General features: G+C 68.3%; 57 protein-coding genes, 1 rRNA gene and 2 pseudogenes (1 of these 60 running past the window's edge). 30 read left to right on the top strand and 30 right to left on the bottom strand.

All coding sequences use genetic code 11. From position 1 onward, the window contains the following. The first annotated feature begins 98 nt into the window (after positions 1 to 98). Positions 99 to 215 (top strand): 5S ribosomal RNA (gene rrf / locus IEZ09_RS27385). Between the two features lie 78 nt (positions 216 to 293). Here rrf and IEZ09_RS27380 read toward each other — a convergent pair. Then, positions 294 to 938, bottom strand: coding sequence for an HAD family hydrolase (locus IEZ09_RS27380; protein WP_229813002.1), 645 nt, complete (start codon positions 936 to 938; stop codon positions 294 to 296). A 67-nt stretch (positions 939 to 1,005) separates the two neighbouring features. Here IEZ09_RS27380 and IEZ09_RS27375 point away from each other — a divergent pair, with 67 nt between their 5' ends. Further along, a complete protein-coding gene (locus IEZ09_RS27375; protein ID WP_189256636.1) occupies positions 1,006 to 1,827 on the top strand; it encodes an SMP-30/gluconolactonase/LRE family protein in 822 nt (273 codons plus the stop codon). Here the strand turns inward: IEZ09_RS27375 and IEZ09_RS27370 are convergent. Next, positions 1,824 to 4,022, bottom strand: a complete 2,199-nt coding sequence (locus tag IEZ09_RS27370; protein ID WP_189256635.1) for a KAP family P-loop NTPase fold protein — start codon at positions 4,020 to 4,022, stop codon at positions 1,824 to 1,826. The two genes, IEZ09_RS27375 and IEZ09_RS27370, sit on opposite strands and share 4 nt — an antisense overlap. 90 nt (positions 4,023 to 4,112) lie before the next feature. On the opposite strand from IEZ09_RS27370, the gene IEZ09_RS27365 reads away from it, so the two are divergent. The 5 genes from IEZ09_RS27365 to IEZ09_RS27345 are packed head-to-tail and all read left to right on the top strand — an operon-like array spanning position 4,113 to position 8,612. Next, positions 4,113 to 5,747: a circularly permuted type 2 ATP-grasp protein gene (locus IEZ09_RS27365; protein WP_189256634.1), complete on the top strand. Its 1,635-nt coding sequence runs from the start codon at positions 4,113 to 4,115 to the stop codon at positions 5,745 to 5,747. A 13-nt stretch (positions 5,748 to 5,760) separates the two neighbouring features. Then, positions 5,761 to 6,708 carry an alpha-E domain-containing protein gene (locus IEZ09_RS27360; protein ID WP_189256633.1) on the top strand — a complete coding sequence of 316 codons (948 nt, stop codon included), beginning with the start codon at positions 5,761 to 5,763 and terminating at the stop codon, positions 6,706 to 6,708. A gap of 3 nt (positions 6,709 to 6,711) precedes the next feature. Beyond that, positions 6,712 to 7,554: a transglutaminase family protein gene (locus IEZ09_RS27355; protein ID WP_189256632.1), complete on the top strand. Its 843-nt coding sequence runs from the start codon at positions 6,712 to 6,714 to the stop codon at positions 7,552 to 7,554. Between the two features lie 58 nt (positions 7,555 to 7,612). Then, positions 7,613 to 8,461 carry a helix-turn-helix domain-containing protein gene (locus tag IEZ09_RS27350; protein ID WP_189256631.1) on the top strand — a complete coding sequence of 283 codons (849 nt, stop codon included), beginning with the start codon at positions 7,613 to 7,615 and terminating at the stop codon, positions 8,459 to 8,461. Continuing rightward, positions 8,436 to 8,612, top strand: coding sequence for a DUF397 domain-containing protein (locus IEZ09_RS27345; protein WP_189256630.1), 177 nt, complete (start codon positions 8,436 to 8,438; stop codon positions 8,610 to 8,612). Before IEZ09_RS27350 ends, IEZ09_RS27345 begins: the two co-directional genes overlap by 26 nt. On the opposite strand, the gene IEZ09_RS27340 is transcribed toward IEZ09_RS27345, so the two are convergent. The 4 genes from IEZ09_RS27340 to IEZ09_RS27325 are packed head-to-tail and all read right to left on the bottom strand — an operon-like array spanning position 8,597 to position 10,805. Next, positions 8,597 to 9,019: a type II toxin-antitoxin system PemK/MazF family toxin gene (locus tag IEZ09_RS27340; RefSeq protein ID WP_189256649.1), complete on the bottom strand. Its 423-nt coding sequence runs from the start codon at positions 9,017 to 9,019 to the stop codon at positions 8,597 to 8,599. The genes IEZ09_RS27345 and IEZ09_RS27340 overlap by 16 nt on opposite strands. 28 nt (positions 9,020 to 9,047) lie before the next feature. Beyond that, positions 9,048 to 9,251, bottom strand: coding sequence for a hypothetical protein (locus IEZ09_RS27335; RefSeq protein ID WP_189256629.1), 204 nt, complete (start codon positions 9,249 to 9,251; stop codon positions 9,048 to 9,050). A 4-nt stretch (positions 9,252 to 9,255) separates the two neighbouring features. Next, on the bottom strand, positions 9,256 to 9,510 hold the full coding sequence (locus IEZ09_RS27330) for a hypothetical protein (RefSeq protein ID WP_189256628.1): 255 nt from the start codon (positions 9,508 to 9,510) through the stop codon (positions 9,256 to 9,258). Between the two features lie 14 nt (positions 9,511 to 9,524). Continuing rightward, positions 9,525 to 10,805, bottom strand: coding sequence for a protein-glutamine glutaminase family protein (locus IEZ09_RS27325; RefSeq protein ID WP_189256627.1), 1,281 nt, complete (start codon positions 10,803 to 10,805; stop codon positions 9,525 to 9,527). A 236-nt stretch (positions 10,806 to 11,041) separates the two neighbouring features. Here IEZ09_RS27325 and lepA point away from each other — a divergent pair, with 236 nt between their 5' ends. The 5 genes from lepA to IEZ09_RS27300 all read left to right on the top strand — a co-directional run bounded on the left by lepA (position 11,042) and on the right by IEZ09_RS27300 (position 16,895). Then, positions 11,042 to 12,877: a translation elongation factor 4 gene (gene lepA / locus IEZ09_RS27320; RefSeq protein WP_189256626.1), complete on the top strand. Its 1,836-nt coding sequence runs from the start codon at positions 11,042 to 11,044 to the stop codon at positions 12,875 to 12,877. Between the two features lie 5 nt (positions 12,878 to 12,882). Continuing rightward, positions 12,883 to 13,734: a DUF72 domain-containing protein gene (locus IEZ09_RS27315; protein ID WP_502255048.1), complete on the top strand. Its 852-nt coding sequence runs from the start codon at positions 12,883 to 12,885 to the stop codon at positions 13,732 to 13,734. Between the two features lie 164 nt (positions 13,735 to 13,898). Next, the gene (locus tag IEZ09_RS27310) at positions 13,899 to 14,450 is read left to right on the top strand and encodes an SDR family NAD(P)-dependent oxidoreductase (protein ID WP_189256625.1); all 552 of its coding nucleotides are present in this window, start codon (positions 13,899 to 13,901) and stop codon (positions 14,448 to 14,450) included. A 10-nt stretch (positions 14,451 to 14,460) separates the two neighbouring features. Beyond that, entirely contained in the window at positions 14,461 to 15,960 is a 1,500-nt protein-coding gene (locus tag IEZ09_RS27305) for an FAD-dependent monooxygenase (protein ID WP_189256624.1), read from the top strand. Then, entirely contained in the window at positions 15,957 to 16,895 is a 939-nt protein-coding gene (locus IEZ09_RS27300; protein WP_189256623.1) for a GNAT family N-acetyltransferase, read from the top strand. The genes IEZ09_RS27305 and IEZ09_RS27300 overlap by 4 nt, the downstream gene beginning before the upstream one ends. Here IEZ09_RS27300 and IEZ09_RS27295 read toward each other — a convergent pair. Then, positions 16,888 to 17,799, bottom strand: a complete 912-nt coding sequence (locus tag IEZ09_RS27295) for a LysR family transcriptional regulator (RefSeq protein ID WP_189256622.1) — start codon at positions 17,797 to 17,799, stop codon at positions 16,888 to 16,890. The two genes, IEZ09_RS27300 and IEZ09_RS27295, sit on opposite strands and share 8 nt — an antisense overlap. A gap of 42 nt (positions 17,800 to 17,841) precedes the next feature. Beyond that, positions 17,842 to 18,441, bottom strand: coding sequence for a dihydrofolate reductase family protein (locus IEZ09_RS27290; protein ID WP_189256621.1), 600 nt, complete (start codon positions 18,439 to 18,441; stop codon positions 17,842 to 17,844). Between the two features lie 97 nt (positions 18,442 to 18,538). Here IEZ09_RS27290 and IEZ09_RS27285 point away from each other — a divergent pair, with 97 nt between their 5' ends. Beyond that, on the top strand, positions 18,539 to 19,150 hold the full coding sequence (locus tag IEZ09_RS27285; RefSeq protein ID WP_189256620.1) for a class I SAM-dependent methyltransferase: 612 nt from the start codon (positions 18,539 to 18,541) through the stop codon (positions 19,148 to 19,150). On the opposite strand, the gene IEZ09_RS27280 is transcribed toward IEZ09_RS27285, so the two are convergent. The 4 genes from IEZ09_RS27280 to IEZ09_RS27265 form a co-directional block, all read right to left on the bottom strand. Beyond that, complete coding sequence (locus IEZ09_RS27280; RefSeq protein WP_189256619.1) at positions 19,147 to 20,724, bottom strand: peptide-N4-asparagine amidase; 1,578 nt, start codon at positions 20,722 to 20,724, stop codon at positions 19,147 to 19,149. The two genes, IEZ09_RS27285 and IEZ09_RS27280, sit on opposite strands and share 4 nt — an antisense overlap. A 109-nt stretch (positions 20,725 to 20,833) precedes the next feature. Next, positions 20,834 to 21,061, bottom strand: coding sequence for a hypothetical protein (locus tag IEZ09_RS27275; protein ID WP_189256618.1), 228 nt, complete (start codon positions 21,059 to 21,061; stop codon positions 20,834 to 20,836). Between the two features lie 74 nt (positions 21,062 to 21,135). Beyond that, positions 21,136 to 21,567 carry a phosphohydrolase gene (locus tag IEZ09_RS27270; RefSeq protein WP_229813001.1) on the bottom strand — a complete coding sequence of 144 codons (432 nt, stop codon included), beginning with the start codon at positions 21,565 to 21,567 and terminating at the stop codon, positions 21,136 to 21,138. 10 nt (positions 21,568 to 21,577) lie between these two features. After that, entirely contained in the window at positions 21,578 to 22,717 is a 1,140-nt protein-coding gene (locus IEZ09_RS27265; protein WP_189256616.1) for an SGNH/GDSL hydrolase family protein, read from the bottom strand. Positions 22,718 to 22,857: 140 nt separating this feature from the next. Between IEZ09_RS27265 and IEZ09_RS27260 the strand changes: the two genes are divergently transcribed. The 4 genes from IEZ09_RS27260 to IEZ09_RS27245 all read left to right on the top strand — a co-directional run bounded on the left by IEZ09_RS27260 (position 22,858) and on the right by IEZ09_RS27245 (position 28,531). Beyond that, on the top strand, positions 22,858 to 24,315 hold the full coding sequence (locus IEZ09_RS27260; RefSeq protein WP_189256615.1) for a chitinase: 1,458 nt from the start codon (positions 22,858 to 22,860) through the stop codon (positions 24,313 to 24,315). A 107-nt stretch (positions 24,316 to 24,422) separates the two neighbouring features. Beyond that, entirely contained in the window at positions 24,423 to 25,469 is a 1,047-nt protein-coding gene (locus IEZ09_RS27255) for a nitronate monooxygenase (RefSeq protein WP_189256614.1), read from the top strand. A gap of 10 nt (positions 25,470 to 25,479) precedes the next feature. Continuing rightward, positions 25,480 to 27,018, top strand: a complete 1,539-nt coding sequence (locus IEZ09_RS27250; RefSeq protein ID WP_308202417.1) for a DUF885 domain-containing protein — start codon at positions 25,480 to 25,482, stop codon at positions 27,016 to 27,018. After that, on the top strand, positions 27,002 to 28,531 hold the full coding sequence (locus tag IEZ09_RS27245; RefSeq protein ID WP_189256612.1) for a DUF885 domain-containing protein: 1,530 nt from the start codon (positions 27,002 to 27,004) through the stop codon (positions 28,529 to 28,531). The genes IEZ09_RS27250 and IEZ09_RS27245 overlap by 17 nt, the downstream gene beginning before the upstream one ends. On the opposite strand, the gene IEZ09_RS27240 is transcribed toward IEZ09_RS27245, so the two are convergent. Next, a complete protein-coding gene (locus IEZ09_RS27240; RefSeq protein ID WP_189256611.1) occupies positions 28,506 to 29,927 on the bottom strand; it encodes an amino acid permease in 1,422 nt (473 codons plus the stop codon). The two genes, IEZ09_RS27245 and IEZ09_RS27240, sit on opposite strands and share 26 nt — an antisense overlap. Before the next feature lie 111 nt (positions 29,928 to 30,038). Continuing rightward, complete coding sequence (locus IEZ09_RS27235; protein ID WP_189256610.1) at positions 30,039 to 31,007, bottom strand: zinc-binding dehydrogenase; 969 nt, start codon at positions 31,005 to 31,007, stop codon at positions 30,039 to 30,041. 70 nt (positions 31,008 to 31,077) lie between these two features. Between IEZ09_RS27235 and IEZ09_RS27230 the strand changes: the two genes are divergently transcribed. Genes IEZ09_RS27230 through IEZ09_RS27215 form a run of 4 tightly spaced genes read left to right on the top strand, consistent with a single transcriptional unit; the run spans position 31,078 to position 32,462 of the window. After that, a complete protein-coding gene (locus IEZ09_RS27230; protein WP_189256609.1) occupies positions 31,078 to 31,296 on the top strand; it encodes a hypothetical protein in 219 nt (72 codons plus the stop codon). After that, positions 31,293 to 31,742 carry a guanyl-specific ribonuclease gene (locus IEZ09_RS27225; protein ID WP_189256608.1) on the top strand — a complete coding sequence of 150 codons (450 nt, stop codon included), beginning with the start codon at positions 31,293 to 31,295 and terminating at the stop codon, positions 31,740 to 31,742. The genes IEZ09_RS27230 and IEZ09_RS27225 overlap by 4 nt, the downstream gene beginning before the upstream one ends. Beyond that, the gene (locus IEZ09_RS27220; RefSeq protein WP_189256607.1) at positions 31,739 to 32,002 is read left to right on the top strand and encodes a barstar family protein; all 264 of its coding nucleotides are present in this window, start codon (positions 31,739 to 31,741) and stop codon (positions 32,000 to 32,002) included. The genes IEZ09_RS27225 and IEZ09_RS27220 overlap by 4 nt, the downstream gene beginning before the upstream one ends. A gap of 43 nt (positions 32,003 to 32,045) precedes the next feature. After that, a complete protein-coding gene (locus IEZ09_RS27215) occupies positions 32,046 to 32,462 on the top strand; it encodes a hypothetical protein (RefSeq protein WP_189256606.1) in 417 nt (138 codons plus the stop codon). Here IEZ09_RS27215 and IEZ09_RS27210 read toward each other — a convergent pair. The 13 genes from IEZ09_RS27210 to IEZ09_RS27150 form a co-directional block, all read right to left on the bottom strand. Continuing rightward, positions 32,459 to 33,235 carry an enoyl-CoA hydratase family protein gene (locus IEZ09_RS27210; protein ID WP_189256605.1) on the bottom strand — a complete coding sequence of 259 codons (777 nt, stop codon included), beginning with the start codon at positions 33,233 to 33,235 and terminating at the stop codon, positions 32,459 to 32,461. The two genes, IEZ09_RS27215 and IEZ09_RS27210, sit on opposite strands and share 4 nt — an antisense overlap. 71 nt (positions 33,236 to 33,306) lie before the next feature. Then, the gene (locus IEZ09_RS27205; protein WP_189256604.1) at positions 33,307 to 33,912 is read right to left on the bottom strand and encodes a cyclase; all 606 of its coding nucleotides are present in this window, start codon (positions 33,910 to 33,912) and stop codon (positions 33,307 to 33,309) included. Between the two features lie 159 nt (positions 33,913 to 34,071). Beyond that, the gene (locus IEZ09_RS27200; protein WP_189256603.1) at positions 34,072 to 34,461 is read right to left on the bottom strand and encodes a hypothetical protein; all 390 of its coding nucleotides are present in this window, start codon (positions 34,459 to 34,461) and stop codon (positions 34,072 to 34,074) included. 190 nt (positions 34,462 to 34,651) lie between these two features. After that, on the bottom strand, positions 34,652 to 35,158 hold the full coding sequence (locus tag IEZ09_RS27195) for a hypothetical protein (protein ID WP_229813000.1): 507 nt from the start codon (positions 35,156 to 35,158) through the stop codon (positions 34,652 to 34,654). A gap of 58 nt (positions 35,159 to 35,216) precedes the next feature. Continuing rightward, positions 35,217 to 35,909, bottom strand: a complete 693-nt coding sequence (locus IEZ09_RS27190) for a sirohydrochlorin chelatase (protein ID WP_189256647.1) — start codon at positions 35,907 to 35,909, stop codon at positions 35,217 to 35,219. Positions 35,910 to 35,920: 11 nt separating this feature from the next. Beyond that, positions 35,921 to 36,793, bottom strand: a complete 873-nt coding sequence (locus tag IEZ09_RS27185; protein ID WP_189256601.1) for an ABC transporter permease — start codon at positions 36,791 to 36,793, stop codon at positions 35,921 to 35,923. Further along, a complete protein-coding gene (locus IEZ09_RS27180) occupies positions 36,777 to 37,553 on the bottom strand; it encodes an ABC transporter ATP-binding protein (protein ID WP_189256600.1) in 777 nt (258 codons plus the stop codon). The genes IEZ09_RS27185 and IEZ09_RS27180 overlap by 17 nt, the downstream gene beginning before the upstream one ends. A gap of 22 nt (positions 37,554 to 37,575) precedes the next feature. Continuing rightward, entirely contained in the window at positions 37,576 to 38,625 is a 1,050-nt protein-coding gene (locus IEZ09_RS27175; protein ID WP_189256599.1) for an ABC transporter substrate-binding protein, read from the bottom strand. A 14-nt stretch (positions 38,626 to 38,639) separates the two neighbouring features. Further along, positions 38,640 to 39,983 carry a sulfate adenylyltransferase subunit 1 gene (locus tag IEZ09_RS27170; RefSeq protein WP_189256598.1) on the bottom strand — a complete coding sequence of 448 codons (1,344 nt, stop codon included), beginning with the start codon at positions 39,981 to 39,983 and terminating at the stop codon, positions 38,640 to 38,642. Then, positions 39,984 to 40,886, bottom strand: a complete 903-nt coding sequence (cysD, locus tag IEZ09_RS27165) for a sulfate adenylyltransferase subunit CysD (RefSeq protein ID WP_189256597.1) — start codon at positions 40,884 to 40,886, stop codon at positions 39,984 to 39,986. It abuts the gene before it with no gap. Continuing rightward, positions 40,883 to 41,578 carry a phosphoadenylyl-sulfate reductase gene (locus tag IEZ09_RS27160; RefSeq protein ID WP_189256596.1) on the bottom strand — a complete coding sequence of 232 codons (696 nt, stop codon included), beginning with the start codon at positions 41,576 to 41,578 and terminating at the stop codon, positions 40,883 to 40,885. The genes cysD and IEZ09_RS27160 overlap by 4 nt, the downstream gene beginning before the upstream one ends. Continuing rightward, complete coding sequence (locus tag IEZ09_RS27155) at positions 41,575 to 41,733, bottom strand: Insertion element protein (RefSeq protein WP_112229091.1); 159 nt, start codon at positions 41,731 to 41,733, stop codon at positions 41,575 to 41,577. Before IEZ09_RS27155 ends, IEZ09_RS27160 begins: the two co-directional genes overlap by 4 nt. Then, the gene (locus IEZ09_RS27150) at positions 41,730 to 43,409 is read right to left on the bottom strand and encodes a nitrite/sulfite reductase (RefSeq protein ID WP_301325530.1); all 1,680 of its coding nucleotides are present in this window, start codon (positions 43,407 to 43,409) and stop codon (positions 41,730 to 41,732) included. Before IEZ09_RS27150 ends, IEZ09_RS27155 begins: the two co-directional genes overlap by 4 nt. A gap of 368 nt (positions 43,410 to 43,777) precedes the next feature. On the opposite strand from IEZ09_RS27150, the gene hemW reads away from it, so the two are divergent. After that, the gene (gene hemW / locus IEZ09_RS27145; protein ID WP_189256594.1) at positions 43,778 to 44,986 is read left to right on the top strand and encodes a radical SAM family heme chaperone HemW; all 1,209 of its coding nucleotides are present in this window, start codon (positions 43,778 to 43,780) and stop codon (positions 44,984 to 44,986) included. Here the strand turns inward: hemW and IEZ09_RS27140 are convergent. Next, entirely contained in the window at positions 44,983 to 45,375 is a 393-nt protein-coding gene (locus IEZ09_RS27140) for a hypothetical protein (protein ID WP_189256593.1), read from the bottom strand. The two genes, hemW and IEZ09_RS27140, sit on opposite strands and share 4 nt — an antisense overlap. A gap of 79 nt (positions 45,376 to 45,454) precedes the next feature. After that, positions 45,455 to 47,188 (bottom strand): hypothetical protein, encoded by a 1,734-nt coding sequence (locus IEZ09_RS27135; RefSeq protein WP_229812999.1) that lies wholly within the window; start codon positions 47,186 to 47,188, stop codon positions 45,455 to 45,457. Positions 47,189 to 47,362: 174 nt separating this feature from the next. On the opposite strand from IEZ09_RS27135, the gene hrcA reads away from it, so the two are divergent. From hrcA to IEZ09_RS27105, 6 genes are all read left to right on the top strand, one after another. Then, positions 47,363 to 48,385 carry a heat-inducible transcriptional repressor HrcA gene (gene hrcA / locus IEZ09_RS27130; RefSeq protein WP_189256592.1) on the top strand — a complete coding sequence of 341 codons (1,023 nt, stop codon included), beginning with the start codon at positions 47,363 to 47,365 and terminating at the stop codon, positions 48,383 to 48,385. Between the two features lie 56 nt (positions 48,386 to 48,441). After that, the gene (dnaJ, locus tag IEZ09_RS27125; protein WP_189256645.1) at positions 48,442 to 49,590 is read left to right on the top strand and encodes a molecular chaperone DnaJ; all 1,149 of its coding nucleotides are present in this window, start codon (positions 48,442 to 48,444) and stop codon (positions 49,588 to 49,590) included. Further along, a complete protein-coding gene (locus tag IEZ09_RS27120) occupies positions 49,587 to 50,318 on the top strand; it encodes a 16S rRNA (uracil(1498)-N(3))-methyltransferase (RefSeq protein WP_189256591.1) in 732 nt (243 codons plus the stop codon). Before dnaJ ends, IEZ09_RS27120 begins: the two co-directional genes overlap by 4 nt. 473 nt (positions 50,319 to 50,791) lie before the next feature. Then, positions 50,792 to 51,448: an alpha/beta hydrolase family protein gene (locus IEZ09_RS27115; RefSeq protein WP_189256590.1), complete on the top strand. Its 657-nt coding sequence runs from the start codon at positions 50,792 to 50,794 to the stop codon at positions 51,446 to 51,448. Positions 51,449 to 51,457: 9 nt separating this feature from the next. Further along, entirely contained in the window at positions 51,458 to 52,048 is a 591-nt protein-coding gene (locus tag IEZ09_RS27110; RefSeq protein ID WP_189256589.1) for a TetR/AcrR family transcriptional regulator, read from the top strand. 11 nt (positions 52,049 to 52,059) lie between these two features. After that, a complete protein-coding gene (locus tag IEZ09_RS27105) occupies positions 52,060 to 52,377 on the top strand; it encodes a histidine triad nucleotide-binding protein (protein WP_189256588.1) in 318 nt (105 codons plus the stop codon). 224 nt (positions 52,378 to 52,601) lie between these two features. On the opposite strand, the gene IEZ09_RS27100 is transcribed toward IEZ09_RS27105, so the two are convergent. Then, positions 52,602 to 53,351, bottom strand: a complete 750-nt coding sequence (locus IEZ09_RS27100; protein ID WP_189256587.1) for a GNAT family N-acetyltransferase — start codon at positions 53,349 to 53,351, stop codon at positions 52,602 to 52,604. Positions 53,352 to 53,496: 145 nt separating this feature from the next. Between IEZ09_RS27100 and IEZ09_RS46790 the strand changes: the two are divergent. Next, positions 53,497 to 54,189, top strand: a pseudogene (locus tag IEZ09_RS46790) (PhoH family protein); the annotation flags it as partial. Then, positions 54,178 to 54,867 (top strand): annotated as a pseudogene (locus IEZ09_RS47740) (LAGLIDADG family homing endonuclease); its annotated part runs 120 nt beyond the window's last position; the annotation flags it as partial. The pseudogenes IEZ09_RS46790 and IEZ09_RS47740, both read left to right, overlap by 12 nt.

The following is a 54,867-nucleotide window of genomic DNA, read 5'->3' as shown; positions in this document are numbered from 1 at the left end:
CTTGTTACGAAGACGCTACGCATCCACTGTGCGGTTCTGGAAGAACAACCAGAACCGATCGAGCCCCTGCTCGGGGTTTGGGTTGAATTCCATAGTGTTTCGGTGGTTATAGCGTTGGGGAAACACCCGGTCCCATTCCGAACCCGGTAGTTAAGCCCTTCTGCGCCGATGGTACTGCACTGGTTACGGTGTGGGAGAGTAGGTCGCCGCCGAACTTAATGTGGCCCTGCGGGTCGAGTTGCCAAAAGCGACTCCCCGCAGGGCTTTTTCACGTTCCAACGCCGCGCAGACTCTCATCCTGAATTCAGGATGATTTCCTTCAATTCCGCCAGGGTCTGGATCCGATAACGTGCTCCGGAGAAGTCCTGCCCTTTGGTGAATTCATTGTGGACTACCGCACAGTCGATACCTGCTGCCACTGCCGAGCGCAGCCCTCGAGCCGAGTCCTCGACGACCAGAGTTTCCTCCCTGCTCGCCCCCATCCGATCCAGGCCGGTCAGGTACGGCTCCGGGTGCGGCTTGGCGAGCGTGTAGTCCTCGCGTGCAAGAACAAAGTCCATGAACTGACAGATCCGGCGCTTCTCGTGGATGATGTCGAAATCCGCGCGCTTCGCGGTGGTCACGATGGCCATGCGGACGAACTTCGACAGTTCGGCCAGGGTGTCGACGACGCCTTCGGTCTCGATCGACTCGGTTCTCAGATACTCCTGGTAGTAGGCGTCCCGGACCGCGCGCTGCCTGGCGATGGTCTCCTCGTCGACACCTGCTGCCTTGGCCTGGGTCCAGGTCCCCAGTCCCTGGCCCATGTCGCTGAGGTACTGGTCCTCGTCCAGGGTCACCCCGATCTCGGCAAGAGCGCGTGCTCCAGCCTGGAAGTACCAGAATTCGGTGTCCACCAGAACGCCGTCGTGATCGAACAGTATGTAGCGCTTCACCACCCTCATCCTCCTCGATCATCGGAAAATCCGATGCGCCGCGCCCGTTCGCGTCCCTAGCGTCGAGTGCATGAGGATCCTCGCGCTGCTGTGCCTAGTGATGTCCCTGACCGCCGCACCCGCCAACGCCTCCCCGATCCGCTGCTCGACGCCGGCCGTCTCCACCTTCCACACCGCCACCACCTGGTACGAGAACCTGGAGTTCGACGGCAACACGATCTGGCTCTCCAACCTCACCGGCAACGCCGTCGAGCAGTACCGCCTGGACGGCACCTTCCTGCAAAAACACGACCTCCGAGCCCCCGGCGCCATCCGCAAGGGTCGCGACGGCCTGCTTTACGTCAACTTCGGCAACGACGGCCCGGACACCCGCCCCCAACCGTCCGGCGTGGTCCGCCTGACGCCGAAACCCGAGGTCTGGATCGGCGGCGACACCCTGAGCTCCGCCAACGGCGCCGAGTTCGACTCCCGCGGCCACCTCTACGTCTCCGACCCCTTCACCGGCCTGTACGAGTTCGATCGCCGCGGCTCCCTGGTCCGCCACATCGACCTGGCCTACCCCAACGGCATCGTCACCATCGGCAACACCGTCTTCACCAACATCGTCATCGACCCGCAGTCCGCCATCGTCCGCATCACCGGCAACCGCCAGACGCGCATCGAACTCGGCGCTCCGGACAAGAACCTCGACGACCTTGCCGTCGGCCCCGACGGCAAGCTCTACGTCACGGCCTTCACCAGCGGTGAGCTCATCAAGGTCGACCCGTGGACCGGCGCGCACTGCACGCTGCTCACCGGCCTCAAGAACCCGACGGCCGCCCGCTTCCTCCCAGGCACCAAGACGATGTTCGTCACCCACGCCTCGGGCACGGTCCTGAAGGTCCGCCTCTAGAACAGCCTGTTCGCCAGCCCCGCAACCGCTTGCGCATCGCAGTCGCGGAGCAGCTCGCGCAGGTTCGCCGCCGCCTTGCGATCCGAGTGGGCGAACCCGAGCTTGGCGATCGTCGCGCCCCACCGGACGTCGTCGTCGACCGCGTCGGCCAGGTCCAGCCACCCACCGCGCAGCCGGTGCAGGTACGCGGGCCACCTGACCGCGATCTCGGCGACGGCGACCAGGTGGCCGGCCTGCTCGACGTCCATCGAGATGAGCACACGCAGGTAGAACTGCCAGACGTTCAGCAGCCGCTTCTCCTCGCGCACCGACTGCTCCGGTTGTGCCCTGAGCCGCCGCCGGAGGTGTTCGCGCACCTCGGGATGCTGCTCGATCACCACAACGACGTTCTCGACGTCGAGCTTGTTCAGCAACCCGTCGAGCTCGCCGGGTTCGAGGCGCGGGAGATCCGACTGGGTGGGCGCCGGGTCGGGATCGTCGCGGTGCACCGGCCCGAGCTGGGCCAGCAGGATCCGGTCGACGTTGTCCTCGGTGGTGCGAGGGAGTCGGACGGGGAGCTGCACCAGTTTGCGCAGGAACGTCCATCCCGGACTCGGGTCGTCCGGGTGCGTCACGATCTTGGCGTCGGCGAGTTCCTTGTAGGCGTTGTCGACGTGCGCCGCGACGACTGTGGTGTCGAGGCCCAGCACGAACCTCGTGGCCGGGAAGTCGTCGGACAGGAACACGTTGATCGCCTCGAACACCTGGGCCGTGGTGCGTGGCGTGCACCGGTCGAGGTCGTCGATCAGCAGGATGACCCGATACCTGTGAGCTTCCAGGTCTTTCAGCAACTCGCGGATGTCGTGCTGCACCAGGTAGAGGTAGCCGGACCGGGCGTTGTAGTACGGGTCGCGGATCAACGGATCCGTTGTGGTGCCGGAGAAAGCGTTGCTGGCGACCGGCCCGGCGAACAGCTCGCCCGGCAGGAACGCCGACGCCTTGCCGAACAGGTACCGCAGTCCGGTGTGCAGCACGCCGGCGACCGCGAGACCGGCGGTCGCCCACCACGCCCAACCGACGTTGAGCTTGGTCAGCCCGCCGAGCAGCGACAGCCCGAAACCTAGACCCGCGAACGACAACAGCGGCGAGAAGATCCGCTTCCACAGCTGGCGCTGGAGATGCCGGCGGTCGACCCGACGGGCGTTGCGGGCGAACCAGTAACGCTCGCGGTTGTTCTGGTGCGGCAGGATCGCCGACTCGGCGGCCTCGGTCACCGCCTTCGCGAGCCCCGCCCACACCTGCTCGCTCGACTGGTGCCGCCAGGGGTTGAACGACACCACCAGCGGCTTGATCATCGGCTTGATCTTCGTCGGCCGCTGCTTCGGCGGCGGCATCCCCGCCGGCGGCCGGTACAGCATCCAGTCCGCCTGGGACACGGTGAACCTGAGCCGCCGCCCGACCGTGGTGGGTTGGGTGTGCAACCGGTTCTTGACCAGTTCGAGCAGCGTGCTCTTGCCCGAACCCCAGGCACCTTCCACCGTGATCACGGTGGGTCCGTCGTCGTCATCCGGCCGCAGCACGTCCCTGAGGGCTTCGACCAGGGTGCCGCGGTCGAGCAGGTCCTCCTGCGCGACGCGGTCGTTGAACCCGCGGGTTGACACAGGACCGATCTGGGGAACGTGCGGCAGTGACGGGTCCCAGACGTACATCCTGCCTTCGTCCCCGCCGGACGCGATGCGTGGCCGTCCGTCTGGTCCTCGGTAGGTGAGCAGGGCGGTGATGGGACTCTGCTGCGCGGCGACGCGCACTTGCAGGCCGCTGCGCACGTCCCACAGTTTGATGTTGCCGGCCTCGCTTGCTGTCATGAGCAGTGCCCCGCAGACACCCATCGCGGTGATGTCGGTCTCGTGCGCACGCAGCAAATTGCCGGTGGACAGGGCGACATCGCCGCCGACCGCTTCTGCGGTGATGCCCCTCAGCGTCACCGGCGAGGTTCCGGTGAACCCAGGTCGGTGCGCCATGCCCCCGCGGACGCCGACGCCCTCGCCCGTGTAGGCGTGCACGATGACTGTGGTGCTGGCCCCGATGATCACAATCCACGGACCCTCCAGTGGATCCGGGGTGACTCCGAGTTGTGTGATGGGCTCGCCGAACTCGACGACGCGTTCGAGCCTCATGCGCATGGGCATCGGATCCAGCGGTTCAGCGGAGCTCACGCCTGGCAAAGTACCGAGTTTCGTTTCCGGGAGGTTTCTGTCTGGACGGACTAGTGCGCGATCGGCGTAACAGGGGTGAAGATGTGGACCATGGAACGCCGCCGAGCCCGCACCTCAGGACTGCGCCGCAGCCGCACGGTCACCACGCCGAGGCTCGGTGAGCTGTTCAACGGCTATCTCAACCCCGCGCGGCCACACGCGGGGGCGTACGACGAGATGTTCTCCACCGACAACGGCGTGCGGTCCGCCTACCGCGCGCTGTACGAGTCGGTCGCTCCGTCGCAGGTCCACGAGCTGAACGCGCGGAGCGAAGCGCTGGGCAGGGCGTTCGTCGACCAGGGCATCACGTTCAGTCTCAGCGGTCAGGAGCGGCCGTTCCCGCTCGACCTCATCCCGCGCATCATCACCGCGAGCGAGTGGTCGAAGCTCGAAAAAGGCATTGTGCAGCGGGTGCGGGCGCTGGAGATGTTCCTCGCGGACATCTACGGCGACGCGCAGATCGTCCGGGATGGAGTGTTGCCGCGGCGTCTCATCACGTCGTGCGAGCACTTCCACCGGGAGGCGGCCGGCATCAACCCGCCGAACGGGGTGCGCATCCACGTCGCGGGTGTCGACCTCGTCCGGGACGAGCAGGGCACGTTCCGGGTTCTCGAGGACAATCTTCGGTGCCCGTCCGGCGTCTCCTACGTCATGGAGAACCGGCGGACGATGGCGCGGGTGTTCCCCGATCTGTTCGCACGGCATCGCGTGCGCGCGGTGGGCGACTACGCGGTGCATCTGCTCCGTGCGCTTCGCAACGCCGCGGCGCCCAACGCGGCGGATCCGAACGTTGTGGTGCTGACGCCGGGTCTGGCGAACTCCGCCTACTTCGAGCACTCGCTGCTCGCGCGGCAGATGGGTGTGGAGCTGGTCGAGGGGCGGGATCTGTTCTGCCGCGACAACTTCGTGTACCTCCGCACCACGGAAGGGGAGCGGCAGGTCGACGTCATCTACCGGCGCATCGACGACGACTTCCTGGATCCCGTGCACTTCCGGCCGGACTCGGTGCTGGGCATCGCCGGCCTCCTCAATGCCGCGCGAGCGGGCAACGTCGTCATCGCGAACGCGGTCGGCAACGGGGTGGCGGACGACAAGCTCGTCTACACCTACATGCCGGAGATCCTGCAGTACTACCTGGGCGAGAAGGCGTTGCTGCCCAACGTCGACACGTTCCGGTGCTGGTTGCCGGACGAGCGGGCGCACGTGCTGGACCACCTCGACGAGCTCGTCGTGAAGCCCGTTGAGGGGTCGGGCGGGTACGGGATCGTGTTCGGGCCCGACGCCAGCGCCAAGGAGCTCACGTCGCTGCGGAAGCGGATCAAGAGCAACCCGCGCGGGTGGATCGCGCAGCCCGTGGTGCAGTTGAGCACGGTGCCGACGAAGGTCGGCGACAAGCTGGCGCCCAGGCACGTGGACCTGCGGCCGTTCGCGGTCAACGACGGGAACTTCATCTTCGTGTTGCCCGGCGGGCTGACGCGGGTGGCGTTGCCGGAGGGCAGCCTCGTGGTCAACTCGTCGCAGGGCGGCGGGTCGAAGGACACCTGGGTGCTGGCGGCGAAGTCGTCGACGCAGGAACGTGAGCTGGCGGAGCCGGGACTGGCCGGACCGTCCGAAATGGAGGCTGCGGCTGCCGAGCAGGGGCCGGAGCTGACCACGTCCCAGCAACAGCAACAACAGCAGCAGTAGGGAGGCGCGCGAAATGCTGGCACGCAACGCGGAGTCGCTGTACTGGATCGGCCGCTACGTCGAACGGGCGGACGACACGGCGCGCATCCTGGACGTGTCTGTGCATCAGCTGCTGGAAGACGCGACGGTGGACCCGGACGCCACGTCGCGGCAGCTGCTGACGGTTCTCGGGATCACGCCGCCGGTCGGGGCCGATCAGTTCGACGTGTGGTCGTTGACCGAACTGGTGGCGTACAACAAGGACAACCCCAGCTCGATCGTCAGCTCCGTCAACAGCGCGCGGGAGAACACCCGTGGTGCGCGCGAGGTCGTGTCGACGGAGATGTGGGAGTGCCTCAACGCGATGTGGAACGCCGTCGCGGAACGGCAGACCTACGCGCGGACGATGGGGCCGCACGCGTTCTTCAGCTTCGTGGAGGAACGGGCGGCGATGTTCGCGGGGCTGGCCGACTCCACGATGTCGCGGGACGACGGGTGGCGGTTCCTGGTGCTCGGGCGGTCCGTCGAACGGGTGGACATGATCGTGCGGCTGCTGCTGGCGCGCGTCGGGGACAAGGCCTCTTCTCCTGGCTGGGTAACGGTTTTGCGGTCGGCCGGTGCGCACGACACGTATCTGCGGACGTATCGCGGGGCGTTGGACGCGTCGCGGGTTGTGCAGTTCCTGTTGCTGGACAGGCTGTTTCCGCGGTCGGTGTTCCACGCGTTGCGGCAGGCCGAGTCGTGCTTGGAGCAGTTGGAGAACCAGCCGTCGGTGCGGGTCGGCGCGCGGGCGGAGGCGTTGCGGTTGCTCGGCAAGGCCCGCAGTGACCTGGAGTTCTTGCGGCCCCATGATTTGTTGCCCGACCTGCCGAAGCGGTTGGCTGCGTTGCAGAAGACCGTGCGGGACGTCGGCGAGGCCGTGTCGCAGCAGTACTTCCACTCGGCGCCGTGGGTCGCCTGGACGAACACCGAGGTGGGCTGACCTATGAGCTGGCGAGTGCGTGTTGTGCACACGACCGGGTATCGCTACGAGGCGCCGGTGGTGCAGTCGTACAACGAGGCGCGGTTGACACCGCGTGGCGATCGACGGCAGAACGTCGTGGTCTCGCGCGTTGAAACCAACCCGGCCACCCGCGCGTATCGGTACACCGACTACTGGGGCACGGAGGTGACGTCCTTCGACCTGCACGCGCCACACACCGAGTTGAAGGTCGTCGCGTCGTCGGTGGTGGAGACCAGCTCCGAGATCGAGCCGGTGACTTCGGGTTCGTGGGCGGACCTGCGCGAGGACAGCCTCATCGACCGGTACACGGAGTTCCTGGAGCCCACGCGCTACACGCCGCGCAACCGTGAGCTGCTGGCCAAGGCGCGCGAGTTGCGGAAGGGCAACTCGCCGTCGGACGCGGTGCTGGCCGCCTCGGAGTGGGTGTGGGAGCAGCTGAAGTACCAGCCCGGGTCGACCGGTGTGCACAGCTCGGCCGTGGACGCGTGGCAGGAACGCAAAGGCGTCTGCCAGGACTTCGCGCATCTGACGTTGGTGTTGTTGCGGGGTATGGGGATTCCGGCGCGCTATGTGTCCGGATACCTGCACACGAAGAAGGACGGTGCGCCGCGAGAGACCGTGCGTGGCGAGTCGCACGCGTGGATCGAGGCGTGGACCGGTGGGTGGTGGGGGTACGACCCGACCAACGCGATCCCCGTTGGGCCACGGCACGTGTGGGTGGCACTTGGGCGTGACTACTCGGATGTGGCGCCGTTGAAGGGGATCTACTCAGGAGGAGCGGCCACCGCGCTGGAAGTGACGGTCGAGATCACGCGCCTCGCCTGACGGTTTTCACCCGAACGAGCCTGTTCATTGGAGCCGGGGCAAGGCCTAGCGTCGGCCTATGACTGTGATCACGGCGACGGTGTGCAGCAGGGCTCTGGGTGACGAGCTGCGCCGCCTCAGGGAGACGTGCACCGACCTGGGCGGCGCCCAGATGGCAATGCGACTGGGCTGGCACCCGAGCAAGGTGACCAACATCGAGAAGGGCAAGGCGCGCGCCAGCGAGATCGACCTGGTGCAGTTCCTGACGATGTGCGGCAAGGACATCGACTTCTTCGAAAACTTCCGGCGCCAGTACAAGGACGCGTTCGACGAGTACATCGTCCAGGTGCACGACAACCTCCGCACGGTCGCGTTCGCCGAGTCCACCGCCAAGACGATCACCAGTTACACCCCGCAGACAGTGCCGGGCCTGATGCAGACGCCGGAGTACGCCGACGCGTACTACCGGCTCGGTGGATTCGTGGCCGAGGAGCGGATTCCGGCGAACGTGCAGGTCCGCATCGAGCGTCAGGCGATCCTCCGACGACACGATCGGCCGACTTGCTTGTTCTACGTCCATGAAGTAGCGCTGCTGCAGCGGATCGGTGACGACAAGATCATGGAGGATCAGTTCGCTCGGCTGATGTTCAACACGGACATCGTCCGCATCGTGCCGCTGGACGTCGTGGTTCCCTCTTCGGGATGCGTGCTGTGGGAGTACGAGAAGTCGAAAGCGGTGGCCTTCAGCGAAACCGATCTTGCGCACATGTTCGTGCAAGACCCCGGAGCGATCGCACGAACCAGGCTGCTCTTCGATCACTTGGCCGAGGTCGCGTTGGATGCGGAACAATCGCGGAGGAAGCTGGCGGAGTACGTCAGTCCACCGCGAGAGGAATTCTTTGATGGCCGAGGACCGCGTCTGGCGTAAGAGCAGCTACAGCAACGCCACCGAAGGAGGCGAGTGCGTCGAGATCTCGTTCGCTCAGGACGTGCTGGTTCGTGACTCCAAGAACGCCGACGCGGGCACGCTGACGTTCAGCGCACCCGCGTGGCGTGCGTTCGTTCAGCGCCAGCCGTGACGTTCGCGCAGGGCGTCCACGACCTGACCGAAGGCGGCGGGGGCCAGCACGGCACCCTCGCGCCGGATGTCGTCGTCCGAGTCGAGGGCGAACACCCGGTCGAGCCGCAGGTAGGACGGGCGGCCGTCGCGGTCCCACGCGCCTGAGCCCAGTTCCAGGTAGTCGTCGCGCGGCTCCTTCGACGAGAGCATCAGCGCGATCAGCTCGCCGTTCGCGCGGCCCACGACGAGCAGCGGGCGGTCCTTGCCGCGTGACGCGTCCTCCTCGAAGGGCACCCAGGCCCAGACGACCTCGCCGGGGTCGGCGTCGCCGTCCATCGAGGGCTCGTACTCGAGCTTCGCGGCGTCGGCGGCGTCGTAGATCTCCCGGACCGCACCGCGAGCCGGGCGGGGGTCCTCACCGTTCATCAGCACGGAGGCACCTTAGACGAGCAGGTCACTCCTCGTTGATCTCCGGGGCCGGGCCGGCGTCCGTCGTGCCGCCGTCCTGCGCGGGTGTGGCGAAAGCCTGTCCCGCGGAGGTGGCGGCGGGTCCGACGGACTTGACCACAGCCGTCTGGCCCTCCCGGTTGACCCTGATCACGACATCCTGCTCGGTGACGTCGAGCTCGATCACGATGCGCACGTTGATTCCCCTCACGTGGTCAGGACAGGACCGCGAACCGGCCGTCGAAGGTGACCGTGGCGCCGGTCAGGTTCTTGACCGTGATCCAGTACGTGCACTGGGTCGAGCTCGCCCGCTCGACGGCGACGTCCCAGTCCAGCTGCGGTGCGCCGGACACCGCGGACGTGGGCATGACGTACCAGACGACGTGCCACCCGACCGGCCATCCCCAGGTGAACCACCGGTGCGAGGTGTTGGGTGCGAGGCTTGCGCTGAACTGCGTTCCGGTCCACATGGCGGTTTCCCCGATCAGGTGCTGAGAACGTCGTAGCGGCCCTCGAAGCGGACCGGGTGCGGGCTGGAGTTGGTCACGGTGATCCAGTAGGTCGCCTGGGTGGCGTTGGCTCGTTCGACCGCGACCGACCACGAGAGCGTCGGGGTGCCGGGGCAGATCAGCGTCGGCATGATCGTCCACAGCACGTGCCAGTTCGCCGGCCAGCCGAAGGTGAACCACCGCTGGCTCGTGTTGCCCGCGATGGTCCCGAACCACTGCGTGCGAGGCGGCCGGGTCAGGCAGTTGAAGTACGGCGGCGGCCCGCTCGCCCCGGCCGCTCTGAGCTGCAGCTGGGCGCGGTACGTCGCGAGCACGGAGTTCGTCTGGCTGTACGTCGGGTCGAAGGTCAGCCCACCGCCGATCGACCGGTGGAACACGTCCGCGCCGGTCGGCACGAGGCTCGCGGCGGGGTCGCCCTGCACCGACGCCCACGTCGCGCGCGGCACCGGGTTCGGGAAGAGCGCCGGGTCGACCACGTACGTCTCACCGGTCGTGAGCGTGAGCGTCGGTGCCACGTGCCAGCCCCAGTACACGTTGCAGTTGGGCTTGTTGAAGCTGACCACGTGCAGGTTGCCGTAGATCCACACCTTGTCCGGCTGCACCCCGGCCGCGATCATCAACCGGCACATCTCGTGCGCCCGCCCCCAGCACCCGTCGTCGGGATAGGTGAACGGAATTCCAGGTGGAATCGGATTCGCGGAACACGCCGTTCGGTTGTTGACGAGGGTGAACATCTCGTTCGCCTTGGCGAGCGTCACCGGTGTGCCGAGAACTTCGCTGTCACCTGTTTCCACGCTTTCCGAGCGTACTTTTGGGTCGGGCCGGACATCGATGATCTCGTGCTCGTCGAGCGTTTCCGTGACGAGCACCGGCTCCTGACTCTCGTGGGCCCGGCGCAGCGCGGCGAGCAGCTCGCCGAACTCCGGGTTGTCCCGCGACAGCCGGTGCCGCGCCTGCGAGACGACCAGCTCGACGTCCACCCCGTCGTCCTGTTCTCGCAGCTCACCGACCACAACGGGCAACGGGCACAGCACCTCGGTGATCACTCCCGTGGCGGGGTCGAGCTCCACGTAGGCAGCCAGCCCGGCCGTGCGCATCTCGTCCAGCGCGGCCAGCCAACTCCCCGCGCGGGAATCATCGAGATCCAGCCGGGCAGTGCTCCCGCTCTCGAAAACCACGGCGCGATATCGCGTTTCCGCGGTCACCTCGGCCGGCAACTCGCTGACTTCTTCGACCAGAACGTTTTCGCGCGGCATCGCACGACCTCCCCTGCCCGCGATCTTTCCCTCGGTGCGGGCCGGAGAATGTTATTGCGGGAGGGCATTACGCACACAGAGCCGAAAGCCCATGTCATTCTGCTATTGGTTCGGCCATCGGAGTGACGTGCGGAGGGCCGGTGCGGCGGGGCCGGGCCCGGACCAGTGGTGCAGGGCGGGTCGGCAACTATGGGACCATAAGGGGACACCCGTCCGATTTCCTGCTGAGGACCACCTTGACCACGTTCGCCGACACGACGTTCACGTCGCCGGAGCTGATCCGGAACTTCTGCATCATCGCGCACATCGACCACGGCAAGTCGACGCTGGCCGACCGGATGCTGCAGCTCACCGGCGTGGTCGAGGAGCGGGCGATGCGCGCGCAGTACCTCGACCGCATGGACATCGAGCGGGAGCGAGGCATCACCATCAAGGCGCAGAACGTGCGCCTTCCGTGGCAGGTCGACGGGCAGGACCACGTTCTGCACATGATCGACACGCCCGGCCACGTCGACTTCACCTACGAGGTCTCGCGGGCGCTGGAGGCGTGTGAGGGCGCGATCCTGCTGGTCGACGCCGCGCAGGGCATCGAGGCGCAGACGCTCGCGAACCTGTACCTGGCGATGGAGAACGACCTCACCATCATCCCGGTGCTGAACAAGATCGACCTGCCCGCCGCTGACCCGGACAAGTACTCGAAGGAGATCGCGCACATCGTCGGCTGCGAGCCGGAGGACGTGCTGCGGGTCTCGGCGAAGACCGGCGTCGGTGTGGCCGAGCTGCTCAACGAGGTCGTCAGGCAGGTGCCGGCCCCGGTCGGCGAGGCTGACGCCCCGGCGCGCGCCATGATCTTCGACTCGGTCTACGACACCTACCGCGGCGTCGTCACCTACATCAGGGTCGTGGACGGCAAGATAACGCCGCGCGAGCGCATCAAGATGATGTCGACGGGTGCCACCCACGAGATCCTCGAGGTCGGCATCATCTCGCCCGAGCCGAAGCCGTCGCGCGGCCTCGGCGTCGGCGAGGTGGGCTACCTGATCACCGGCGTGAAGGACGTCCGCCAGTCGAAGGTCGGCGACACGGTCACGTCCGAGAAGAAGGGCGCCACCGAGCCGCTGGCGGGTTACCGCGAGCCGCGCCCGATGGTCTACTCGGGCCTCTACCCCGTCGACGGCTCCGACTACCCGGAGCTGCGCGAGGCGCTGGAGAAACTGCAGCTCAACGACGCGGCGCTGACGTTCGAGCCGGAGACCTCCGCCGCGCTGGGCTTCGGTTTCCGCTGCGGCTTCCTCGGTCTGCTGCACCTGGAGATCACCCGCGACCGCCTGGAGCGCGAGTTCGGCCTCGACCTCATCTCCACGGCCCCGAACGTCGTCTACCGCGTGATCATGGAAGACGGCACCGAGCACGTCGTGACGAACCCGTCCGACTGGCCGGAGGGCAAGCGCGCCGAGGTGTACGAGCCCGTCACCAAGTGCACGATCATCGCGCCGTCCGACTACATCGGCGCGATCATGGAGCTCTGCCAGTCCAAGCGCGGTCAGCTCGGCGGCATGGACTACCTGTCGGAGGACCGCGTCGAGCTGCGCTACACGATGCCCCTCGGCGAGATCATCTTCGACTTCTTCGACTCGCTGAAGTCGCGCACGCGCGGCTACGCGTCGCTCGACTACGAAGAGTCCGGCGAGGCCGAGGCCGACCTGGTCAAGGTCGACATCCTGCTGCAGGGCGAAGCCGTCGACGCGTTCTCCGCGATCGTGCACAAGGACCACGCGTACGGCTACGGCACGCGCATGGCGACCAAGCTGCGCGAGCTGATCCCGAGGCAGCAGTTCGAGGTGCCGATCCAGGCCGCGATCGGTTCGCGCGTGATCGCGCGCGAGACGATCCGCGCGATCCGCAAGGACGTTCTCGCCAAGTGCTACGGCGGTGACATCACCCGCAAGCGCAAGCTGCTGGAGAAGCAGAAGGAAGGCAAGAAGCGCATGAAGATGGTCGGCCGCGTCGAGGTGCCGCAGGAGGCCTTCGTCGCCGCACTGTCCACTGAGGAGCCGAAGGGCAAGAAGTAGGCGCGGTGGCACGTCTTCACGTCGGCTGCGCCATGTGGAACCACAAGGCGTGGCCCGGGCGGTTCCTGCCGCAGTCGCTTCCCGCCGGGGAGCGACTGCGGGCCTACGCGGGCTGGTGCAACGCCGTCGAGGGCAACACCACGTTCTACGCGACGCCCGCCCGGAAGACCGTCGAGACCTGGGCGCGGCAGACCGATACCGGATTCCGGTTCGTGGTCAAGCTGCCCAAGGTCGTCACGCACGAGCGTCGGCTGGCCGGTGTCGAGGTCGAGATGCGGGCGTTCCTGGACGCGATCGAACCCCTCGGCGAACGCGCGGTCCTGTGGACCCAGCTGCCCGGTTCGTTCGGCCCGGCGGAGGTCGACGCGCTGGGCCGCTTCCTGCGCAGGCTGCCGGCCGGCCTCCGGCGTGCCGTGGAGGTGCGTCACCCGGTGTTCTTCACCGACGCCGGTGCGACGTTGTTGCTGGAGAAGGCACTCGCCGGCGCGGACGCCGAGTGGGTGCCGTTCGACACCGAGGTCTTCTTCCAGAGCCCGCCGACCAGCGAGGCCGAGCAGGAGGCCTGGGACCGCAAACCGCGGTTGCCCCGGCGGACGCGGGCGCTGACCGACCAGCCGATCGTCCGCTACCTGGGCAGGGACTCGGTCGAGGACACGGTCGAGGGGTGGCGGCCGTGGACCGAGGTGGTCGCCGGCTGGCTGCGGGAGGGCCGGTCGCCGACGGTGTTCGTGCACACCCCCGACAACGACGACGCGCCCGCGCTGGCCCGCAGGTTCCACGACGAGGTGCGAACGCTCGTGCCCGGCCTCGACGCACTGCCGGAACCCGAGCCGGTTGAGCCCGCGACCCTGTTCTGAGCTCACTCGCAAGAGGCCTTCGTCGCTGCACTGTCCACTGAGGAGCCGAAGGGCAAGAAGCAGGCCTTTGCTCTTTTGCCTGGTGCAGGTCGATAACGGTCGGGTTATCGGTGGTTGCGGGGTTCGCCGTTGATCGTCGAAGTCCGGCCGGGGAGGCTCTCGGCATGACATCCAGAGTCTGGTTCGTCACCGGAGCTGACCGTCGCATCGGCCGTGCGTACACGAAGGCGGCGCTCGCCGCCGGTGACCGGGTGGTCGGCGCCGCCCGTGACGTCTCACGTCTCGACGACCTCGCCGCGGTGTACCCGGGCCGGCTGCTGGCGCTGAGCCTGGACGTGACGGACCGTCCGGCGGTGTTCGCGGCGGTCGACGAGGCGGTCGCGCGGTTCGGCCGGCTCGATGTCGTCGTGAACGACGCGGGGGCGTTGTTCACCGGGATGATGCAGCAGCTCACGGGGGCGGCGGACCGCGCGCGGCAGGACCTGAACTTCTTCGGCGCGCCCTGGGTCGGCCAGGCCGCGCTGCCACTGCTGCGGGCCCAGGGCAGCGGGCACATCGTGCAGATCTCCACCATCGGCGCGGGCACCGAGGCTCCTCAGGTCCGCGTCCGGCTCACCATCGTGCAACCGGGCGGCGGCTGGACCGACCTCTACGCCAGCAACACCACGACCAGTGCGATCGACAGCGCACCACGTGCAGCAGTTCGCGTCTCCTGAAGGGAATCCGTTGAACACCGATGTGATCATCGCGGGCGCCGGCCCGGCCGGCCTGATGCTGGCCGCCGAGCTGCGCCTGGCCGGAGTGCGGCCGCTCGTGCTGGAGCGGCAGCCGCGGCGCCGCGACACCCCGAAGGCCGGTGGTCTCGGCGGGCAGGTGCTGGAGTTGTTGCGGTACCGGGGTTTGCTGGACCGGTTCGAAGCGGCCTGCACCGAGCCCCGCCCGGCGCCGCGGTTCCCGTTCGGTGGCGTGCACCTGGACTTCACGCAGCTCGCGGATCCGCCGATGCACGCTTTGCCGCTGCCGCAACAGTTGCTGGAGAAGCTGCTCGACGAACGCGCGGACGAGCTCGGAGTCGACATCCACCGCGGCCACGAGGTCGTCGGGGTGAGCCAGGACGCCGACGCGGTGACCGCGGACGTGCAGGGGCCGGACGGGCCGTACCAGGTGACCGCACGCTACCTGGTGGGGTGCGACGGCGCGCGCAGCCGGGTCCGGGGCTGGGCTGGAATCGGGTTCCCCGGCACCACCTACCCCGAGGTCAACCGGCTGGCGCAGGTCACACTGCCGGCCGAGGTGACCGTGCTCGACAACGGTGCGCTTGAGGTGGCCGGCTCCGGTGTCGTCAACGCGGGCTTCACCCGGACCGATGGGGGTCTCTTCGGGGTCGGCGCGTCGCCTGCCTCCAAGGTTGTTTCGGTGTACACCATCGAGGACGAGACGACCGAGTACGACGACGACGTTCCGATGACCGTGGCGGAGCTGCAGGAGAGCATCCAGCGCGTGCTCGGCGTGCATCTGCCCGTGGGAGAAGCGCATCGGTTGTCGCGGTTCACCTTCCAGGCTCGGCGGGCCGAGTCGTTCCGCGCCGGGCGGGTCTTCCTGGCCGGCGACGCGGCGCACCTGTTCCCGGCCACTGGAATCGCGATCAACGCCGGCATGCTCGACGCCGTCAACCTCGCCTGGAAACTGGCCGCCGAGGTCCAGGGCTGGGCACCGGCCGGTCTGCTGGACACCTACAACGACGAACGGCAGCACGCCGTCGAACGGACGTTGCTGCACAGCCAGGCTCAGGTGGCGTTGCGGCGGGCCCACGACCCCGCCGCGCAGGCGCTCCGGGAGCTGTTCCAGGAACTGCTCAGCGACGAGCAGCCACTGCGTCGCATGGGAGAGCTGGTCGCCGGCTCGGACATCCGGTACCCCGGCTCGCACGCGTTGACCGGCGCGTTCGTCCCCGATCTCACCCTGCACACCGACCAGGGCGTCACCAGCGTCGCGGAGCTCATGCACGCGGCCCGGCCTGTGTTCCTCGACCTGGCCGGCCGCGTGGATCTGCTGGAGCTCGTCCAGGGCGTCGACGTCCACACCGCCAAGACCGATGACCGGCCCGCCGACGCCCTGCTGATCCGGCCGGACGGGCACGTCGCCTGGGCCGCGGCCGTCGACGAACCCGCGGACACCGCCGCTCCCGCGTTGCGCGAGGCGCTCACCAGGTGGTTCGGCGCATGATCGACCAGTTGTCCGCGCAGCAGGCCGAGCAGTGGCACTCCGTGCTGGCCGCGTCGCTGGCGCACGACCTGCCCGGTCAACCGCTGCCCACCCTGGAGCAGCTCACCACGCCGGGCCTGGACAGCCGCCGGTTGTTCTGGCTGGCCGACGAACCCGACGGCACGGTCTCCGGTGCCGCCTCCCTGCGGTTGTTCGACCGCCGGGGACAGGAGCACCTGGCCGAGCTGGAGTTGTACGTGCACCCCGACTGGCGCCGCCGGGGCGTGGGTTCCCGACTGCTGGCACAAGTCGTCCTCGCCGCGCAGGCGGAGAACCGGCGCAGTCTGGTCGCCGGTGTCGGTGACATCGAGCCGGGAACGTCTTTCTGCGCCGCGCGGAACTTCGAGCGGGTGTTGACGTTGCGGCATCTGCTGCTCGATCTGTCCGAAGTGGACTTGGAGGTGGCCGATCCCGCCGGCTACCGACTGCGGTCCTGGGCGGGCACGGTGCCGGACGAGTTGGCCGACGCGTTCGCCACCGCCAAGAACGCGATGAACGACATGCCCACCGGCGACATGGACTACGGCACGCAGCAGTGGGACGCCGAGCGGGTCCGCGCGATGGCCTGGGTGGTGGCCGACCGCGGCGACACCCTGCTGACCGCGGCCGCGCTGCACGGGGAGGTGGTGGCCGGGTTCACCGAGATCGTCATCCGGGCCGGAGAACAGCGGCGGGCGTTGCAGTACGACACCGTGGTCGTGCCCGCACACCGCGGCCACGGGTTGGGCAGGTGGCTGAAGACGGCGATGGTGCGGCAGTTGCGCGCCGAGCACCCCGGCATCGTCGAGATCGAGACCGACAACGCCGACGACAACACCCACATGATCGCCGTCAACGAACGAATGGGCTTCCGCGAGCACCGCCGGGCGCACACGTACCAGCTGAAGATCAGCTAGCGCCGTACCTGCGCGGGCCGAGCTCCGTCGCCACGTCGACGAAGCCGCGCCCGCGCGGGTGCAGCCCGTCCGTGTGCCACACCAGCGCCCACTCCGTGAGCGGCACGTCGTGGATCGGCACGAAGACGACGCCGGGGTGGGTGTAGTACTGCAGCACGTGCTCGTTCGCCGTCGTCACGCACTTGCGGTCGGCAACCAGGGTGAGCACCTGGTGCCACGTGGTGACCAGGGGACCCTTCGGGATGGGCCGGCCGCTCGGGGTGTGCGTGGGCAGCATGGAGCTGGTCCAGTACTCGGGCAGGTGCGAGCCGACGTGGACGACGACCCGGTCGGCCAGGTCCTCCAGCGACACCGACGGCCGATCGGCCAGCTCGTGGCCCGGCCACGTGGCGATCACCCGTCCCTCGGTCAGGAGCACCGGCCCTTCGATGAGATCCGGCTCTCGCACCGGTCGCCACAGCACCGCCAGATCCAGTTCCCCGGCCCGCAGCTGGCTGAACGGGTCGCTGAAGTGGATCTCCTGGAGCGAGACGTCACAGGCGGGATACCGGTCGCGGAACGCGTCGATGACGTTCCGCAGCTCGTGCCCGACCATGCCCATGACACCCAGCCGCACGGTCCCGGTCACGCCTCGCGCCGACTCGGTCGCCCGCGCCACGCCCCGGTGGATCGCGTCGTAGCCGGCCCGCAGGTCGTCGCGCAGCTGCTCGCCGAGCTGGGTCAGCGTCACCGCGCGGCTGGTGCGGTCGAACAACACCCCGCCGATCCGGCGCTCCTGCGCCTTGATCGCCTGGCTCACCCGTGCCTGCGAGACGTGCAGTCGCTCCGCGGCCCGGCCGAAGTGCAACTCCTCGGCCAGGGTCAGGAATATCTCGATGTCGCGCAGCTCCACACACGCCCCCATAACTGCCACCTTCGCTCACGATAACAGTGGCGTTATGGGGACTTACTTGCTGACGCGATAGGTGACGTGCGTGAACCCGTTGCCCGCGCGCGACTCCACCTGCTCCAGGCCGAGCGGCGGCACCCCGTCGAACAACCGCGTGCCCGCGCCGAGCGTGATCGGCACGATCCGAAGTCGCAGCTCGTCGATCAAGCCGGCCTTGAGGTACTGGTTGATCGTGGTGGCGCCGCCGTGGATGGAGATGTTGCCGTCGCCGGCCGCCTCGCGCGCCAGCTTGAACGCGGCTTCGATGCCGTCGGTGATGAAATGGAACGTCGTGCCGCCCTCCATCGGCTGCGGCTCGCGTGCGTGATGGGTGAGCACGAAGACCGGCGCGTGGTACGGCGGGTTGTCGCCCCACCAGCCGTTCCACGGGCGGTCCCAGTCGCCGCGGATCGGGCCGAACATGTTGCGGCCCATGATGAACGCCTTGGTCGTGGCCAGTTTGTCCATCTGCCACTGTCGTTCGTCCGCGTCTTCCATCCAGGCGTGGAGCTTGCTGCCCCAGCCGTCGCCGCCGTCGTCGCCGAACGGGCGGTCCTCGGACTGGTTGAGGCCGGCGGAGTAGCCGTCGAGGGAGATCGTCAAGTCACAGGTCACCATGACCCATGAGCGTGGCCCACGCGCCGTGCGACGTCCAGCGTTGCTGCTTTGGCAACGAAAGTTGCCAGTCCGGCACGGTCGCGCGCATCTTGGGAGCATGACGACTGCACAGGAGTTCTGGGAGTCCTTCTACTCGGAGCGGGACCAGGTGTGGTCCGGCAAGCCGAACCCGTTGCTGGTGCGGGAAGCCGAGCACCTCACGCCCGGCAGCGCGCTCGACATCGGGTGCGCGGAGGGCGGCGACGCCGTGTGGCTCGCCAAGAGAGGCTGGCGGGTGCTGGGTGTCGACGTGTCGCAGGTGGCGCTGGACCGGGCGTTGAAGCACGCCTACGACGAGGGCGTCGAGATCGCGGTGGAGCGGCACGACCTCAAGGAGACGTTCCCCGAAGGGCTGTTCGACCTGGTCAGCGCTCAGTTCCTGCACTCGCCGGTGGAGGAGGACGGGGAGCGCAACAGCATTCTGAAGCGGGCCTCGCAGGCGGTGGCGCCGGGCGGCCACCTGATCATCGGCGGGCACGCGGGGGCGCCGTCGTGGTCGGAGCACCAGCACTACTACTTCCCGACCACCAAGGACGTGCTCGACCACCTCAAGCTGACGGACAACTGGATCGTCATCACCGACGAGGTGGTCGAGCGGCCTCTGGTCGGGCCGGACGGTCAGGAGGAGGCGCGCAAGGACAACGTCCTCACCGTCAAGCGTCTCTACTAGACCACGTACCCGTGTTCGGTCTTCAGCGTGCGCTGGTAGTAGCGGCCGTCCACCGTGCCGCGCCAGCGTTCGCTGGACGACCCGTCCGCGTAGGAAAGAACCCCGTTGGTCCGGCCGAAGCCGCCCTGCGTGTCGATGGTGTCATCGCTGAACTTCGCCCCCTCACCGACCGTCCACAAACGACGTCCCATGTGGACTTTCGCGTCGATGCGGTAGTTGTTGTCGTTCACGATGTTCTGCGTGACGTCCACGTTGAGCGGGAAGTCGAACCCGTCGAGCCTTCCCTTCGACGAGTACGCGCCGGTCACCCTCTGGTCGGTCTTCTGCCTGGTTGCCTTCTCTGCGAGCGATGTCGTGTTGTCGAACGTCCAGGCGCCCTGGGAGAAGACCTGCTGCGTGCCGTGAGACGTCCTGATCACGCCACTGGTCCGCCAAGCCCGCCGCACGTGCGTCTTGATCGTCACGTCGAGATCCGTGCCGGTCGTGGACGTCCTGACCTCGGCGGCGGGTACATCCGCGAGATTCAGCGTTCCGGTCACCCGCTGAACGTGCGGATCCGTGGTGGCGAAGAGGTTTCCGCCCAACGTCCAGTCGTGCACGATTCCGCGCGGCGGGACCAGCTCGATCGTGTGCGCCTTCCCGTCGGTCAACGTTCCGATGAACGGGCTCAGATCGATCGTGTACGGCAGCGTGTCGATGGCGTCGATGGCCGAGATCGGCCGCCACAGCATCGGCGCCACCCCGCCGGTGTAGATCACCGAGTACGGGGCGACGACGCCGGCGGGCCGCCCGTCGACGCGCACCTCGACCTCGCGATACGTTCCGCCACCGCACAGTCCGGCGTCCGGGAACCGGGCGGCGAGGTCGCTCGGCACGTTCGACCACCAGAACTCCTCGCAGCCGCCACCGCGGGCGTAGATCTCGGCGGTCAGTTTCGCGGTGTTCGGCGGAACGGTGACCTGGCGAGTGAAGTTCTTGCCGTCCTTGAGGAATTGCCAGCCTGGCCGTTGAGCGTCGGCGGAGAGGGGCAGCACGACGTCGGCCTGCCGAGGTGCCGGGTACCGCCTCGTCGCCTGGTAGTAGGTGACCGTGACCTCGATGTCGAACAGCCCGGTGTAGGTGTCGTTGACGACGTTGCCGAGATCCACCACGAACGGCTGCGTCTTGGTGAGCAGCGGCGCGAAAGCCGTGATGTCCCGGTCGAAGTGCCACACGATGCCCGACGGGTCCGGCTCGGGCGTCGACGTCCGCAGCACTTCCGCCCCGCCGATCCACAACCCGGCGAGCCGGTCGAACTGACGCCCCTTGCTGCGTCCCGTCCAGTCCAGCACGACCTTCGTCCACGGCCCGGCGCAGTCCGGTGGTGGCGCGAGCGTGCCGACGAACGGTTGCCCGTACGAGTTCGCGAACGTGTGCCGCATCGCCGTGACCGTGCAGGACTTCGTCGGCGGCCGGCTCACCGCGGGGATCGCCTGGAGCGGATCCTGGTAGTCCGTGACCACCCGGTCGGCCTTCGCCACGGGCACCGGCATCAGCGCGAGCACGGCCAACGCCGTGGCGAGGATTCGACGCATGGCCGGACGTTAGCGCCGTCGTGCCGCGAGGTGCACTCGTTCACGGTTGCCGGGAAACGCAAAGGCCACCCGCGGCGACGCTGCCGGGGTGGCCCACACATGACCTCTGTCAGGCGGAACGGATCAGCCGGTCCATGGCCTGACGGTTGATGATCGAACGGAGCTCGCTCGTCTCCTCGGCCGTGTGGCGGGAGAGGATGGCGTCCAGTTCGAGGCGGTCGCTCTCGGAGGTGTAGCTGGCCAACTGCCGCTCCAGGCTCCGGCGCTTCAGCCGAGCGTCACGGCGGGTCGCCAGGCTCGAGCGCAGGGACTTCACGGACAGGTCGTGGCGGGTCATCGTGTCCTTCCAATCTTGGTTACGATTCGATAATACACCCTGTTCAAGCGACCTGTACCGATGAAGAAGGTTAGTTAACTCACGAACTCGTCGAGCAACCTCAGCGCGGTGGCGTACTTGATCTCCAGCCGCGCCTTCGTCTCGTCATCAAGACGGGCCATGCGGGAGGGGGAGAGGTTGTCGGCGATGTCCGCGCGCTTCACGGTCACCGCCAACGGGTTCGCGGCCACGCGGCGCAGGTAGTCGGCCTGCGGCTCGCCCGGCAGGTGGGAGAGCGCGACGACGGCGTCGACGACCACTGAGGGGCACCCCCGTGCCGACAGGTCCGCGGCGGTCACGGAGGTGTCCTCGATGACGTCGTGCAGGACGGCGGCCATCTGCGCGTGTTCACCCGATACCGATGCCATCACTCGGAGCGGATGTCCGATGTACGGGCGGCCCGACTTGTCGACCTGGCCGTCGTGCGCGGAGGTGGCGATGGCGATGGCGTCTGCGAGGGTGAACACGCGCATCAAGCTAAAGCAGTGAGACGTCCACCGCCTGGCCCATGGCCTGATAGCCGGCATCGGTGAGGTGCAGACGGTCCGGCCTGGCGTACTCGTCGCGCAGCCACGCCGGGCGCGCGGGATCGCGCACGGCGGCGTCGAAGTCCACGACGCCGTCGAACGCGCCTGACGTCCGGATCCAGGAGTTCACGGCGGAACGCACGGCCTCGCGCGCGTCGGTGTAGTTGCCATAGCCGCCCATCGGCGTGATGGTTCCGCCGAGCACACGGATGCCGCGGGAGTGCGCGAGAGAGATCACCCGCAGGTAGCCGTCGCGCAGTTCTTCGAACGTGGCATCGGGCTTGGCCTTGATGTCGTTGATGCCCTCCAGCACGATCAACGTCCGCACGCCGGACCGTTGCAGCACGTCCCGTGGCGTCCGTGCGATGCCGGAGACGCCGTACGTGCCATCGCGGAGAAGCTGGTTGCCGGAGATTCCGGAGTTCACCACGCCGAGGGGAGTGCGCGACGCCAGCACGTCGGTCCACCGGCGGTGCGCGCCGCTGGTCGACCCGGACCCGTCGGTGATCGAGTCGCCCAGCGCCACAACGGATCCGCGCACGGGCGAGGTCACGGACACCTCGGACAGGTAGTACCAGGACGACACCTTCTGCGTGAACGCCGAACCGTCCAGGTCCTGGGCGTGGTCGCCGGGAGCCACGTAGTTGGTGGACAACGCGCTGCGGTGATAGGTCGCCACGGCTGGTGCCGACGAGGCCCAGATCGAGACGGCGACAGAGGAATCCGCGAGCGTCCGCAACGCCACCGGGTCCGAGAGCACCTCACGGCCGCGTGGCACGACCACGGACTCGCGGCCGTGGAACGTGACTCGTCGGGCCTTGTCACCGAGCGCGGCACCGGTTCCGGCCGCGGCCACGGACACCTTGCCGACGGTGAGGTCGCCGGAGCTGAACACGTTCGAGAGCTTCACTCGCACCGTCGAGCCGCCGACGGTCAGCCGGACGACGTTGCGCACGGTGTAGGAGGTACCGCTGACCTCCGATGTCACGGGTGTTTGCATCGCGGACCCCCACGCCGCCACCCAGCCGGGAGACGCGCCAACCGGAGAAGCAAACCCCAGCAGCAACGCCAGAACAGCCAATACGCGCATGTCACTCCCTCGGGTAACACGGCGGCGGGGTCAGAGTAATACATCCGATGACCAGCGCAATGCTTGACCGAGGGCAGTGGTCTAGTCCATTTTTAGTCCAACTCACAGCATGGCCGCCGCATGATGTGTGGAGGTGGACCATGTCCAAGACCAGACGAGCAGCGATAGCGCTGCTGTCCGCGCTGTTCGCCTGCGCCGGTCTGGTGTTGGTGATCAACGGCAGCGCCAGCGCCGCGAACCTCGCGGCCAACAGCGGCTTCGAGGCCGGCAACCTGAGCGGCTGGACCTGCTCGGAGGGAACGAGCGTCACCACGGGCACGAAGCGCACGGGCAGTTACGCACTTCAGGGTGCGCCGGCCGGGCAGAGCAACGCGCGATGCCAGCAAACCGTGACGGTGCAAGCGAACACGGCCTACAAGCTGACCGCGTGGGTGCAGGGCAGCTACGTCTACCTCGGCGTCACGGGCGGTGTGGAGAAGCAGACCTGGACGCCGGGCACGAACGGCTTCCAGCAGCTCACCGTCGACTTCACCAGCGGCGCGGCCACCAGCGTGACGATCTACCTGCACGGTTGGTACGGCCAGCCCGCCTACTACGCCGACGACGTCAGCCTCGACGGTCCCGGTACGCCGCCGACGACCACGAGCACCACCACCACCACGACAACGACCACTACCACCACCACGACCAGCAACCCGCCGAACACCGGTCTGCCCAAGCACGTCCTGACGGGCTACTGGCAGAACTTCTACAACGGTGCGCGCGCACTCAGGCTGTCCGACGTCCCCACCACCTACGACATCGTCGCGGTGGCGTTCGCCGACGCGACCGGCACGCCGGGACAGGTCGCGTTCACGCTCGACTCCGGCCTGAGCAGCCAGCTCGGCGGCTACACCGACGCGCAGTTCAAGGCCGACATCAGGACCCTGCAGAGCCGCGGGCAGAAGGTGATCATCAGCGTCGGCGGTGAGCGCGGCACGATCAGCGTCGGCGACTCCACCGCGGCGACCAACTTCGCCAACAGCGTGAAGTCGCTGATCGCCAACTACGGGTTCAACGGCGTCGACATCGACCTCGAGAACGGCGTCAACTCCACCTACATGGCACAGGCGCTGCGCAGCATCCACGCCGGTGGCGGCACGGTGATCACGATGGCGCCGCAGACGATCGACATGCAGAGCACCGGCGCGGAGTACTTCAAGCTGGCGCTGGCCGTGAAGGACATCCTGACCATCGTCAACATGCAGTACTACAACTCCGGTTCGATGCTCGGCTGCGACCAGCAGGTCTACAGCCAGGGCACGGTGAACTTCCTGACCGCGCTCGCGTGCATCCAGCTGCAGAACGGCCTGCGTCCCGACCAGGTCGGCCTCGGACTGCCCGCGTCGCCGTCAGGAGCCGGTGGTGGCTACCAGTCGCCTGCGAACGTCAACAACGCGCTGAGCTGCCTCGCCCGCGGCACGAACTGCGGCACGTTCAAGCCGAGCACGACCTGGCCGTCGATCCGCGGCGCCATGACATGGTCGATCAACTGGGACGCGTCGAACAACTGGCAGTTCGCCAACACGGTCGCCCCTCATCTGGACTCCCTGCCCTAGATGATGGTCCGTCCGTCGTCACTGCCGGAGAGCCCCTGTTCCTTGCGTCAGCAAGGACACAGGGGCTTTACCGGGCATCCACCGCCAGGTCCAACTAGGTTGTGCTCATGTTCCACACGCTGGCCGTGCCCGTGATCGCCGCGCCCATGGCGGGCGGCGCCTCCACCCCCGAGCTCGTCGCCGCGGTGAGCGAGGCCGGTGGGTTCGGGTTCCTCGCGGCCGGTTACCTCACCGTCGAGCAGCTCGCGGAGAAGATCGACCAGACGAGCAAGCTCACCGGCAAGCCGTTCGGGGTCAACCTGTTCGTGCCCGGCACGCGGCCGACCGCCGACCTCTCGTCCTACGTGGACCGCGTCACGGCCTGCGCGGAGAAGATCGGGGCCGTGCCCGGCGATCCGCGCTGGGACGACGACAACTACGGCGCGAAGCTCGAACTGGTGCTGGCGTTGCGGGTTCCGGTGGTGTCGTTCACGTTCGGGCTGCCCGACGCGGACGACGTGCAGCGGCTCAAGGCGACCGGCACCACGATCGTCGTCACGGTCACCACGCCCAGCGAGGCCCGGCAGGCCCAGCAGATCGGCGCGGACGTCCTGTGCGTGCAGGGCGCGGACGCCGGGGCCCACCGCGGCACGTTCACCGACGACGGCATCTCGCCCGGCGGCGGTGAGCTGTACGGGACGCTGGCCGCGCTGACGCTCGTCCGCAACGCCGTCGACCTGCCGGTGATCGCGACCGGTGGGCTCATGAGCGGCGCGGACGTCGCCGCGGTGCTGGCGGCGGGGGCGGTCGCGGCGCAGCTCGGCACCGCGTTCCTCGGCTGCCCGGAGGCCGGAACCGCTGCGGCGCACCGGGAAGCGCTCGCCGAAGGGGCGCGCAGGACCGCACTCACGCGGGCGTTCAGCGGACGACCCGCGCGAGGGCTCGTGAACCGGTTCCTGATCGAGCACACCCCGCACGCGCCCGCCGCGTACCCGAACGTGCACCACCTCACCAAGCCGGTGCGGGCGACCGGTGAGCTGGAGGTCATGTCGCTGTGGGCGGGCACGACCTACCCGCTCGCGACGACGGAACCGGCGGCCGACATCGTGCGAAGGCTCCACACGGAGCTCACCGATGTGGTCAATTCCTTGGCGCGGCGCTTCGGGCGCAGCTAAGAAGGAGAGCGTGACCTCGCTTTCCGATGAGACGTTCCAGGCGATGATGGACTTCGAGCCGATGTTCGCCACGCTCGTGGGCGTGCCCGGCTGGGACGACCGGCTCGAAGACCTCAGCGTCGAAGGCCACCAGGCGCTGCGCGCCCGGCTGACCGACATCCTGCGCCGGGTCGGCGAGAGCGACGAGAGCCAGGTCGCGAAGGACGTGATCACCCATCAGGCCACGTCGATCATCACCAAGATCGACGCCAGGCTCGTCGAGCACACCGTGTCCCGCGGGTTGAACGCCCCGGTCGCGGGGCTGCTGAGGAGGGCGTCGCACGTCGACCTCTCGCAGCGACTGCAGCTCGTACCCCGTTTCCTCGACCAGGCGATGGAGCGGTTGCGCGACACCGACCGCAGGCCGTTGCGCCGGCACGCCGAAAGCGGGGCGGCGCACGTCGAACGCTTCCTCGCCGGGCCGGTGCAGGAGTGGGAGGGCGACGCGGACCTGCGCCCGGCGTTCGCCCGGTACCGCGAGTTCCTGCTCTCCCTTCAGGGTCGCGACGACGAGCACGCGGGCCTCTGCTGGCTGCCGGAAGGCGAGGAGAACTACCGCAAGCTGGTCCGCGACTACACGACCGCCTCGTACACCCCGGCCGAGCTGCACCAGTTGGGGCTGGACCTGATGGCCGGGCTGCGCGAGGAGTACGCCGAGATCGGCTCGCGCGTCTGGGGCACGACCGACGTGCAGGAGATCTTCCGGCGGTTGCGCACAGAACTGTTGTGGGACAACGAGAACGACATGCTCACGAGCGCGGTCGAGGCCGTCGCGCGGGCCGAGGCCGAAGCGCCCAACTGGTTCGGGCGGCTGCCGAAGGCGCGGTGCGAGGTCCGGTTCGTGCCGGAGATGGACCGCGAGAGCGCCCCGTTCGCGTACTACGAGGACGCCGCGATGGACGGCTCCCGTCCCGGCACGTACTTCGCGAACCCGTTGCGCGCCACCGAACGCAGCCGCACGGTGTCGGAGGTCACGGCGTTCCACGAGGCGATTCCCGGCCACCACTTCCAGCTCTCGATCGCAGCCGAGACCGAGCTGAGCAACGTGCGCAAGTTCGCGTTCATCGACTCCTTCATCGAGGGCTGGGGCCTCTACACCGAGCGGCTGGCCGACGAGATGGGCCTCTACTCGTCGGACGAGCAGCGCCTGGGCATGCTCGGCCTCGACGCGATGCGCGCCGGCCGGTTGGTCGTCGACACGGGCCTGCACGCGCTCGGCTGGTCGAGGCAGCAGGCGGTCGACTACCTGCGCGAGAACACCGCGATGGACAGCACCGAGATCGAGTCCGAGGTCGACAGGTACATCGAGACGCCGGGACAGGCGCTCGCGTACATGGTGGGACGCCTGGAGATCATGCGGGTGCGCGGTGAGGCCCAGGCGGCGATGGGCGACCGGTTCGACATCAAGGCGTTCCACGACCTGGTGCTGGAGAACGGCGTGGTGCCGTTGTCCACCCTGGCCGATCTTGTCACCACCTGGTCCGGGAGGCCTGATGTCAGTCGCGGATGAGATGTTCCAGGCGTTCATGGACGCCTCGCCGATGTCAGCCACGATGTTCGGCCTGCCCGGCTGGGACGATCGGGTCGAGGACCTGAGCGTGGAGGGCGAGCAGGCGCTGCGGGCGCGGATCACCGACATCCTGCGCAGGGCCGAGGCGAGTGATTCCGACCCCGTCACGCTCGCCGTCATCAGGCACCAGGGCCAGTCGATGATCACGCGCATTGACGCCAGGCTGATCGAGCACACCGTCGCGACGGGCCTGAGCGCGCCGGTGAACGGCCTGCTCATGATCGCCTCGCAGCTCGACGTGTCCCAGCGGCTCGACAAGTTCGCCCGCTACATCGGCCAGGCGGGCGAGAGAGTGCGCAACTCCGACCGCAGGCCGTTGCGCCGGCACCTCGAAGCGGGGAAGACACGCCTGGACCGGTTCCTGGCCGCCCCGGCGCAGGAGTGGGAAGGCTCGTACTCCGGCGAGATCCGCTCGGCCGTCGCCGGGTTCCGCGAGGTCCTCGCGTCCATTGAGGACGGTCGTGGTGACGACCAGCCGGGCCTGTGCTGGCTGCCCGAAGGGGAACAGAACTACGCGAACCTGGTCCGCAACTACACGACGACGTCGTACAGCCCCGCCGAACTGCACCAGCTGGGGCTCGACCTGATCGCCCGGCTGCGCGACGAGTACGCGGAGATCGGCTCCCGGTTGTGGGGCACGGGCGACGTGCAGGAGATCTTCCGGCGGTTGCGCACGGAACTGTTGTGGGACAACGAGGAAGAGATGGTCGCGAACGCCGTGGAGGCGATCGCGCGGGCCGAGGCCGAGGCGCCGAACTGGTTCGGCCGCATGCCGAAGGTCGGGTGTCAGGTGCGGGCCGTCGACGAAGCGGAGCGGGAGACGTCGCCGATCGCGTTCTACCTGCCCGCACCGCTGGACGGCAGCCGTCCCGGCACGTACTGGCTGAACCCGTTGGGGGCCACCGAACGCAGCCGCACGTTGTCCGAGGCGACGGCGTTCCACGAGGCGGTGCCCGGCCACCACTACCAGCTGAGCATCGCGGCCGAGACCGACATGCACAACATCCGCAGGTTCGCGTTCATCGAGGCGTACCTGGAGGGCTGGGGCCTCTACACCGAGCGCCTCGCCGACGAGATGGGCCTCTACTCGTCGGACGAGCAGCGCCTGGGCATGCTCGGTCTCGACGCGATGCGCGCTGGCCGGCTGGTCGTCGACACCGGCCTGCACGCGTTCGGGTGGACGCGGCAGCAGGCCGTCGACTACCTGCGGGAGAACACGGTCATGCCCGAGCCCGAGATCACCTCCGAGATCGACAGGTACATCGAGGTGCCCGGTCAGGCGCTGGCGTACATGGTGGGGCGCCTGGAGATCCAGCGGGTGCGCGCCGAGGCCGAGGAGAAGCTGGGCGACCGGTTCGACGTGCGCGCGTTCCACGACCTGGTCGTGGGGAGCGGCGCGGTGCCGCTCCCCGTGCTGAACGACCTGGTCAGCGCTTGGACTGCTGCTGCATGACGGAGTTGCGCCTCGAGTAGGCGAAGTAGATCACCATGCCGATCGCGAACCAGATCGCGAACCGCAGCCAGGTCTCCGGGGTGAGGAAGGTGATCAGCCAGACCGAGAACACCACACCGATGATCGGCACGATGGGCATGCCCGGCGTCCTGAACGTGCGCGGCAGGTCGGGTTGCTTGTAGCGCAACACGATCACGGCGACGCAGACGACGACGAACGCCAGCAGGATGCCGATGTTGGTGAGCTCGGCGGCCTCGGCGATCGGCAGGAACCCGGCGATGACCGCGGAGGCGATGCCCAGCACCCACGTGATGCGCGACGGCACGTGCTTCACCGGGTGCGTCTTCGCGAACCACTGCGGCAGCAGGCCGTCGCGGCTCATCGAGTAGCCGACCCTGGCCGCGCCCAGGAGGAACGTGAAGAGCACGGTCGTGATGCCGAGGATCGCACCGACGCTGATGATGATGCCGAGCCAGTGGAAGCCGATGTCCGCGAACGCCGTGGCGAACGCGCTTTCCGCGTCGACGTCCTTGTAGTTGACCATGCCGGTCAGCACGAGGCAGGCCAGCACGTACAGGACCATCGAGATCGCCAGCGAGTAGATGATCGCCTTGGGCATGTGCCGCTGCGAGTCCTTCGACTCCTCGGCGGCCGTGCTCATCGCGTCGTAACCGAACACCGCGAAGAAGACCGTTGCGGCGCCGGTGAAAGCACCGGACAGTCCGAAGGGGAAGAACGGGTTGTAGTTGTCGGTGTCGATGTGGAAGACCCCGACGACGATCACCAGCAGCACCACGGCGATCTTCAGGTACACCAGCGTGGTCTCGAACCGTGCCGCGTTCTTCATGCCGAGGTTCAGCACGTACGCGATCAGCAGGCAGAGGATCACCGCGAACAGGTTGACCTTGTAACTTCCCGGTTCGACGCCCTGGCCTTCGGTGCCCGGCGCGCCCAGCATCCATTGCGGCAGATGGATGTTGAGCAGCGACAGCAGTTCCGTGAAGTAGCCGGAGATGCCGATCGCGACCACCGCCACGATCGCCGTGTACTCCAGCAACAGGTCCCAGCCGATGAACCAGCCGACGATCTCGCCCAGAACCGCGTAGCCGTAGGTGTAGGCGCTGCCCGCCTTGGGGATCAGGCCGGCGAACTCCGCGTAGGAGAACGCCGCCGCGGCGCTCGCGACACCGGCCACGAGGAACGAGATCAGCACGGCGGGACCCGCCGTCTTGTTCGCCACGGCGCCCGCCAGCGAGAAGATGCCAGCGCCGATGATGCCGCCGATGCCGATCGCGGTCAGCTGCCACAGGCCCAGTGTTCTGGTGAGCCCGTCGCCGGAGTCCTCCGCGATCTGGTCGATGGGCTTGCGCCGGAAGACGCCCTGCGCCGTACTCATGCTTCAGCTCCCTTGATGAAGGTGGGTCCGGGCGAACCTACGTGCGTCAACTGTCACGCGGTTTGTTCGAACCCACCAATCAAGTGAGCGATTTTTGGAATCTTTTCCTGTTTACGGGCGGGTGAAGACGATCTTCCCGGCGGTCTCGCCCTCCAGCATCGAGCGAAGGCCCTGCTCGGCGTCCTCGAACTTGAGCTCAGCGCCGATCTGCGGCTTGAGCCCGTTGAGCGCGCAGAACCGCATCAGGTCGCCCAGCTCCTCGCGCGTGCCCATGGTCGAGCCGACCACGCGCAGCTGCAGGAAGAACAGCCGCTGCAGCTCGGCCGCCGTCGCGTCACCGGACGTCGCACCGGAGATCACGACGATGCCGCCGGGCTTGAGCGCCTTCATCGAGTGCGACCAGGTGGCCTTGCCGACGGTCTCGAACACCGCGTCCACCCGTTCGGGCAGGCGCGCACCGGACTCGAACGTCTCGTGGGCGCCCAGCGCCGTGGCCAGTGCGCGCTTCTCCTCGGTGCGGCCGGTGACCCAGACGCGGAAACCGGCGGCACGGCCCAGCTGGATCAGCGCGGTCGACACGCCACCCGACGCGCCCTGCACGAGCATCGTCTGGCCGGGGCGCAGGCCGGACTTCACGAACAGCATCCGGTACGCCGTGAGCCACGCCGTGCCCATGCAGGCGGCCTCGGCGAACGTCAGGTCGGCAGGCTTGGGCAGCGCGTTGCGGGCGGGCACGACCACGTAGTCGGCGAACGTGCCCTGGTGCTTCTCGGTGAGCAGCGTGCGCTTCGGGTCGAGCGTCTCCTCACCCGACCAGTCCGGGTCGCCGATGACCGAGTGCAGCACCACCTCGGTGCCGTCGTCGAGGGTGCCGGCGCCGTCGCAGCCCAGGATCATCGGGAACTGCTCCGGCTTGATGCCGACGCCGCGCAACGTCCACAGGTCGTGCATGTTGAGGCTGGCCGCCTTGACCGCGACGCGCACCCACCCGTTCGGGACCTCGGGCTCGGGGCGCTCGCCGACGCGAAGCGAGGCCAGCGGGTTCTCGGGACTGGGTTCTGCTGCGTAAACGGCGAACATGGTTCGCAACATACCGACCGGTTGCCTGGTCAAATGCCGTGACACCCGTCACGAGACTAGAGTCGGGCGGGTGGACTGGCTGGTGCAGTGGTGGGACGGGGTCGAGCTGTGGGTCGTGCAGCTGCCCGTCGCCGTGCAGTTCCCCGTCGTGATGATCGTGGTGTTGCCGCTCTGCCTGGGCGTGGCGCGGCTGATCGACCGCGTCGCTGACTGGGGTGCGAAGAACCCGGCTTCCGGCGCCGACGCGACCCCCGAGCCCGAACCCGAGCCCGAGAAGGTCGCCGCGTGAGTCCTGGTCGTCGCCTGACCGTCGCACTGGTCGGGCTCTTCGCTCTGGTCGTGATCGGGTGGTTCGTCAAGGGCAACACGTCTGCACCGCCTCCCGAGACCACGAAGCCGGTGGTCACGAGTGCCGCCGATGCGGCGACCGTGCCCGGCGCCGACTCGGGCCTGGAGATCACGGCCCTGTCGAAGCTGCCCGCCGAGGCCGGTGCGACGTGGAAGCTGATCGAGTCGAACGGCCCGTTCCCGTACCCGCGCAACGACGGCGTGACGTTCGAGAACCGGGAGAAGCGGCTGCCGCAGCGGAAGTCCGGGTACTACAAGGAGTACACGGTGCCGACGCCGGGCAGTCCCGACCGCGGCGCGCGCCGGCTCGTGACCGGTTCGGAAAAAGAAGTCTTCTACACCGGCGACCACTATTCGACGTTCGTCGTCGTGGACGTGAAGAAATGAAACGGCACATTCTCGTTTCGGAAAAGTCGGCGGCGATCTCGGCGATTGCCGAGGCGCTCGACTTTCCGGACTGGTTCGGGCAGAACCTCGACGCGTTGTACGACAGCCTGACCGATCTCTCGTGGTTGCCCGAGGGCGAATACGTGCTGGTCGTGCCCGCGAACCTGGACTCGGCCGTGGCGGACGTGCTACGTGACGCTGCGAAACGGACCGCTGAATCAGGTGACCGGAAACTGCGCGTCATTCGCACGGAACGGTGACTTGGGCTGCGCTTCTGCCGTCCGGAGTGGACAGTGCAGCTCCATGGGAACGCAATTCCGTCGCCTGAGCTGTGTGCTCGGTGTCGTGCTGGTTGTCGGTGTGTTCTGCCCCGCCGTGTCGTTCGCCGGTGACCCCGACTGCTCGCAGGAGGAACCCTTCACGCCGTTCGACACGATCGACGGCGACAACCCGGTGACGATGCAGAACGGCCGCGTGATCGAGCTGCGCGCGTCGAACAAGTCCAAGTGCGCGTGGGGCCGCATCTCCTACGGCACGCCCGGCGAGGAGATCTGGACCGACCGCAAGGACCCCTCGGCCAACGAGCACGAGGGGTTCCTCGGGTACACGCGGATCGACTCGGGCACCGCGAAGTACACCGAGCCGTTCAAGAACGACGGCAAGGTGATGCGCGCCTGCGGCTCCTCGCAGGGCGTGATCGAGTGCACGGGCTGGTTCTAGCCCTCGGCAGGCACCCAGGAGGGCTTGCGCTTCTCCTTGAACGCGGCGATGCCCTCCTGGCCCTCCGGCCCGCCGAAGTGCTGCGCCGACAGCTTGAGCATGTCCGCGAAGACCTCGCCGAGGTTCGTGGACCGCTCCTGCTGCAGCATCTCCTTGGTGGCGGCGAGGGCGTTGGGCGCGCCGAGGGCGAGCATGTCGGTGTAGCGGCGGACCTCGGCGTCGACGCCGTCGACGGGCACCGCGGAGTTGAGCAGGCCGATCTCCTTGGCGCGGTTGGCGTCGAAGGTCTCGCCGGTGAGGAAAAGCTCGTGGGCCTGGCGGGGGAGCAGGCGGGGCAGCACGGTGACCGAGATGACCGCGGGCACGACCCCGATCCTGACCTCGCTGAACGCGAACGTCGCCTCGTGCGCGGCGATCGCGATGTCGCAGGCCGCGACGATGCCGACGCCACCCGCGCGGGCCGGCCCCTTGAGCGCGGCCACGACCGGCTTGGGGCTGGTCCAGATCTGCTCGAGGATCGCGGGGAACTCGTTGACGCCCTGGTCTCCCGCGCTCGCGCCGGCGGCCTCCTTGAGGTCCATGCCGGAACAGAACACGGAACCCGTGTGGGTCAGCACGACCACGCGCACCTGGTCGTCCTGCTTCGCCGCGGTCAGGTGCTCCTTGAGCTCCCTGCGCAGCTGCGCGGACAGGGCGTTGCGGTTGTGGGGGGAGTCCAGCGTGATCGTCGCGATGCCACGCTGCACCTCGTAATGGACGAGCTCGTCTGCCATGGCGCTGACCTTAGCCGGGGCAGACGAGCTCTACTTCGTGATGCCCGGCAGGGGGTGGGGCACCACAGTGGTCAGCCGATGGTCGTGGTCGTCAGCACGGGGTTGGGGTCCGGGTAGCCCTTCGCGGCGGCGTTGACCGGGAACCCGATCACGGTGACGACGGCGGTGAAGGTGAGGCCGGGCGCGTCGTAGCTGGTGCCGCCCAGCTTCGTGGTGATCGTGCCGGTGCCGCCCGCCTGCAGGTTGATCGTGACGGTCGGCAGCTCGAAGTCGGCGCCGCCCTTGATCGGCCCCGGCACGCTGAGCACGACGTCGTTGCCCTGCAAGGCGATCGTCGGCGTGCCACCGAGCCCGGAACCGCCGGACAGCGACGCGGACTGGAACTTCGAGTTGGCGGGCACCGGCAGCTTGAGCGCGAGCCCCTTGATCTCCCGCACCTGCCGGCCACCGGCCTCAGCCGGGACCTTGTTGGGCGCCGGGTCGATGGTGACCTTGACGGCCCCGTTGGGCGCGACGGTCGCGGGAGCACTCGCGTCGACGCCCTGGTCGAGCGTGAAGTCCGACGACTGCCCGGCCGCACTGGCCCTGAGCTTGTAGGTGACGGTTTGCGGTGCTGCCTCCGCGTTGGTCGCGAACATCAGCACGAGTAGCAGGGATGCGATTCCGGCTAGCTTCATGGCCTCTCCCCGTTGAGTGGACGAGGGACATTTCCAGCACGCGGCGTAATCACCTGACTACTCATGAGTAGGTTTCACGTCAACGGTTCACACTTCACATCGCCCGAACGGCCGCGCACATTCGATCTTGTGGCGGCGGCCGGAAGTGGCGTTTCGCGTTCAGCGCCGCCGTGCGGTGGCGTGGCCGAGCGCCCCGATTCCAGTGAGGACCAGGCCGACGAAGAACAGGCCGAAGCCCAGTCGGAGGTCGGGTCCGCCTGGTGTGGCGGGCTCCGCTCGCATCGACGGGAAGCCGGTCGGCGCTGGGACGTCCGGTGTCGTGTCGCCCAGCACGCCGAAGAAGAAGACGGCCATGCCGGCCATCGCGAGGAGGGCGCCCAGCCACGTGAAGGCGACGACCCACGCGGGTGCTCCGGACAGGTCGTAGTGGCCTGAGTGGCGACGCGAGCGCGGGAAGTCGTCGCTGTGGAAGTCTTCGATGTCGTCGGCGGAGCCGTCGAAGAATCCGTCGCGTGCGCTGTGGTTGTAGCTGGTCGGATCGTCGGTCACGTCGCCCCCCCGGTGCCGTTTGCGCAGTGGTATCACGCGGTTGGGCTGCGGTCGGGGCGATTGTGGAAATCAGGTGGGCAGGAGCGGTTGGGCTCAAATGTGCTATGCTTCGTGCATAGCCTCTGCCACTAGGTGGAGGAAGTGAGCCCAGGTGCGCTTCCGGACGGTTGCTGCCTGGGCTTCGCGCTGTTCAGGGCTCGATGCGGGTCACCACGGGGCTGATCCGCCGTACCCAGTCCCCGCCTGCGCCCAAGCACCAGGCGACTGCGTCGCTCACCCAGAGCGCCGGCTCTGCTGACGACTGGATGTGCTCGTAGACGATGCCCGCGTCCCGGGCTTTCGTGCGGGCGAGCACCACGCGATCACGTCCATTGCTCGCATGATCGCGAGAGTCGAGGACGAGCCTGCTCACACCCCGGTCGATTGCCTCCGTCACCAGCCTTTCGAGCAGGACGCCACGTGCGGCGTCGCCCTTTTCGCTGCCTGACAACACCACTACTTCAAAAGACCGCTCGACGATGCGCGACACGATGAACTTGCGGCGGCTGTCCTTCTCGGATTTGAAGTGCACGCGCCGCTCACCTGGCAGGAGAAGACTCCGCATCAGCGACCGGGTCGAGTGCAGTGCGGCGGGAGCGACGAGCGTCGCGGCCAGCAGGTGCCCTCCGCGTTCGGTCTCGTCGACGAACATATGCATCCAAACAGGATCGCAGGTACCACCGACAATTCCCGTTCGGGTGATCAAGCCATCCCGGCTAGGCAGCCACCGACTGGCGTGCGAGGGCCTCGTCGTACCGGTCCAACACCAACTGCGCCACCTCGACGTCCTCCCCCAACGGCCGCGCCACCACGGCATCACCCGCCAGCGAGGCGACCTTGTCCGGCAACAGCCCCGGCGCGAGGAACCACGACGCGACGGCGATCCGCGTGGCACCCTTCGCACGCAACCGCTCGATCGCCGAAGGCACGGTCGGCGAGGCGATCGACGCGAACGCCGCCTCCACCCCGGCCCACCCGGACTCCCGAGCCCACCGCCGGGCAACGCTTGCCACGGCTTCGTTCGCGGGCCCGTGTGACGACCCGGCACCTGCCAGCACCACGCCCAACGACCGGTCGCCGAACGAAACCCCGGCCTCGGACAGCCGTCGCAGCGCGGCCGACTCCAGTCGTGGGTCCGGGCCCAGCACGTCGGAGACGACCGCGGGAACACGGGACTCGGCGACCGCGGCCGGGACGTCGACGCGTGCGTGATAAGCCTTGCCCAGCAACAAAGGTACGACGATCGCAGGTCCGCGCAGCACGTCGCTCAGCCGGGGCGCGCACAGGTCCAGGAAGCAGCCGCGCACGTCGAGGTCCGGCCGCAACGACCGCACGACGTCCAGCAACGCGTGGATCGACGCGGCCGATCGGGGATCTCGACTGCCATGGGCGACAGCGACAAGCGGAATCCCGAAGGAAGTCACAGCGCTCCCGTCAGTCCACGGGCCCGCAGCACGGCGCGCTCCAACGGGCGGAACAGCAGCAGCTCGATTCCGATGCCCACCAACAGGATCAGGAAGATCGCCGCGATCACCATGTTGATGTCGTTCAACGACGACCCGTTGTGCAGGTACTGCCCGAGCCCGGTGCCGAGCTGGGGCGACGTCGCGATGATCTCCGCGGCCATCAGCGACCGCCACGAGAACGCCCAGCCCTGCTTGAGACCCGCCAAATAGCCGGGCAGGGCCGCGGGCAGCAGGATGTGGCGTGCCGAAGCCAGCCGGCCGGCGCCCAGAGCGCGCCCGACCCGTGGCAGCAGGGGCGGAATCTGGTCGATGCCGGCGACCAGGCCGTTGGCGATCGACGGCACCGAGCCCATCAGCACCACGAAGTAGATCGTCGAGGGCGTCACGCCGAACCACAGGATTGCGGCCGGAACCCAGGCCACCGAAGGAAGTGACTGCAGACCGGTCAGCAACGACCCGATCGCCGCGCGCACCACCCGGACCTTGGCGACCAGCAAGCCCAGCGGCGTCGCGATCAGCACCGCCGCGATGAACCCGAACACCGCGCGGTGCAACGAGGTCCACAGGACGCTGAACGCCTCACCGGTGCCGATGCTGCGGATCAGCTCGTTCCACACGTTGACCGGTGCGGGCAGCTGGAACTCCGGCAGCAGGGCCGAGGCCCACAACGCCTGCCACACGCCGAGGAGCAGGGCGAAGGCGATGATCGGTGGCACGCCCGTCTTCACGAACCGGCGCCACAACGGCGGCTTCTGCGCCTCGACGGGTGCGTCCAGCGCGTCGAGGCCCGCGCCGACCTTGTCGAGCGTGTCAGACGGCGTGGCCACTGATGACCTCTCGGAGGTGGGTGTTGATCTCGTCCAGAACGGAGTCCGACGAGCCCGTGACGTCCCACTCGCGCACGACGCGGCCGGGGCGCGAGGACAGCAGCACGACGCGCTGACCGAGGCGCACGGCCTCACGGACGTCGTGCGTGACGAAGATGATCGCGGTGTTCGTGGTCTCCCACACGCGCAGCAGTTCGCTCTGCAGCACGTCGCGCGTGATGGCGTCCAACGCCGCGAACGGCTCGTCCATCAGCAGCAGGGCGGGAGCGCCGTCCGCGGTCACGGTGGTGGACGCCAGCGCGCGGGCCAGAGCCACGCGCTGGCGCATGCCACCGGAGAGCTCGTGCGGGCGCTTGTCCGCGACGTCGCCGAGCCGCACCAGCTCCAGCAGTTCCAGCGCGCGACGCTTGCGCGCCAGGCGGCCGACGCCCGCGAAGCGCAGCGCCAGTTCGACGTTGCGGGCGGCGGTGAGCCACGGCATGAGCGCGGGCTCCTGGAACATCACGGCCGGGCGCGACGTGTTGAGCTGCAGCTCACCCGACGTCGCGCCGTCCAGGCCGGCGACGATGTTCAGCAGCGTGCTCTTGCCGCAGCCCGACGCGCCGAGAAGACACACGAACTCGCCGGGCTTGACCTTCAGGTCGACCCCGTCGAGGGCCACCACGGCCGAGTTGCCGTGGCCGAACACCTTGCGGACGCCGGCCAGTTCGACGGCAGTATCCACAGTAGACAGAACAGTGGTCTCGAGCGTGGCGGTCATGTCCGTGTGTCCCCTCGGAGAGTTACTTCTTGTCCAGACCGGCTGCTTGCACCTGCGGCTTGCCCTGTGCCTGAAGAACCTTGTTGAGCAACGTGAAGTCGGCGTACCCGGCGACGTTCGCGGCCTCCTTGGCCACGCCCGCGGTCACGGCGTCCTTGGCGAGCTGCGGGAAGGTCTTGGCCTGCGCGTCGGAGGTCAGCTCGATGTTGTCCCACGCGGCGTCGAGGATCTTCTGGCCGAGCTTCTTCGACGTCAGCTTCTCCAGCGCGGCGTTGACCGTCGTCTTCGCCTCGTCCTTGTTGGCCTTGGCCCAGTCGATCGCCGCCACGTGGCCCTTCAGCACGGCCTCGACCGTCTCCGGGTGCTCCTGCAGGAACTTCGTCCGCACGATGACCACGGTGGTCGGGAACTGCCCGCCTTCCCACAGGGTCTTCTCGTCCAGCAGCACCTTCGCGCCGGCCTCGGCGACCAGGCGTGCCGACCACGGCTGCGGCAGCCACGCCGCCTGGATGTCGCCCTTCTTGAACAGGTCGAGCGTGGCGGCGTTCTCGGAGTTCTGCACCGTGACCTGGCCGGTGAGGTTCTTCTCCGCCAGGTACTTCTTCAGCGACACGTCCTGCGTGTTCGCGAGCTGCGGCGTGGCGACGGTCTTGCCCTTGAGGTCCTCAACCGAGTTGATCTCGGGCTTCGCCACCAGCTGCGCACCACCGGACGTGGCACCGGAGATGAGCTTGACGGCCTCACCCTTGGACTTCGCGTAGGCGTTGATCGCCGGGCCGGACCCGATGTAGGCGATGTCGAGTGACTCGCCCAGCAGCGCGTTCACCTCGTCCGGACCGGCGTTGAACGTCTGCGTCGTGAGCTTGGTGTTGCCGAGCTCCTTGGCGAACAAGCCCTTCTCGACGCCGATCAGCGCGGCGGCGTGGGTCACGTTCGGGAAGTACCCGAGGCGGACCTCGGTCGCGGCGCCCTTCGACTGGGCGGCGGGAGCGTCCTCGGTGCTGCGGCGGCTGCACCCGGACAGTGCGGTCAGTGCGATGAGTGCGATGGCAACGGCGGGCTTGAGGTTCACGGCTGGTTGGCCTTTCAGGGACCGGGGGAGACGAGGGCGTGGTTGTCCGGGGTAGTGGCACTACCCCCGGTACAGCTCTCCACGCCGTTCTCGAGCAACGGCAGCGGAGCCCCGACCAGCCCGGCGGCGAGCGTCGAGCCGTCGCTCGCATCGATCACCAGGAACGACCCGGTGCGCCGGCTGAAGCTGTAGTCGTCCAGCGGTACTTCCTCCGCGAGGCGCAGGGCCACGCGGCCGATCTCGTTGAGCTCCAACGAAGCCGGGCTGTCCACACTGGACAGCGTCTGCTCGTCGAAGCGGTCGCGCAGCTCGGTGACCATCGCCTGCACGGTGCGCGTGCCGTGCTTGACGAGGACTCGGGCGCCTGCCCGCAGCGGCTTCTCCGCGAGCCAGCAGAGCGTGGCGTCCAGCTCGTCGGTGACCTTGGGCTCGTTGCCAGCCACCGAGATCAGGTCGCCGCGCGAGATGTCGATGTCGTCGGCCAGCAGCAGCGTGACGGACTGGCCCGCCGCCGCCTCGGCCAGTTCGCCGTCCGCGGTGTCGATCTTCGTGACGGTCGAGCGGCGGCCAGACGGCAGCACGACGATCTCGTCACCCGGCTTGACCGTGCCCGCCGCGACCAGCCCGGCGTACCCCCGGTAGTCGAGGTGCTCGGCCGTGCGCGGCCGGATCACGTACTGCACCGGGAAGCGGAACGGGGCGTCGTGCGGGTCGGGCTCGACCGGCACGGTCTCCAGGTGCTCCAGCAGCGTCGGCCCGGAGTACCACGGCGTGTTCGCGGACTTCTCCACGACGTTGTCGCCGGCGAGCGCCGACACGGGGATCTCGATCACGGCGTCCTCGGTGTAGCCGAGGGCCGTCGCGTGAGCCGTGAACTCCTTGGCGATGCGGGAGAACGTCACCTCGTCGTAGTCCACGAGGTCGATCTTGTTGACCGCCAGCACGAGCCGCGGCACACCGAGCAGCGCGAGAACCGCGGCGTGGCGGCGGGTCTGCTCGATGACGCCCTTGCGCGCGTCGACGAGCAGCACCGCGAGCTGGGCGGTGGACGCGCCGGTCACGGTGTTGCGGGTGTACTGCACGTGGCCGGGGGTGTCCGCCAGCACGAACGATCGCTTGGGCGTCGCGAAGTACCGGTACGCCACGTCGATCGTGATGCCCTGCTCGCGCTCCGACCTCAGACCGTCGACCAGTAGCGACAGGTCCGGCGTCGCGAGACCGCGGTCGGCGCTCGCGCGGTGCACGGCGTCGAGCGTGTCCGCCAGCACGGACTTGGTGTCGTAGAGCAGCCTGCCGACCAGCGTGGACTTGCCGTCGTCCACGCTGCCTGCGGTGGCCAGCCTCAACAGGTCGCTCATTTAGAAGTAACCCTCCCGCTTGCGGTCTTCCATGGCGGCCTCGGACAGCCGGTCGTCGGCACGCGTGGCGCCGCGCTCGGTCAGCCGTGACGCGGCGACCTCGGCGATCACCGCGTGGATGTCGGCGGCGTCGGACTCGACGGCACCGGTGCAGGAGCCGTCGCCGACCGTGCGGTAGCGAACCGTCTTGCGCACCAGCGTTTCGCCCTCACGCGCGGTGCCCCACGGCCCCTCGGCGAGCCACATGCCGTCGCGCAGGAACACCTCGCGCTCGTGCGCGTAGTAGATGCTCGGCAGCTCGACGCCCTCGCGCTCGATGTAGTTCCACACGTCGAGCTCGGTCCAGTTGGACAACGGGAACACGCGGACGTGCTCACCGGGGCGGTGCCGGCCGTTGTAGAGGTTCCACAGCTCCGGGCGCTGGCGCTTCGGGTCCCACTGGCCGAATGCCGTGCGCAGGCTGAAGATCCGCTCCTTGGCACGGGCGCGTTCCTCGTCCCGCCGGCCGCCGCCGAACACCGCGTCGAACTTGTGCGCGGTGATCGTGTCGAGCAACGGCACGGTCTGCAACGGGTTGCGCGTGCCGTCCGGGCGTTCCTGCAGGCGGCCGTCGTCGATCCAGTCCTGGACCTTCGCGACCTCCAGGCGCAGACCGTGTTGTGCCACAACGCGATCGCGGAACTCGATGACCTCGTCGAAGTTGTGCCCGGTGTCGACGTGCAGCAGCGGGAACGGCACCGGCGCCGGGTAGAACGCCTTGATCGCGAGGTGCAGCAGCAGCGTCGAGTCCTTGCCGCCGGAGAAGAGGATCACCGGCCGGTCGAACTCGCCCGCGACCTCGCGGAAGATGTGGATCGCCTCGGATTCGAGGCGTCCCAACGTGTCGAGCGTCGCTGTGGTCATCCGTGCAACCCGCATTCAGTCTTGGAGAAACCGGCCCAGCGGCCACTGCGCGCGTCCTGGCCCGGCAGCGGCTTCGCGGTGCACGGCGCGCAGCCGATCGAGGGATATCCCTCCTGCACCAGCAAGTTCTCGAGGATCCCCTTCTCGCGGATGTAGGCGTTGAACTCGTCATCGCTCCACGGCGCGATCGGGTTGATCTTCACCAGGCCGTTGCGCTCGTCCCACTGCACGATCGGCGTGTTCGCGCGGGTGGGCGCGTCCACGCGGCGCACGCCGGTGACCCACGCGTCGTACTTCGCGAGCTCGCGGCGCAGCGGGACGACCTTGCGCAGGTTGCAGCACTTGGCCGGATCCGTCTGGTACAGCAGGCCGAACTCGGCCTCCTGGTCAGCCACCGACTGCTCGGCCGCGGCGTTGACGATCCGCACCTCCGGGTAGACGACCCCGACGGCGTCACGCACGCCGATGGTCTCCGGGAAGTGGTAGCCGGTCTCCAGGAACAGCACGTCGAAGTTCGGCTTCACCTGGGCGGCGAGATCGATCAGCACGGCGTCCTGCATGTTCGACGCGACGATGTAGTTGTCGCCGAACGTCCGCGCGGTCCACTCCAGCGCCTCGATCGCCGTCGCGTCCTTGAGCTCCTGCTCCGCCGCCTCGGCGACGATCTTGAGGTCTTCCTTCAGATCGCTCACTTCTTCACCTCCTGCGGCAGGTTGAGCCCGACGAACTGGACCTTGAAGACGCGGCGGCACCCGGTGCACAGCCACGCGTAGCTGGGTTCCTCCTGCGGCCGGAGGTCCTCGTCGCCGCAGTAGGGGCAGTAGAAGGGCGTCGCCCGTTCGCTCACTTCAGAGCACCCTCTTCCGCGCGGGCGACCCATTGCGCGAAACGCTCGTCCTCTTCGCGCTGGGCAACGAAGTTCCGCACGACCCGCTCGACGTACTCGGGCAGTTCGGCGGCGGTCACCTTGTGGCCGCGCAGCTTGCGGCCGAAGCCCGCGTCGAGGCCGAGGCCGCCGCCGAGGTGCACCTGGAAGCCCTCGACCTGGTTGCCCTCGTCGTCCGTGACGATCTGGCCCTTGAGGCCGATGTCCGCGGTCTGGATGCGGGCGCAGGAGTTGGGGCAGCCGTTGATGTGCACGGTGATCGGCGCGGTGACGCCGTCGACGATGTCCGCGAGGTTGGCCTCGAGCTTGGCGACGAGGTCGTTGGCGCGCGCCTTGGTCTCGACGATCGCGAGCTTGCAGAACTCGATGCCGGTGCAGGCCATGACGCCGCGCCGCCACGGCGACGGCTCGGACTGCAGGCCCAGCTTGGCGAGATCCGCCTGCAGGGTCTTGACCTCGCCCTCCGGCACGTCCAGCACGACGATCTTCTGCTGGGGCGTGAGGCGGACGCGGCTGCTGCCCGCCCGCTCGACGATCTTCGCGACCTCGACCAGCGTGCTGCCGGAGACGCGGCCGGCGATCGGCGCGGCGCCGACGTAGAACAGGCCGTCCTTCTGCCGGTGCACGCCGATGTGATCACGTTGCTGGTTCAGGACTTCCGGCGCCGGGCCGTCGAGCATCTTGCGCTTGAGGTACTCGTCCTCCATGACCTGGCGGAACTTCTCCGGGCCCCAGTCGGCGACGAGGAACTTGATGCGCGCGCGGTGCCGCAGCCTGCGGTAGCCGTAGTCGCGGAAGACGCTGATGACGGCTTCCCACACGTCCGGCACCTCGTCGAGCGGCACCCAGACGCCGAGTCGCTTGCCCAGCATGGGGTTCGTGGACAGGCCGCCGCCGACCCAGAGGTCGAAGCCGGGCCCGTGCTCGGGGTGGTTGACGCCGACGAACGCGACGTCGTGGATCTCGTGCGCGACGTCCTGCAGACCGGAGATCGCGGTCTTGAACTTGCGCGGCAGGTTGGAGAACCGCGGGTCGCCGATGTAGCGCTCGAGGATGACGTCGATCGCGGGCTGCCCGTTGATGATCTCGTCCTCGGCGATGCCGGCGACCGGTGAGCCGAGGATGACGCGCGGGCTGTCGCCGCACGCCTCCATCGTGGTGAGCCCGACCGCTTCGAGCTTCTGCCAGATGGTGGGAACGTCCTCGATCCGGATCCAGTGGTACTGGATGTTCTGCCGGTCGGTGATGTCCGCGGTGTCACGCGCGTACGTCTGCGAGATCTCGCCGAGAACGGTCAGCTGCTGCGTGGTGAGCGCACCGCCGTCGCTGCGCACGCGCATCATGAAGTACTCGTCGTCCAGCTCTTCCGGCTCGAGCGTGGCCGTGCGGCCACCGTCGATCCCCGGCTTGCGCTGGGTGTAGAGGCCGTACCACCGGAATCGTCCACGCAGGTCAGCGGGGTCGATGGAGTCGAAGCCCCGGTGGGCGTAGATGTTCTCGATGCGGGCGCGGACGTTGAGCGGGTTGTCGTCCTTCTTGCTCCGCTCGTTCGGGTTCAGCGGCTCTCGGTAGCCGAGCGCCCACTGCCCCTCGCCGCGACGCTGCTTGGCGCGCGGTGACGTCTGCGGCGGGACCATCGCCATCCTCCGGGGTTTCGAGGCGCCGAGTGCGCGTGCGAGCCCAGAGGTGCTGTGGTGGGGGTCTCGTCAGCGCACCAAGCGCCGACGGGAACAAATCAGCGCGTGGTTATGCCGTGCAACGGCACATCGCGCTGGAGACACGACGGAAGTCGACGTGGCGCCGGGCCACGAGGCGAACTCCAGTCGAAGGCATGTGACCAGTGTGCCTGGCGTCCAGAGCATGGTCCACCGCCAACCGAATGCTGGGATTCCGCAGCGGAAGTTGACATCGATAGCCGGTTTCGCTCAGTGACGTTTCTGTCACCGACAGATACTTGTCCTGGTCGGACACCGCCATCCGGGTCCGGTGGTGGACACTAGCTGTCATGCCCTCCGCTTTGCCCGAAGGCGAGCCCGCGCCCGCCGACGGTTCGCTTCCAGCCTCCGCTCTCGCCGGCCTCGGTTCCCGTCCGTTCGGCATCTACGTGCACGTGCCGTTCTGCGCGACCCGCTGCGGGTACTGCGACTTCAACACCTACACGCCGGGTGAGCTCGGCTCGTCCGCCTCACCCGAGTCATGGCTGGAGGGCCTGCGCCGCGAGCTGGATCTCGCCGCGTCCGTGCTGGGTTCCGCACCGGCCGCCTCGACCGTCTTCGTCGGCGGCGGCACGCCCTCGCTGCTCGGTGCCTCGGGCCTGACTGATGTATTGGATGCAGTACATCAGTCGTTCGGCCTAGCCCCGGACGCCGAGGTGACGACGGAGTCCAATCCCGAGTCGACGTCGCCGTCGTTCTTCGTCGGCATCCGGAATGCGGGATACACGCGGGTGTCGCTCGGCATGCAGTCGGCAGCCCGGCACGTCCTGCAGATCCTGGACCGCAAGCACACCCCCGGCCGTCCGGTCGACGCCGCCCGCGAGGCCCGTGCCGCGGGCTTCGACCACGTCAACCTCGACCTGATATATGGCACACCGGGGGAGCAGCCCGCCGATCTGAAGGCGTCGCTCGACGCCGTTCTCGACGCGGGCGTCGACCACGTCTCGGCGTACGCGCTGATCGTGGAGGACGGCACCGGCCTGGCCCGGCGCATCCGCCGCGGCGATCTCCCGATGCCGGACGACGACGTCCTCGCGTCGTCCTACGAGATGGTCGACTCGGTGCTGAGCGGCGCGGGCCTGCACTGGTACGAGGTCTCCAACTGGGCCACGTCCGAGGCAGCGCAGTGCCGGCACAACGTCCTGTACTGGAAGGGCGCCGACTGGTGGGGCTTCGGGCCGGGCGCGCACAGCCACGTCGGCGGCGTCCGGTTCTGGAACGTGAAGCACCCGGCGCGCTACTCGTCGCTGCTCGCCGAGGGCAAGTCGCCCGCCGCCGGGCGTGAGGTGCTGTCGGACGAGGACCGCCGCGTCGAGCGCGTGCTGCTGGAGCTGCGCCTGGCCGAGGGCCTGCCGACTGATGTATTGGATACCGCGGGGCGTGAAGAGGCTCGTTCGGCGATCGCGGACGGCCTGCTCGAACCGCTGGACGACCGCTGCGTGCTGACCGACCGCGGCCGCCTGCTCGCCGACGCCGTGGTCAGGCGCCTGCTGCCCTAACGGGCCCGGATGTCGTGCTGGCTGCGCACCTCGGTGACGCGCTGCCCCTTCTTGTCGTACGTGACGGTCGCCCACCACAACCCGTCCGCACGCCTGGCCGGCTCCCAGACCAGCGTGCCGCGCCACCACTCGTCGTCGCTCATGACCAGGCACGGCTTCTCGTCCGCGCGGTGCTCCCTGCCGTGCCGCTCCAGCCACGCGGGTGCGCAGCAGTGGTCGCACGGCTGGAGCTGACCAGGGCTGACGTCGGCCCACCGGACCTCGACCACCTCGTGCGTGGCCTTGCCGATGAGCCTGAGCCGGCCCTGGTCCTTGTGCAGCCATTCGCAGCTCGGGTCGCTGTGGTAGGTCCGGCCGCCCTTCGTCCGCCAGCCCTGCTCGCTCTCCACGTCCCCACCTCTGCTTCGGATGGTTTGGACCCTAGCGAGCACCACCGACAAAAACAGGGCCGTCCGGGTTCACCGCAAGTCAGGGTCGTGGGACCTTGATGTTGGAATACCGGTCCCACCCTTCGGAGATGCGCTTGAGGTACAGGTCGGCCTGGGCGGCGTCGATCACCCAGTTCCACTCCCCGGTCGGTGGTGCCGGATACGCCCGCACCTTCGCGGCGACCGCCTGCGCCTCGTCCAGACCGTCCCAAATGGACCGTGCCAGCTCGGGTGACGGCTGCTGCACGTAGATCCGGTAGCCGAAGTACGCCTTCGCGACCGACCTGTGCAGCTTCGTGGTCAGCACTGTCCGTTCGAAGTACGCCTTGAGCTGGGCGTAGTCGTTGGGGCGCAGCAGTCTCCTGACGTGCTCGATGTCGCGAAGCGAGGCTTCGGCGAGCCCGACGCCGTAGTTCTTCTCGATGGTGAGGTAGTCGAGGTACTCCTGCGTCATCAGGTTGCCGGGCGTGACCCAGCCGCGGTCGAGCACGTGGCCGGCCTCGCGGCGCAGGACGCCGTCGGTCTTGCAGTGCGGCGGCGAGAGGTGGTTCGCCACGTCGATCCAGTAGTGGAACTCCCTGTTCACGCCGTGGCGCACGAACGTCTCGGGCGGGTCGATCCACTTGCCGGAGACGCTGCGGTGATAGCTGGAGCAGTACGGGTCGTAGTCCAGGCGTGAGTGGTTCGCGGTGTTGCTGCCCAGGGTGTAGAGCGTCGAGGTGATGATCTCCGGCGAGCGGGACAACGCCCGTGCCACGAGCGGTGCGGCGAGCAGGCCGTACTTGCGGGCGGCGAACTCCAGGTGGATCTGCGCGTTCGAGGCGCCTTCGGAAGCCCGTTTCAGGGCGTAGAGGTTGATCTCGGTCGGCGTGCCCACGATGCGCGACTCGCCGTAGCGGTCGGTGCGGGCGACGTAGCCGATCACGTTGGGGAGCTTGCGGTAGTGCCTCAGCCGGTCGGCGTGCTCGGCCACGAACGCGTTGGCGATCTTGCCCTGGCCGTTGTACTCGCCGGTGGTGTCGTACTCGATCAGCACGGGTCGGTTGATCTTCGGGACGGTGACGTCGATCGGGTGCGTGAGGAAGAAGTCGTGCGGCTGGGCCTTGGCCATCACGCGCACGCGCTTGTTCTGGACGCGGTCGATCGCGCCGATCGTGCGGTCCATCTCGGCGGGGTAGTAGCCGAAGGTGCGCAGGTAGAGGAGCATGCCGCGCTCGTCGATCACGGACGCGACCTGGTCGACGAGGTGGGCGAGCTTCTCCTCGGCGGTCTTCAGGCGCACCGAGTGCTGGTTCTCGACGCGGGCGCCGGTCTCGATGAACGTCAGGATGATCGAGTTCACCCTCGGCACCAGGTCGAGCATCGAGCGGTAATCGTTGCGGAACCAGTCCCAGAACGCCGGGTTGTCGAGGTCGATCGTGCCGCCGGGGCCGGTGCGGAACTCGGCGGGGTAGTAGGCGAGGTGGTAGAGGGCGTGATCCCAGGCGGCGACCTCCTTGACGCCCGACGAGTGGGCGAGGTCGGTCAGCCGGTTCACCTGCGCCTGTCTGCGCGGCTCGCGGACCTCCCGCAGGTCGTGCACGACCTCGTGGGACAGCTGCAGGTGGTTGACCTGGTATTTCCTGGCGGCGCCGATCACCTCGTCCGCGCCGGAGTCGCTGTCGGAGAGGATCGTCCAGCCCCGGATCGAGTTGCGGATCGGGTCGTGCGCCGCCGCGACGCCGGGCGGTGCGAGCAGGATCACTCCCAGGAGCAGACACCAGAGCTTGCGCATGCGCACCCCTCAGTGGACCGGGGCGACGGCACCTCCACCCAACGGTTCGGCCGAGGAGTCGGTCAAGGGAACCGGCGGGTTCTGCGGTTGTTACATCCCGCTGGGGTTGAGCTGGCACCGCGCAGGAAACCAGCTGGGTAAACTCGGAGCACGGGACACGGAGGTGAAACAGCGGTGAACGCCGATGAGCGTCGGTTCGAGGTGCTGCGCGCCATTGTCGCCGACTACGTGTCCAACCAGGAGCCCGTCGGGTCGAAGGCCCTGGTGGAGCGACACAACCTGGGTGTGTCGAGCGCGACCGTGCGCAACGACATGGCGGCGTTGGAGGACGAGGGCTACATCGCCCAGCCGCACACCAGTGCCGGACGGGTGCCGACGGACAAGGGCTACCGGCTCTTCGTCGACAGGCTGAGCGAGATCAAGCCGCTCTCGCAGGCCGAGAAGCGGGCCATCCGCAGCTTCCTCGACGGGGCGCTCGACCTCGACGACGTGATGCGCCGCAGCGTCCGGTTGCTCGCGCAGCTCACCAGGCAGGTCGCGGTGATCCAGGTGCCGACCCTGTCCCGCGCCGCCGTGCGGCACCTCGAGGTGCTGCCGATCACGCCGTCGCGGCTGATGCTCGTGCTGATCACCGACACCGGCCGCGTCGACCAGCGCATCGTCGAGCTCGGTGACGTGATCAGCGAGGAGGACGTGGCCCAGTTGCGCACGCAGCTCAACCAGGCCATGGCCGGTCAGCGGCTGTCCGACGCGAGCGCCAAGGTCGCCGAACTGCCCGAGGAGGTGCGGCAGGACCTGCGCGATCCGATGCTGCGGGTCGCGACGGTGCTGATCGAGACGCTCGTCGAGCACCCGGAGGAACGGCTCGTGCTCGGCGGCACCGCGAACCTCACCCGCAACGTCGCCGACTTCCCCGGCTCGCTGCGCCAGGTGCTGGAGGCGCTCGAGGAACAGGTGATCGTGCTCAAGCTGCTCGCCGCCTCCCGCGACCCCGGCCGCGTGCTGGTGCGCATCGGCGAGGAGAACGAGGCCGCTGAGATGCGCAGCACTTCCGTGGTGTCCATCGGTTACGGCAGCCGCGACAATCCGCTGGGAGGCCTCGGCGTCGTCGGGCCCACGCGCATGGACTACCCCGGAACCATGGCGGCCGTGCGTGCGGTCGCCAACTACGTCGGTGAGATCCTCACTGGTCGTTGAACAAGGAACGTCCCCCGAGAACTTTGCTCTGAAAGATGAAGACGAAAGCGAACAAGGTGGCCAGGGATTACTACGGCATCCTCGGTGTCGCGCAGAACGCGACACAGGATGAGATCAAGCGCGCCTATCGCAAGCTCGCAAGGCAGCTGCACCCGGACGTCAATCCCAACGAGGAGGCCCGCTTCAAGGAGGTCACGGCCGCCTACGAGGTGTTGTCGAACCCCGAGAAGCGTCGCATCGTCGACCTGGGCGGCGACCCGCTCGACTCGGGCGGCGGCGCACGCGCGGGCGGCGACCCGTTCGCGGGCTTCGGTCTCGGCGACATCATGGACGCGTTCTTCGGCGCGACGTCCGGCGGTGGCCGCGGTCCGCGCAGCCGCGTGCAGCCCGGTTCCGACGCGCTGATCCGGCTCGACATGACGCTGGAGGAGTGCGCCGCGGGCACCACCCGTGAGCTGACCGTCGACACCGCGATCCTCTGCGACCGCTGCCACGGCGCCGGCACGTCCGGCGACTCCAAGCCGATCCGCTGCGACACGTGCAACGGCCGCGGCGAGGTCCAGTCGGTGCAGCGCTCGTTCCTCGGCCAGGTCGTGACGTCCCGCCCGTGCCCGGTCTGCCGCGGCTACGGCGAGGTCATCCCCGACCCGTGCCAGCAGTGCAGCGGCGACGGCCGCGTCCGTTCGCGCCGCACGATCTCCGTGAACATCCCCGCCGGTGTCGCCGAGGGCATGCGCGTGCGCCTCGCTGGCCAGGGCGAGGTCGGCCCCGGCGGTGGCCCGGCAGGCGACCTCTACGTCGAGGTCGAGGAACACCCGCACGAGATCTTCGAACGCGACGGCGCCGACCTGCATTGCGTGGTGCAGATCCCGATGACGACAGCCGCACTGGGCGCCACCCTGCCGTTGAAGACGCTCGACGGCGAGGAAGAACTGCAGATCGAGCCCGGCACGCAGCCGAACACTCAGCTGGTCCTTCCCGGCCGCGGCATGCCGAAGCTGCGTTCCACCGGCCGCATCGACGGCCGCGGCGACCTGCACGTGCACCTCGAGGTCGTCGTGCCCACGAAGCTCGACGCCGCCCAGGCCGCCCTGCTGCGCGACCTGGCCGAGCTGCGCGGCGAGACCGAGCCTTCCTTGTCCCACAACGGCAAGGGCGGCGGCGGGCTGTTCTCCCGCCTGCGTGCCTCGCGCGGCAACCGGTGACCCTGCCGGTCTTCCTCGTTCCGGCGCTGCCGCCGGGCGAGGAGTTCGTGCTGGACGGCCCGGAAGGCCGCCACGCCGCCACGGTGAAGCGCCTGCGCGTGGGCGAGGAACTAGTGCTGTCCGACGGTTCCGGCACCCTCGTGCGCTGTGCGGTGGTGTCGGTGGAACGGGACGCGTTGTCGCTGAAGGTGCTCGACCGCGCGGTGGAGCCCGAGCCGTCACTCCGCGTCGTGCTCGCCCAGGCGCTGGTGAAGGGCGACCGCGGCGAGCTCGCGGTCGAACTGGCCACCGAGGCCGGTGTGGACGGTGTGGTGCCGTGGCGCGCCGCCCGGTGCGTGGCCAAGTGGGAGGACGGCCCGCGCGGCGCGAAGGCGTTGGGGCGCTGGCGTTCCACGGTCCGCGAGGCCGCGAAGCAAGCCCGCCGCTCGCGGGTGCCCTTCGTCGACGAACCCGTGAGCACCGCGCAACTTTCGCAGCGCGTGTCGTCCTCGGCGCTCACGCTCGTGTTGCACGAGAGCGCGACCGACCGACTGTCCGATGTCGACCTTCCCGAATCCGGAGACGTCCTGCTCGTCGTCGGTCCCGAAGGCGGGATCACGCCTGACGAATTGGAAGCGCTGCGATCTTCGGGTGCCCGGATCGTCCGATTGGGCCCAACTGTTCTGCGTGCATCTACCGCTGCGGCGGTTGCTCTCGGTGCGCTTGGGGTACTCACGTCCCGGTGGTGACCCAGTTCACTCCGAAGGTGAACATCGGATGGATTGGCTTGACGGAAGCTGTAGCGAACCGCAGGCCGTTGGGGTTACTCTAGTTGCAGAGGGGCTCAATTGGTCTAGCCGTAAACGGAGTAGACGATTAGGCCTTTCCAACCAAAGACTCGCCGGACACCTCCCCCCTCGGTCCGGCGTCGGCGCCTCGCGGCGAAGCGACCCCCAGGCTTCGGACCGCGAGGCGCCCCTTTATCTCTCGCCTCGCGTGCTCGGTGCCTGCGGCACCTTCGCCGCTCGTCGATAAAGCGTGTCTTCTGGGGGCCGAGCCCCCAGACCCCAGCCGGGGGCTTCGCCCCCGGACCCCCGGCCGGCTCGGCGCTTCGCGCCATCGCGGCCCATCTCATCGCATCGCGGCCCATTTCGCTTCGTGCGGGCTCGGCTTCTTTCTGTGTTGTCAGGTCGTTTTTCGTTGTGTCACGTAGGTTCTGCGTGTGCAGCGGATTGCTTACGGTGAGCACCCCAGTCAGTTCGGTGAGCTTTACCTTCCGGATGGTGTTGCTGAGGGTGCTGTTGTCGTCATCCACGGTGGTTTTTGGCACCAGCGGTACGGGTTGGAGCTCGGGCGGCCACTTGCTGATGTGCTTGTTGGGGACGGGTTTGCCGTTTGGAACATCGAATATCGGCGTGTTGGGGGCGATGGAGGATGGCCGCAGACCGGGGAGGACGTGCTGGCTGCCCTGGAGGCTGTCGACATCGGGCCCGTGGTGACGCTCGGACACAGCGCCGGAGGGCATCTCGCTGTGTGGGCGGCCAAGCACAGTGAGCGAGTGGTCGGAGCTGTGGCGCAGGCGGCGGTTCTCGACTTCACCAAGCACATCACGTCGCGGGCGCTGGAGTTGTGTTCCGAGGAGCAGTTCGCCCAGGCCTCGCCGGCGGCGTTGGTGCCCATCGGCAAGCCGGTGATCTGTGTGCACGGTGATCTCGACGAGGACGTCCCGGTCGAGCAGAGCGTCGAGTTCTGCGCGTTGGAGCCGCAGGCGGAGCTCGACGTGGTCGAGGGGGCCGGGCACATGGACATGATCACGCCGGGCACCGAGTCGTGGGAGAGGTGTCGCGGGGCCGTCGTCCGGCTTGCGCGCGGCTGCTAGAAAGAGCCGGTGCCGAAGGTTGTCGACCACGAGGAACGTCGCCGCGAGCTGGCCGAGGCCGTGTGGCGCATCGTGCAACGGGACGGGATCGACCACGCGTCGGTGCGGGCCGTGGCTGCGGAGTCCGGGTGGTCCAGCGGGTCGTTGCGGCACTACTTCCCCACGCAGGACTCGTTGCTGGGCTTCGCGATGGAGCTCGCGTACCGGCGGTTCCTGGCGCGGCTGGAGAGGATCGACGGCTCGCTCGGCAACCGGGAGCGGCTGAGGGCCTTCGCGCACGAGATGCTCGCGCTGGACGAGGAACGGCGGGTCGAGGCCGCCGTGCTGATGTCGTTCCTGCCGCGGGCGTTGGTGGAGCCGTCGTTGCACGAGCTGGAGCGTTACGGCACGCGACAGGTCTACGGCGAGCTCGCTCGGATCCTCAAGGCTGCCGAGGAGGCGGGGGAGCTGCGGGACGGTGTCGTGCCGATGAAGGCGGCGCGGCGGACTCTCGTGCTGATCGACGGGCTCAACATCCACCACCAGCTCGGGCCGGAGGAGCTGACGGTGGACGACATGATCGAGGCCGTCGACGAGCACCTGGACCGGTTGTTCGCCTAGCGTCTTGAGGCATGTCCTGTTTGTTCTGCCGGATCGTCGACGGTGAGGTTCCCGCGACGGTCGTGCACGAGACCAAGACGACGCTGGCGTTCCGCGACATCCACCCCAAGGCTCCGGTGCACGTGCTGGTCATCCCGCGCGAGCACGTGCCGAACGCCGTCGACCTGAGCGGTGAGCAGCTCGGCGACCTCTTCGCCGCCGCGAAGGAGATCGCCGAGGCGGAAGGCGTCTCGGAGACCGGATACCGGCTGCTGTTCAACACCGGGCCCGACAGCGGGCAGGAGGTCTTCCACGCCCACCTGCACGTGCTCGGCGGAAGAAAGCTCTAGCCGAGAGCCTGCAGGTCGACGCACCCGGCCGTTGCCGGTGGCGGAGTCGGCGATGACCGGGCCGATCAGCATCAGGTCGTCGCTGGCGCGCCAGGGGCCCGCGATGCCGTGCGCGGACCTGCTACGAGGTCGTCGGGGTCAGCGGCTGTGCCAATATCCAGTCGGCGCCCGTGGCCCTGGCGTGCGCAGGTGTCAGCCGGCGCAGTTCCACGGTCCCCCAGAGATCATCCGAGCGCGTGTGAGGCGGGCGCGAAGTAACGGGACCGGTCTCCCGGCACGTCGTCGGCGCCGCGCACCATCAGCGTGCAGCCGCCGCCGAGCTTCTCGAAACCCTGCTCCAGCAGGAACGCGCCAACGTCGGCGTTGTCCGTGTCCACGCGGACTCGACCGGCGTCGACGGCCACGTCCCTGATCATCTCGCACGCCGCCGAGGCGGATGGCGCGATCAGCGGGCCGATCGTCAGGCCTGTGGGATTCGGGCGGGTGGCGATGGCGCCGGACTCCGACATCCGCACCGTGTACGGGGTGGCCGGGTCGAGCATCCGCTCCCAGAGCAACGGCCGGGTGTACCCGCTCACCTCGCGGTCGAGCGCCACCAGGTCGTCGGCGTCGGCAGGAGTGGCCGCGCGCGTCACGCCGGGCGCAGTGCCGGGTAGCACGCCCTGGTACTCGGTGGTGGCCCCGACAGGGTGAAAGCCGAGCCGGACGTAGAGCGGCTCACCCATCGACGTCGCGTACAGCACCGACGGCCCGATATCCAATATATTGGACATCAGTTGCGTGCCGATGCCCCTGCGACCTGCCCACGACGCGACCAGGACGCCGCTGATCGCCTGCATTTCGGGATACGGCGTCGTCAGCGTCGTGCCGAGCAACCCCGTCGAGTCGAAGGCGCCCCACCCCGGTCCCAGCTCGAGCATCAACTCCCACTGCGCGGGCGTCCACGCCCAACCCCGGTCCGTGATGAGCTTCATGCACTCGGGTATGTCCTCAACGCCAAGCCTGCGGATCTCCACAGCCGGTGAGCACACACGGTGAGCAATCCGGTAGCCACTCATTTTCGGCCGGACTAGCATCGACGCCACCAGATCCGAGCGACAGGAAGCAGGCCGGGGCCACGTGGCCGAAGAAACACAGCAGAGCGTCAAGGAAGGTCAGTCCCGGTTCGCCGTGCCCGACGGCGCGGTGCTCAGCCTGCTGGGGTCGCGAGACGAAAACCTCCGGCTCGTGGAGGAACTGCTCGACGCCGACGTGCACGTGCGCGGGAACGAGATCACGCTGTCCGGCGACCCCGCGGACGTGGCCTTCGCGGAACGGGTCTTCAGCGAGCTCGTCACCCTCGCCAGCCGCGGCCAGGCCATCGACCAGAACACCGTGCGCCGCACCGTCGCGATGCTGAGCGCCAACGCAGACTCCTCGCCCGCCGAGGTCCTCAGCCTCGACATCATCAGCCGCCGCGGTCGCACGATCAGGCCGAAGACGCTGAACCAGAAGCACTACGTCGACGCGATCGACAAGAACACGGTCGTGTTCGGCATCGGCCCCGCCGGCACCGGCAAGACCTACCTGGCCATGGCCAAGGCCGTGCAGGCGCTGCAGTCCAAGCAGGTCAACCGCATCATCCTCACCCGCCCGGCCGTCGAGGCGGGCGAGCGGCTCGGCTACCTGCCCGGCACGCTCTACGAGAAGATCGACCCGTACCTGCGCCCGCTGTACGACGCGCTGCACGACATGGTCGACCCGGAGTCGATCCCGCGCCTCACGCAGGCGGGCACGATCGAGGTCGCACCGCTGGCCTACATGCGTGGCCGGGCTCAGCCGATCTTCACCCCGGTGTTGACCCCGGACGGTTACCGGCCGATCGGATCGCTGCAGGTCGGTGACCTCGTCATCGGCTCCAACGGCGAGCCGACGCCGGTGCTGGGCGTGTACCCGCAGGGTGAGAAGGACATCTACCGCGTCACCGCGCAGGACGGTTCTTCGACCCTCGCGTGCGGGGAGCACCTGTGGACTGTGCGCACCGCGTCCGACCGGCGCCGCAACAAGCCGTGGCGAGTGCTCGAGACCAAGGAGATGATCGGCAAGCTGAGGGCCGCGCACGCCCGGCGCTACGAGCTCCCGCTGCTCAGCGCCCCGGTGTGCCTGCCGGAACGTGACGTGCCGATGAACCCGTACGCGCTGGGTCTGCTCCTCGGCGACGGGTGCATCACCGGCTCGACGACTCCGTCGTTCTCGACCGCGGACCCGGCGCTCGCTTTCGCGCTCCAAGTGGCGCTCGAGCCGATCGCGGTGATGAAGAAGAACCAGATCGACTACACGCTGAACCGCGTCAAGGCGTCTGGCGACGTGGTCACGCTGGAGAACCCGGTGACCGCCGTCATGCGCAAGCTGGGGCTGAGCGGCACGCGGTCGCACACGAAGTTCGTGCCCGAGCTCTATCTCCACAACAGCGCGGACGTGCGTCTGGCCGTGCTCCAGGGCCTGCTCGAC

It is taken from the genome of Lentzea flava, from assembly GCF_014648475.1.
Taxonomy (GTDB): domain Bacteria; phylum Actinomycetota; class Actinomycetes; order Mycobacteriales; family Pseudonocardiaceae; genus Lentzea; species Lentzea flava.
This window is presented reverse-complemented; position numbering and strand designations above follow the sequence as displayed.

Bases quoted from the DNA above. Each gene is read 5' to 3' on its own strand.
- IEZ09_RS27375 (WP_189256636.1), top strand. From the start codon at position 1,006: ATGAGGATCCTCGCGCTGCTGTGCCTAGTGATGTCCCTGACCGCCGCA.
- IEZ09_RS27210 (WP_189256605.1), bottom strand. From the start codon at position 33,235: ATGGCAGACGAGCTCGTCCATTACGAGGTGCAGCGTGGCATCGCGACG.
- IEZ09_RS27135 (WP_229812999.1), bottom strand. From the start codon at position 47,188: ATGCGCAAGCTCTGGTGTCTGCTCCTGGGAGTGATCCTGCTCGCACCG.
- IEZ09_RS27150 (WP_301325530.1), bottom strand. From the start codon at position 43,409: ATGGTCCCGCCGCAGACGTCACCGCGCGCCAAGCAGCGTCGCGGCGAG.
- IEZ09_RS27100 (WP_189256587.1), bottom strand. From the start codon at position 53,351: ATGAAGCTCATCACGGACCGGGGTTGGGCGTGGACGCCCGCGCAGTGG.
- IEZ09_RS27265 (WP_189256616.1), bottom strand. From the start codon at position 22,717: ATGCGCGTATTGGCTGTTCTGGCGTTGCTGCTGGGGTTTGCTTCTCCG.
- IEZ09_RS27300 (WP_189256623.1), top strand. From the start codon at position 15,957: ATGATCGACCAGTTGTCCGCGCAGCAGGCCGAGCAGTGGCACTCCGTG.
- IEZ09_RS27330 (WP_189256628.1), bottom strand. From the start codon at position 9,510: ATGTGGACCGGAACGCAGTTCAGCGCAAGCCTCGCACCCAACACCTCG.
- IEZ09_RS27355 (WP_189256632.1), top strand. From the start codon at position 6,712: ATGAGCTGGCGAGTGCGTGTTGTGCACACGACCGGGTATCGCTACGAG.
- IEZ09_RS27245 (WP_189256612.1), top strand. From the start codon at position 27,002: ATGTCAGTCGCGGATGAGATGTTCCAGGCGTTCATGGACGCCTCGCCG.
- IEZ09_RS27350 (WP_189256631.1), top strand. From the start codon at position 7,613: ATGACTGTGATCACGGCGACGGTGTGCAGCAGGGCTCTGGGTGACGAG.
- IEZ09_RS27255 (WP_189256614.1), top strand. From the start codon at position 24,423: ATGTTCCACACGCTGGCCGTGCCCGTGATCGCCGCGCCCATGGCGGGC.
- IEZ09_RS27280 (WP_189256619.1), bottom strand. From the start codon at position 20,724: ATGCGTCGAATCCTCGCCACGGCGTTGGCCGTGCTCGCGCTGATGCCG.
- IEZ09_RS27345 (WP_189256630.1), top strand. From the start codon at position 8,436: ATGGCCGAGGACCGCGTCTGGCGTAAGAGCAGCTACAGCAACGCCACC.
- IEZ09_RS27365 (WP_189256634.1), top strand. From the start codon at position 4,113: ATGGAACGCCGCCGAGCCCGCACCTCAGGACTGCGCCGCAGCCGCACG.
- hemW (WP_189256594.1), top strand. From the start codon at position 43,778: ATGCCCTCCGCTTTGCCCGAAGGCGAGCCCGCGCCCGCCGACGGTTCG.
- IEZ09_RS27220 (WP_189256607.1), top strand. From the start codon at position 31,739: ATGAAACGGCACATTCTCGTTTCGGAAAAGTCGGCGGCGATCTCGGCG.
- IEZ09_RS27260 (WP_189256615.1), top strand. From the start codon at position 22,858: ATGTCCAAGACCAGACGAGCAGCGATAGCGCTGCTGTCCGCGCTGTTC.
- IEZ09_RS27205 (WP_189256604.1), bottom strand. From the start codon at position 33,912: ATGAAGCTAGCCGGAATCGCATCCCTGCTACTCGTGCTGATGTTCGCG.
- IEZ09_RS27360 (WP_189256633.1), top strand. From the start codon at position 5,761: ATGCTGGCACGCAACGCGGAGTCGCTGTACTGGATCGGCCGCTACGTC.
- IEZ09_RS27325 (WP_189256627.1), bottom strand. From the start codon at position 10,805: ATGCCGCGCGAAAACGTTCTGGTCGAAGAAGTCAGCGAGTTGCCGGCC.
- IEZ09_RS27215 (WP_189256606.1), top strand. From the start codon at position 32,046: ATGGGAACGCAATTCCGTCGCCTGAGCTGTGTGCTCGGTGTCGTGCTG.
- IEZ09_RS27290 (WP_189256621.1), bottom strand. From the start codon at position 18,441: ATGGTGACCTGTGACTTGACGATCTCCCTCGACGGCTACTCCGCCGGC.
- IEZ09_RS27275 (WP_189256618.1), bottom strand. From the start codon at position 21,061: ATGACCCGCCACGACCTGTCCGTGAAGTCCCTGCGCTCGAGCCTGGCG.
- IEZ09_RS27295 (WP_189256622.1), bottom strand. From the start codon at position 17,799: ATGGGGGCGTGTGTGGAGCTGCGCGACATCGAGATATTCCTGACCCTG.
- IEZ09_RS27170 (WP_189256598.1), bottom strand. From the start codon at position 39,983: ATGAGCGACCTGTTGAGGCTGGCCACCGCAGGCAGCGTGGACGACGGC.
- IEZ09_RS27310 (WP_189256625.1), top strand. From the start codon at position 13,899: ATGACATCCAGAGTCTGGTTCGTCACCGGAGCTGACCGTCGCATCGGC.
- IEZ09_RS27235 (WP_189256610.1), bottom strand. From the start codon at position 31,007: ATGTTCGCCGTTTACGCAGCAGAACCCAGTCCCGAGAACCCGCTGGCC.
- IEZ09_RS27285 (WP_189256620.1), top strand. From the start codon at position 18,539: ATGACGACTGCACAGGAGTTCTGGGAGTCCTTCTACTCGGAGCGGGAC.
- IEZ09_RS27105 (WP_189256588.1), top strand. From the start codon at position 52,060: ATGTCCTGTTTGTTCTGCCGGATCGTCGACGGTGAGGTTCCCGCGACG.
- IEZ09_RS27340 (WP_189256649.1), bottom strand. From the start codon at position 9,019: ATGAACGGTGAGGACCCCCGCCCGGCTCGCGGTGCGGTCCGGGAGATC.
- IEZ09_RS27180 (WP_189256600.1), bottom strand. From the start codon at position 37,553: ATGACCGCCACGCTCGAGACCACTGTTCTGTCTACTGTGGATACTGCC.
- IEZ09_RS27195 (WP_229813000.1), bottom strand. From the start codon at position 35,158: ATGCATATGTTCGTCGACGAGACCGAACGCGGAGGGCACCTGCTGGCC.
- IEZ09_RS27240 (WP_189256611.1), bottom strand. From the start codon at position 29,927: ATGAGTACGGCGCAGGGCGTCTTCCGGCGCAAGCCCATCGACCAGATC.
- cysD (WP_189256597.1), bottom strand. From the start codon at position 40,886: ATGACCACAGCGACGCTCGACACGTTGGGACGCCTCGAATCCGAGGCG.